Here is a 57076-nt window from a genome sequence, read left to right as displayed (position 1 = left end):
CCAGTCGAAGTCGGTCATCGTGCTCAAGCGCTCGATGAGCTCCGGTTACGCCGGTATCGACAACCCGCTGTTCACCGCCGACAACACGTCGATGCTGTTCGGTGACGCGAAGAAGATGGTCTCGGAGGTCACCGAGGAACTGAAGGCCCTGTAGGCCTTCCGGACCTGTCGCTGCTCCGTCACGGCGCCCACGCGGATCACCGCGTGGGCGCCGTCGGCGTCAGTACGGGAGCCAGCAGTGCGGCGAGGAGCACGCATGCGAGCGGTACGACCATCGCCGTCGTGAGGGAGGTCGCCTCGGCGATCCACCCGATGCACGCAGGGCCGGCCAGGAAACCCAGATAACCCAGACCGACGACGCGGGACATGTTCGCGCCGGGGGATCCCGAATCGAGATTGCCCGCGGCGCTGAACAGCTGCGGGAGGGCACCGGACAACCCCAGGCCGAACAATGCCCATCCGGCGAGTGTGAGGACCAGCCACGGCGACAGTGCCACGGCGCCGATCCCGACCGCGGCGACCAGCGTTCCGTACCGGATGACGGCGGCGCTGCCGAACCGGGCGGTGACCCGGTCGGCGACGAAGCGCCCGATCGTCATGGTCGCCGAGAACGCACCGAACGCGAGCGCGGCCACCGACTCCGGGCTGCCGAGCCGTTCCTGCACCTGCAGCGCGCTCCAGTCGTTCGCGACCCCCTCGCACAGCATCAGCGCGAACGCCACACCTCCGAGCAGCACCACGCGGCGCGAGTAACCGGCCCGGGGCCCCGGTGACGACGATCGGATCGGCGGCTCCGTCCGGACGAGGCGCGGCCCCGCCCGGCCCACCACCGCGGCCGCGACGACCCCGGCGACCGCGAGCGTGAGCGCGGGGCGAACCCCGGCGGCCAGGGCGGCCGCGCCCACCAGCGACCCGGCGATCCCGCCCGCGGAGAACAACCCGTGGAAGGCCGACATGATCGGTCGCCGGTACCGCTGTTCGACCACGACCGCCTGGGAGTTCATCGACACGTCCAGCGCGCCGTTCGCGAAACCGAACACTGCGAGAGCGAGTCCGAGCTGCCACGGCGCCGCGGCCAGGCCCGGCCCGACCACCGTCAGGGACAACATCAGAGCGAAGACGATCGTCGTGCGGTGGCTACCGATCAGGTCGGCGAGCCGACCCGTCACGTGCATCCCGCCGAGCGCCCCGAGGGCGAGCAGCAACAGCAACGATCCGAGTGCCGCGTGATCGATGCCCACCCGTTCCCGGATCGCCGGGATGTGGACGACCCACAGGGCGAGCAGGAAGCCGTTGAGCCCGAAGATCGCGAACACCGCCGCCCGGGCGTGCGTGAGCCGGTCCGTCGTCCGTTGCGAATCCACCACGTGGAGGCACGCTACCGAGCGTTCGCGGCCCCTACGTATCGGCGAGCAGCATGGGCACGGGATCGCCGAGGAACGCACCGATCGTCGCGAGTGCCCGTCCCGCCTGCTCCCCGTCGACGAGCCGATGGTCGAACGACAGCGACAACGTGACCACCTTCCGGATCGCGAGAGCACCGTCCACGACCCACGGGCGGTCGGAGATCGCTCCGACGGCGAGGATCGCCGACTCGCCGGGATTGAGGATCGGTGTTCCCCCGTCCACCCCGAACACCCCGACGTTCGTCACCGAGACCGTCGAACCCGTCAGCTCGGACGGCGTGGAGCGGCCCGTCCGCGCGCGGTCGGCGACCTCGGCGATCGACCGGGCCAGACGCGGCAACGACAGGCGCTGGGCCTCCCGGACCACGGGGACCTTCAGGCCGTCGGAGGTCGCAGTGGCGATCCCGAGATGCACGTCGTGGTGGAGCACGATCTCGCCCGTATCGTCGTCCCAGTGCGCATTGAGCGACGGCTCGTCGGCGATCGCGTGCAACAGTGCGTGGGTGACGATGCTCAGCGCCGTCGGACGGACGCCTTCGAAGGCCGGCGACGCGCGCAGGGTCGACACCAGGTCGACGGTGGCGGTCGCGTCGCACGTGAGGAAGACGCTCGCGTGCGGGGCGGTGAAGGCGCTGCGGGAGACTGCCTCGGCGGTCCGCTTGCGCACCCCTCCGACGGGTATCCGTGTGGTCCGTTCGGGGGACGCCTCAGGGGCAGGTGAGTGTGGTCGTTCGGCGGTGGGTTCTTCGTCGTGGCCTGCGGTAGGTTCGTCGCCGTGTCCGGCGGTGCGCCGCACGTCGTCGCGCGTGATCACACCGCCGCGGCCGGTGCCCGTCACCGTGTCCAGATCGACCTNCCGGCGTCCGCCGAGGCACGGCGGGTCGCGCGTCTGCTCTGCGGGGCGTCGCCGGGTCCGTATCCGACGAGCACCGACGGTCGGGACGGGCCGCTGCTGTCACCGGCCGGTTCGGCGGGCCCGTCCTCGGTGGCGATCCGCAGCAGGGGTGCCCCGACCGGCACCGTCTGTCCCGGCTCGACCAGCAGTTCCTCGACCGTGCCGCCATAGGGCGACGGCAGTTCCACCGTGGCCTTGGCGGTTTCGACCTCCCCGATGACCTGGTTGAGTTCGACACGATCGCCGACCGCGACGACCCAGTGCACCCAGTCCGCTTCGGTGAGTCCCTCACCGAGATCGGGAAGACGGAATTCCTCTACTGCGCGTGTGGGATTCGTCATCGGTGCGCCTCACGCTGCGAGTGCGCGGTCGACCGCGTCGAGGATGCGATCCGGGTCGGGACGGTGGTGGGATTCGAGTTTGGCCGGGGGATAGGGGATGTCGAATCCGCCGACCCGCAGGACCGGTGCCTCGAGCTGGTAGAAGCACCGCTCGGTCGTGCGGGCGGCGATCTCCGCGCCGATGCCGCAGAAGACCGGCGCCTCCTGCACGACGACGAGCCGGCCGGTTCGCCGCACCGACGCCTCGATCGTGTCGAAGTCGATGGGGGACAGCGACCTCAGATCGACGACCTCGAGCGAATGTCCTTCCGCTTCGGCGATGTCGGCTGCGCGTAGCGCGGTAGCGACCAGCGCACCGAAGGTCACGATCGTCGCGTCCGAACCGGACCGGACGACCCGCGCGGACGTGAGCGGCAGGTCGGGTGCGGTCTCCGTGTCGATCTCACCGCGTTCCCAGTAGCGGTGCTTCGGTTCGAGGAAGATCACCGGGTCGTCGAGCGCGACGGCCTGCTGGATCATCGAGTACGCATCGGACGGGGTACTCGGGCTCACGACCCGCAGACCCGCGGTGTGGGTGAAGTACACCTCCGGTGATTCCGAATGATGTTCGACCGCACCGATGCCGCCGCCGTAGGGGATTCGGACGGTCAGCGGGGCCACCACGGCACCGGCCGTGCGGTAGTGGATCTTCGCGACCTGCGAGACGATCTGGTCGAAGGCCGGATAGACGAAGCCGTCGAACTGGATCTCGCACACGGGTCGGTAGCCGCGCAGCGCCATCCCGAACGCCGTTCCCACGATCCCGGATTCGGCGAGGGGAGTGTCGATCACACGACCTTCACCGAAATCCTTCTGCAGGGTGTCGGTGATGCGGAAGACGCCGCCGAGGGTGCCGACGTCTTCACCCATGATGACGACCTTGGGGTCGCGTTCGAGTGCGCGGCGGAGTCCGGCGTTGAGGGCACCGCCGAGGGTCATCGTCGTGGTGGTCATCGTCGCGCCTCCTCCGTGGGGCCGAAACTCGCCAGATATTCGGCGTAGTCCGCGCGTTCCTGTTCGACGAGCGGATGCTCGGTGGCGTAGACGTGGTCGAACAGGGCGGCGGGTTCGGGGTCGGGCATCCCGAGCGTGCCGCGCCGGAGCCGCATCGCGGCATCGTCGGCAGTGGTCCGGACCTCGTCGAAGAAGTCGTCGTCGGCGTGCCCTTCGCGTTCGAGCAGTCGTCGCAACCGATCGATGGGGTCGCGTGCCTGCCACTCCTCGAGATCGGCGGGTGTGCGGTAGCGGGTGGGGTCGTCGGAGGTCGTGTGCGGGCCCATGCGGTAGGTGAGTGCCTCGATGAAGAACGGACCGGCACCCTCGCGGGCATGCCGGACGGCACGCCGGGTCACCGCCAGGACTGCGAGGACGTCGTTGCCGTCGACCTGCACGGCCGGCATCCCGAATCCGGCGGCGCGCCGGGCGAGGGGGACCGGACTCTGCACGTGGGTGGGCACGCTGATCGCCCAGTGGTTGTTCTGGCAGATGAACACCACGCCGACACCCCAGCTGACCGAGAAGACCATGGCCTCCGAGAGGTCGCCCTGGCTCGTGGCGCCGTCGCCGAAGTACACGACGGTGGCGATCTCGGCTCCGTCGAGCTTCGCGCCCATCGCGTAACCGGTGGCGTGCAGGCCCTGGGCTCCGACGACGATGGCCGGGTTGGTGGTGGCGACCGTCTGCGGATCCCATCCGGACAGGCCGCACCCACGCCACAGGCGGGTCATGTCGGCGGGGTCGACGCCGCGGCACAATGCGACGGCGTGCTCGCGGTAGCTGGTGAAGACGTAGTCGTCGGGCGCGAGTGCCCGGGCGGAGCCGACCTGCGCGGCCTCCTGGCCCTGGAGCGGCGCCCAGAGGCCGAGCTCACCCTGCCGTTGGAGAGCCGTCGCCTCAGCGTCGACGCGTCGCGCGACGACCATGTCGCGGTAGAGCCCGCGCAGTTCGTCGGGGCCGACGTCGGCGACGAGTGGGCCGTACTCGGTGTCGAGGACGCGTCGCCCGTCGGGTTGGATCAACTGGACCGGATAGGCGGTCGGTACAACCATCGGATCACCTCGTCGGTGCGGATCCGGCGTGCCCTCGTGAGGCCCGACCGGATGATGTGTGCCGTACATCACATCATCCGGGCAATTCGCGCGTGCGCAATCGATCAGCCTGCAACCGTGCAGAAAGCACGGTTTCGGGGTGCTCCGAGCTGGCAGACTGCGAAGAATGACCAGTCTGGATGCCACCGATGCGCGTCTGCTGCTCGAACTCACGCGCACACCGCGGGCCACGGGAGTCGAGCTGGCGCAGCGTCTCGGGTTGTCCCGCAACACCGTCCAGGCGCGCCTTGCCCGATGGGAGGCCGAGGGCGTGCTCGCCTCGTTCGACCGGCGGGTGGACCCCGTCAGCCTGGGTTATCCGCTCGCCGCCTACGTGGCCACCCGCGTCGATCAGCACCGTCTCGACGAGGTCGTCGACGAACTCGCACAGATCCCCGAGGTCACCGAGGTCTACGGGCTGACCGGGCAGATCGACCTGTCGGTGAAGGTGGTCGCCCGTGACGCCGACGACCTCTATCGGCTCGCGGGCCGGATCCTGAAGATCCGCGGCGTCGAACGCACGGACATGTCGCTGGTAATGCAGGACCTCGTCCCGCAGCGCACGGCGCCGCTGCTGGCCCGGGCCGCCGGGCGCAGCGGAGACGAGGCGACCTAGAGCACTAGCGGCCCGCGTTCGGGGTGGCCAGCTGGGCGGCGGCCTTGCGGATCTGATCGGGGATCGGGACGGGGCGGCGCGTCTGCGGATCGACGTAGACGTGGACGAACCGGCCGGTCGCCGCCGGGATCAGGGTGTCGTCGGCCTCCCGGAAGATTGCGAGCGAATAGGTGATCGACTGTGTGCCCAGACGTTCGACCGCCAGTCCGACCTGCAGGCGGTCGGGGAAGGACAGCTCGGCGAGATAGCGGCAGGAGGTCTCGGCCACGACCCCGATCGCGTCGAGTTCGCGGATGTCGACACCGGTGGTGGAGATGAGCCACCCGTTGACCGCCGAGTCGAAGTACGAGTAGTACGTGACGTTGTTGACGTGGCCGTAATGGTCGTTGTCGGCCCAACGCGTCTGCATGGGCCACAACACCGGGAACTGCTCCGGCTCAGGCGGGGCGGCTGGGCTCGTCGGTTGGCGGTTGCTCACGTCTCGACGATAGTGCTCTCCGCACGTCAAATCAGACCAACCCCCACGCCAATCCCGAACCGAGACGCAAAACCCCCGAATCGGACGTGCACAGGGCGTGTCCGCCCGCCGGGGTCGTCCCGGCACGCACGGCGTGTCGCCCCAAAGCCGGAACGGCGTGTGCCGTTCGTGTCAGGATCGGGTCATGTCCGATACCCCCGTTCTTCTCTCCACCGTCGAACTCGCCGAGATGATCGAGCAGGGCCGGTCGCCGGTGATACTCGACGTCCGCTGGGCACTCGGCGACAGACACGGACGGGACCGATTCCACGAGGGGCACATCAGCGGAGCGGTCTACGTCGACCTGGACGAGGATCTCGCCGATCCGCCCGCACCCGAGCTCGGTCGTCATCCGCTGCCCGACATCGACCGTTTCCAGGCCATCGCACGCCGGTGGGGGATCGACGACGGTGCTCTCGTCGTCGCATACGACGACAGCGGCGATCTCGCCGCGGCCCGCGCGTGGTGGCTGTTGCGCTGGGCGGGGCACTCCGAGGTGCGATTGCTCGACGGCGGACTGCAGGCGTGGATCGCCGGCGGGCACCCTCTCGCCGCAGGACCGGGCGGCGAGAAGAAGCCCGGCAACGTGACGTTGAGCCTCGGCCACATGCCCACCATCGGTCCTGATGAGGCCGCGACCTACGCGACCCACGGAGTTCTGCTCGATGCGCGCGCCCACGCACGGTACCGCGGCGACGAGGAGCCGGTGGATCGCCGGGCGGGCCACATCCCCGGCGCAGTCAGCGCGCCGACCACCGAGAACCTCCGTCAGGACGGGTCGTTCCTGCCCGCGGATCAGATCGCGCACCGCTTCTCGACGCTGGGCGTGAAGCGTACCGACGTCGCCGTGTACTGCGGATCGGGAATCAACGCCGCACACGAGATCGCCGCGCTCGAGATCGCGGGCATCGACGCCGCGCTGTATCCGGGTTCGTGGTCGCAGTGGTCGGCGGATCCGAAGCGGGAGGTCGCCACCGGCAGTTGAGCGGCGACCCGCCGGCCGATGGGCAGTTCTCGTCGACGATTCGCAACATCGCCGACGAGAACTGCACTCCGGAGGCGGGACTACCGGTCGTGAATGGGACAGCTGCCACGGTAGGTGCTGCAGTCCTGGCGACCCTGCTCGGAGCGATCGTCGCCCACCTCGTCGAGGCCGCACCGGTGATCGCCGGCGAGTGCGAGGCGACCTACGGCGTCGACCTCGGCCCGTTCTTCACCGGCTGGTTCGTCGGCGACCTGGGGGGCGACACCGTGACCACCACGTTCGTGTTCCAGTCGGCGCGAACGGCCGCGTGGGTCAACAACTTCGATCTGCAGAACCCCCGCCACGCACGACATCACCCGCGTCGAGATGACCGTCGCGGTCGATGCCGCCGCCGTGGTGCTCGACGGTCTCGAACAGGGCCATATCGTCTGACGGCCGAGTCCTCCTCCGTCCCGACCGTTCAGGAACGGGAGTACTCCGACGCGCGGCGCACCTGCTCGCGCGTCGGGGTCACTCCCGTGTAGAGCTCGAACTGCAGTGCCGCCTGCAGCGCGATGACCTCGTCGCCCGTGATCACCGGGATGTCGTGCTCGCGGGCGAATCGGACGAGCGGGGTGTCCGGCGGCACGGCCACGACATCGAAGACCGTCGACGCTGCGGCGACGAAGTCGTGGGGCAGCGGCAGGTCGCCCGATTCGGCACCGCCCGCCATCCCGATCGGAGTGGCGTTGACGATCAGCCCGGGTGCGACGTCGCTCGTGTCGGCGCGCCATTCGTAGCCGTACTTGCGCGCGAGCGGTCGTCCGGTGTCCCCGTTGCGCGCGACGATCGTTCCGTCGGTGAATCCGTTGTGGCGCAGCGCCGCTGTCACCGCCTTCGCCATGCCGCCGCTGCCCACCACCGTGACGGGCAGGGCGGAATCGACGCCGTGCTCGACGAGCAGATCGCTCACCGCCTGGTAGTCGGTGTTGTAAGCGTGCAGGACGCCGTCGTCGTTGACGATCGTGTTCACGGACTCGATGGCCCGCGCCGAATCGTGCAGCACGTCGACGAGGGGCAGCACGGCTTCCTTGAACGGCATCGACACCCCGGCGCCGCGGATGCCCAGGCCGCGTATCCCCGCCACGGCGTCCTCGATGTTCGCGGGCGCGAACGCCTTGTAGACGAAGTCGAGGCCGAGTTCCTCGTAGAGATGGTTGTGGAACCGGGTGCCGATGTTGCTGGGACGGCCGGACATCGAGATGCACAGCCGGGTGTCCTTGGAGATGCGCTCGAGCATTTGCTCACCGTAGACCCTACATGTTCGGAAACAGCGATTTTCTCAGGAGAGCACGTTGTTCTCACAACAAAGAACAAGATGCTGTCCGATGCAAGGGAGACGATCTGGGTGCAGGAGGACTGAGATTCGAACGGGAAGGCGCGATCGTCTGGTGCATCATCGACCGGCCCGCAGCGCGCAACGCGTTCACCCCGGCGATGTACTGCGGACCCGAACGTGCGGTGCGACTGGTCGATTCCGATCCCGACCTCGCCGCCCTCGTCATCTCCGCCGTCAACGGTATCTGCCAGGCGGGGAGACTGCTGGTCGCGATGATGTCACGGGCACGACTCCGCCGCGCCCACCAAGGCACGGTGGTCGTCGACCGTGATCGGCAACGCGTAGCGCACCGCCACGGTCAGGTACCGGCCGGCGAACCAGCAGCGGTAACCGGGAGCCGGTGGCAGCCACTGGGCCGGCGTGCCGTCGCGCTTGTCGAGGTTGGCCTGCCCGTCGACAGCGACGAGGTTGTAGGTGATGTCGTTCGCGAACCGGAGTCGACGTTCGGCGGGCCATGCGGCGGCACCGAGATCCCAGGCCGCGGCGAGCGGATAGATGTGATCGATGTGCACGGCGTTCGCCTCGGCACGCCGGAACTCCACGCGCGCACCGGTGTACGGATCGTTCAGGACCCCACTCGTCACGACACAGTCGTCGGTGCCGGCCCGGAAGGTGGGGGAGGTGAGGTCGCGCGCGAGGACGTTGTTGCGGGTGTCGCAACCGTCGTGCCCCCCGGCCCCGGGATGGTCGTCGGACCAGGCCGGACCGAACACGCATCGCTCGCCCGCGCCGCAGCCCCGCTGATAGCCGGGAACCTTCCGGCGCTGATCGACCACCGTCACCTGCTCGAGCAGGAGATGCACCTCGGCTCGGGTGGGGCTGCCCGGCACCGTCCCGGACCCCGGCGCGGTGCGGTCCCACAACCAGGACACCGCCACCGCGACCACCACTGCCGCCACCCACCACGTCGCGTTCCCCCCACGCACGCGGCGATCCTGACATGCCCTGCCGACAGGATCTTCAGGGCACGGTGACGACGATCTTCCCGCCGGCGTGCCCGGACTCGACGAGTTCCAGCGCAGCCCCGGCCTCGGTGAGCGGAAAGGTCCGCTCGACGCGCGGCGTCAGAACACCACGCTCGACGAGCGCCACGACCTGCTCGAACACCTCCCGGGTCCGTCGCCGCGTGATTCCCGAACCGCCCAGCTCCTCCGCGCGTGCCGGATCGGCGACACTCACGACCCGTTCCGGTGCCCGCGTCAGCGCGACCGCCCGCTCGAGCACGTCGCCACCGACGAGGTCGACGACCGCGGTCACCGCCCCGCACCGTTCCGCGGTGGCCGCGACCCGCGCGTCGAACCCGTCACCGGACTCGATCCACAGACCGCCGCACGATTCGACGAGATCCCGTTTCCCCGCACTCGCCACACCGAGGACGGCGGCCCCGGCGTTGTGCGCGAGCTGCGTCGTCGCCGACCCGACACCACCACCGGCACCCAGGACGAGGACGGTGTCCGCATCGACGATCTCGAGATACTCGACGATGTCGAAGGCCGTTCCGGCCGCGACCGGAAGGGTGGCCGCCACCTCGAACGGCACCGACTCGGGCACGAGCGCAGCAGCCCGCGCGTCGACGAGGGTGTACTCGGCGTAGCCGCCGTAGCCCTCCGCGGTGGCCCCGAAGACGGCGTCGCCCGGCCGGAAGCCGGTGTCCGGACCGGCGGCCTCCACCACACCGGCGACCTCCCGGCCGAGGACCGCCGGGAAGTGCACCGTGACGCTGCCTGTGCGCCGTCCGGACCGCACCTTCCAGTCGGCGGGGTTCACGCCCGCGGCCCGGACTGCCACGAGGAGCTGCCCCGGACCGGGCGGTGGGACGGGGGTGTCGAACAGCTGCTGTGTCTCCGGACCGCCGTACTCCACGAAGCCGTATGCGCGTGCCATGGGACCCAGCCTGCCATCGGGGTCGGGTGCGGCTGGCACGATAGTGGGCATGTTGCACGGGCTGTGGTCACCGGGATCCGGCCTGATGCTGTGGTGGGACCCCGCCGCAGAGCCCGATCCCGACGCGCTGCCGTCTGCGCTGCGCCGATGGATCGACCGCCCGTTCCGCCATCGCGTCACCCTCACCTTCCCTACGGAGACCGAGCCGAGCACGCTGCCCGCCGTCGCGGTCGCACCGGCGGACGCAGCCGAGCTTCTGCTGGACATGCCGCGGCGTCCCGGGGGTGTCGGCGGCGATCTGCGATATCTCGCGCACGTCGCCCGTGGCATCGAGAGGTGGGCGCAGGCCGGCCGCGTCGCACCGGAGCTCGTGCGTGTCGAGAAGCAGTGGTGGGCGCGGTGGCGCCTGCTCGGCGGCGAGAAGACGCGGGCCTGGTCCGCCGAACTCGCGGCCGCGATGTCTCCCGCGCAACGACAGCTCGGACGGCCCGTCGATCTCCTCGACGATCTGTGCCGCGAACTGACCGACCCCATCGTGCGCACCCTCCACGGCTCGTCGACCTCGCTGCACCCCCTCGTCGCTGCACTGGCCGAGGGCAGTCCCCATCCCCGTGGCACCCAGCGCATGGCCGATGCGCTCGAGGAATGGCGTGCCAGCCTCGCCGGATACGAACCCGACCTCGTGCTGCGCCTCGTCGAACCGGACGACGTCGACGACGGGGTCGGAGCCGACTCCATCTGGCGGCTCGAGGTGTGCCTGCGTCCGGAGGGACAGTCCCCGACGCCGCTGCCCGTCGAGGACACCGACCCGCACCTGCTCCAGATCGGCGTGCGCAAGCTCGGGAGCGCGCTCCAGGCCTATCCCCGCCTGCAGGACGTGCCCCGCGATCCCGACAGTCTCGACCTTCTGCTGCCCACCCCGGTCGTCGTCGATCTCGTCGAGCACGGCGCCCGGGAGCTCGACGCCGCAGGCATCGCGGTGCTGCTACCGCGCGCGTGGACCCGGGTCGATCCGTCCCTGCGTCTGCAGGTCGAGTCACCCGTCGCCCCCGTGAGCGCCGACGACAGCGTCGTCGGGATGAACGCGATCGTCTCGTACGAATGGCAGCTCGCCGTCGGCGACATGCTGCTCACCCCGTCGGAGATGGAAGAGCTCGTCGCGGCCAACAGCGACCTGGTCAAACTGCGCGGCAAATGGGTGCGGGCAGATGCCGAGGCGCTGGCCCGCGCGGCCCGGTACGTCACCGCGCATTCCGCCGAGGATGCGACCCTCGGGTCGTTGTTCGCCCAGTTCACCGGCGACGATGCTCCGCCCGCGGAGGTCACCGAGATCTCCGCCTCCGGCTGGGTCGAGATGCTGCTCGACGGGCAGGCGCACCCCGAGCCTGTCCCCGTGCCGGCGGGATTGAACGCCGAACTGCGTCCCTACCAGCAGCGCGGCCTCGACTGGCTCGCGTTCATGAGCCGGCTCGGTCTCGGCGCCGTGCTCGCCGACGACATGGGCCTGGGCAAGACCATCCAGGTGCTCGCGCTGCTCGCCCATGAACGAGAGTCGGGCCTGCGGAACGCCCCGACCCTGCTGGTCTGCCCGATGTCGGTGGTGGGCAACTGGCAGCGTGAGGCCGAACGGTTCGTGCCCGACCTGCGGGTGCACGTCCATCACGGCGCCCAGCGGCTGAGCGGACCGGCGCTCGCCGCCGCTGCCGCCGACCACGATCTCGTGGTGACGACGTACGCCATCGCCGCCCGCGACGTCGCGCAGCTCGCGACGCTGACCTGGCAACGCGTGGTCCTCGACGAGGCCCAGCACGTGAAGAACACCGCGACCGCGCAGTCCCGCGCCACGCGCGCCGTGCCCGCGGCGCACCGGATCGCGCTCACCGGCACACCGGTGGAGAACCGGCTCGAGGAACTGCGCGCGATCCTGGACTTCGCGAATCCGTCCCTGCTCGGCACCGCGGCGTCCTTCCGGGCCCGGTTCGCGGTGCCGATCGAGCGCGACCACGACGCCGTCGCCGCGGCACGGTTGCGGGCACTGTCCGCACCGTTCGTGATGCGCCGCGTCAAGACCGACCCCGACGTGATCTCCGATCTGCCCGAGAAGTTCGAGCAGACCGTGCGCGCCAACCTCACGGCCGAGCAGGCCGCCCTGTATCGGGCCGTCGTGGACGACATGATGCGCCGGATCCGGGACAAGGAGGGCATGGCCCGCAAGGGCGCGGTGCTCGCCGCGCTGACCCGGCTCAAGCAGGTGTGCAACCACCCCGCGCACTATCTGGGCGACGGCTCGCCCGTCCTGCGTCGCGGACGGCACCGCTCGGGCAAACTCGGCCTGGTCGAGGACATTGTCGAGTCGGTGCTGGCCGACGGCGAGAAGGTGTTGCTGTTCACGCAGTTCCGCGAGTTCGGTGAGCTCGTCGTGCCCTATCTCGAGGAGCGGTTCGCCACGACGGTGCCCTTCCTGCACGGGGGAGTGTCCAAGGGCCGGCGCGACGCGATGGTCGACGGCTTCCAGAACGAGGGCGGACCGCCGATCATGGTGCTCTCGCTCAAGGCGGGCGGCACCGGACTGAACCTCACCGCCGCCAACCACGTCGTGCATCTCGACCGGTGGTGGAATCCGGCGGTGGAGAACCAGGCCACCGACCGTGCGTTCCGGATCGGGCAGCGCCGCGACGTCCAGGTCCGCAAGCTCGTCTGTGTGGGAACGGTGGAGGAGCGTATCGACGAGATGCTCACCGGCAAGCAGGAACTGGCCGAGATTGTGGTCGGGGCAGGGGAGAACTGGATCACCGAGCTGTCCACCGATCAGCTGCACTCCCTGCTCACCCTCGGCGACGACGCGGTGGGGGACTAGATGGCACGGGGCAACGTACGCCGCTACGGCACGGCCCGCCGGATCGACGGCGGTATCGAGGCGCGCACCAAGCGGGGCTCGATCGGCCGCAGCTGGTGGTCGAAGGAACTGATCTCGGCGATGGAGGAGGTCGCCGAGAAGGGGCGACTGACGCGGGGCCGTGCGTATGCACGCGCCGGCCAGGTGATCTCCATGCGGCTCGAACCCGGAGCGGCCGTCGGCGACGTGCAGGGCAGTCAACTCACCCCTTTCACCTCGGCGGTGCGGGTGCGCACGCTCGACGAGGAGGCGGTGGGAGACCTCGTCTCGCTCGTCCGCTCGTCGCCGGGCATGCTGGCGCGACTTGCGGCGGGCATCCTTCCCGAGGAACTCGGATCGGCCCTCCTCCCGCGACGCGCGGGTGAACTCGACTTCGACTGCACCTGCCCCGACGACGGGTGGCCCTGCAAGCACGCCGCGGCCGTCGCCTACCTGCTCGCAGAACACGTCGACGACCAACCGTTCGCGGTCCTGACCCTGCGCGGGGTGGACCTCGCGACGCTGATCGGCGGCGTCGACGATGCGGGCGCCGACGAAGAGGTGGCCGCGGCGCGGGACTTCTACGGCGACGACACCGAGTTGTCCGAGCTGCCCACGGAACGGTTCCGTCCCGCGCTCGAGGACCTCGATCCGATGCTGCTGCGCCGCGCGTTGCGGGCCGGCGGAACCGACGAAGCCGTGGTGATCCGGGGGATCATCGACCTCGAGGATCTCTACCGCCGCATGCGTTGACCTCGATCGGTCGCCGGTGGTTGTGTCGTCCGTCCCCGGGGTATGCCGCCCGTGAAGGTGACGGCTCCGGTCGCGCCACCGACAGCACATGCCACGAGTGGAGGATTCATGCGGACTCCGGAAGTATCGTCGACAGCGCGGGAGAACGCCGAACGTGCGGTCGATGCGGTCCAGCAGGAGGCCGACACCTATCGGAACGGGGAGGATCGACCCCTCGGTGGATATGCGGTGCTCATGTCCGTGTACCTCACCACTGTCGGCACGCTCGGCGCCGTCGCGGCAAAGCGCGGGCGGCCGATGCCGAAGCCCGATGCCGGCGATCTCGTGGTGACCGCGCTCGCGAGCCACAAGGTCTCCCGGATCGTGAGCAAGGCGGCGGTGACCAGTCCCGTCCGCGCACCGTTCACGAAGTTCGACGGCCCCGGTGGTCCGGCCGAGGTGATGGAGCAGCCCCGCAAGTCGTCGCGGGTCCGTCACGCCGTCGGGGAACTGCTGGCCTGCCCCTTCTGCCTCGACCTGTGGACGGTGACGGCGATGGTCTTCGGCCGCGTCTACGCTCCGAATCTCACGCGTCTGGTGGCGGGTTCGTTCGCGGCGCTGACCGGAGCCGACTTCCTGCACCTGGCGTACGCGAAGGCGCAGCAGATCGCCGAGGGCTGATATCGGCCCCTCGAGCATCGGCCCCTCGCGCATCGACCGTGCGTGAGGGTGCCGGCCGATCCGGTCCGGTGTGACGGTAGACATACGTGGACTTCCAACTATAGGATGAGCGAAGACTTCGGGCCTGGGCCCGTTCGTGCCGAAATCGCACACCCCACGTCATCGCACACCAGTAAAGGACGGGATCGGACATGAGCGTTCGAGAATTGACCCACTTCGTCGGCGGGCAGCACGTCGCCGGCACCTCCGGCCGCTTCGCCGACGTCTTCGCCCCCAACACCGGAGAGGTCCAGGCCCGCGTGCCGCTCGCGGCCGATTCCGAGGTCGACGCCGTCATCGCCAACGCCGCCGAGGCGCAGAAGGTGTGGGCGTCCTGGAATCCGCAGAAGCGCGTGCGCGTCCTCATGAAGTTCGTGTACCTCGTGCAGGAGAACATGGACGAGCTCGCCCACCTGCTGTCGAGCGAGCACGGCAAGACCGTCCCCGACGCGAAGGGCGACATCCAGCGCGGCCTCGAGGTGATCGAGGTCGCGATCGGCGCCCCGCACCTCCTCAAGGGTGAGTACACCGAGTCCGCAGGCGGCGGAATCGACGTGTACTCGATGCGTCAGCCCCTCGGCGTCGTCGCCGGGATCACCCCGTTCAACTTCCCGGCCATGATCCCGCTGTGGAAGGCCGGCCCGGCGCTCGCCGCCGGAAACGCGTTCGTGCTCAAGCCTTCCGAGCGCGACCCCTCGGTGCCGCTCCGCCTGGCCGAGCTGTTCCTCGAGGCCGGCCTGCCCGCCGGTGTGTTCAACGTCGTCAACGGCGACAAGAGCGCCGTCGACTACCTGCTCGACGACCCGCGCATCAAGGCGATCGGCTTCGTCGGCTCGACTCCCATCGCGCAGTACATCTACGAGACGGCCGCGAAGAACGGCAAGCGCGCACAGTGCTTCGGTGGTGCGAAGAACCACGCGATCGTCATGCCCGACGCCGACCTCGACCAGGTCGCGGACGCACTCGTCGGCGCCGCCTACGGCTCGGCCGGTGAGCGCTGCATGGCGCTGTCCGTCGCCGTCCCCGTGGGCGAGGAGACCGCGGATCGTCTCGTCGCCAAGCTCACCGAGCGCATCGCCGAACTGCGTATCGGCACCAGCTTCGACGAGAAGGCCGACTTCGGTCCGCTCGTGACCGCCGCCGCCCGCGACCGCGTGCACGGCTACATCGCCCAGGGCGTCGAAGAAGGCGCCGAGCTGGTCGTCGACGGCCGCGACTTCGTCCTCGAGGGCCACGAGAACGGCTTCTTCTCGGGCGCCACCCTGTTCGACAAGGTCACCCCCGAGATGTCCATCTACAAGGAGGAGATCTTCGGCCCCGTGCTCACCGTGGTGCGTGCGCGCGACTACGAGGACGCCCTGCGCCTGCCCACCGAGCACGAGTACGGCAACGGCGTCGCGATCTTCACCCGCGACGGCGACACCGCCCGCGACTTCGCGGCCCGCGTCGAGGTCGGCATGGTCGGCATCAACGTCCCGATCCCCGTCCCGATCGCGTACTACACCTTCGGCGGCTGGAAGGCCTCCGGCTTCGGCGACCTCAACCAGCACGGCCCCGACGCCTTCCGCTTCTACACCAAGACCAAGACGGTCACGCAGCGCTGGCCGTCCGGTGTCAAGGAAGGCGACATCGAGGGTGCGCACGTGGCCGACACCGACCACTTCGTCATCCCGACGATGAACTAGGCGGTCCATCGATGTTCGTTCTCACCGACGACGACCGGGCGATCCGCGACACCGCCCGGGACTTCGCCACCGAATATCTGGCCCCGAACGCGGTCGAATGGGACCAGAGCAAGCACTTCCCCGTGGACGTGCTGCGCAAGGCCGCCGAACTGGGCATGGGCGGGATCTACGTCCGCGAGGACGTGGGCGGATCGGGGCTGCGACGCCTCGACTCCGTCCGCATCTTCGAGGAGCTCGCGAAGGGTTGCCCGTCCATCGCCGCCTACATCTCCATCCACAACATGGTCACGTGGATGATCGACAAGTTCGGCAACGACGACCAGCGCAAGCAGTGGATCCCGAAGCTCTGCACGATGGAGAACCTCGCGAGCTACTGCCTCACCGAGCCGGGCGCCGGATCCGATGCGGCGGCCCTGAGCACCAAGGCCGTTCGTGACGGCGACGAGTACGTGCTCACCGGAGTCAAGCAGTTCATCTCCGGGGCCGGCACGTCCGACGTCTACGTGGTCATGGCCCGCACCGGCGATACCGGCGCCCGCGGTATTTCGGCGTTCATCGTCCCGAAGGACACCACCGGGCTGTCCTTCGGCGCCAACGAGAAGAAGATGGGCTGGAACGCGCAGCCCACCCGCCAGGTCATCCTCGACGGCGCCCGCGTGCCCGCCGAGAACCTCCTCGGCACCGAGGGCGGCGGCTTCCGGATCGCCATGCACGGCCTCAACGGCGGCCGCATCAACATCGCCGCGTGCTCGGTGGGCGGCGGCCAGACCGCCCTCGACCGGGCGGTCGCCTACCTCGCCGAGCGCAAGGCATTCGGCGAGCGGCTGCTCGACTCGCAGGCGCTGCAGTTCCGCCTCGCCGACATGCGGATCGAACTCGAGGCCGCACGCACGATGCTGTGGCGTGCCGCCGACGCTCTCGACCGTGGCGCCGACGACGTCGTGGAGCTGTGCGCGATGGCCAAGCGCTTCGCCACCGACACCGGTTTCGAGGTCGCGAACGAGGCGCTGCAGTTGCACGGCGGATACGGTTACCTTGCCGAGTACGGGATCGAGAAGATCGTCCGCGACCTGCGCGTGCATCAGATCCTGGAAGGAACCAACGAGATCATGCGGGTGGTCGTCGCGCGGAGCGTGGTGGCCGCAGCGCAGAACGGAGTGGCATGACCGGGCAGGAACCCGAGATCCTCATCGACGTGAAGGACGGCATCGGCCGTATCACGCTCAACCGGCCCAAGGCCATCAACGCCCTCAACCACGCCATGGTCCTCGAGATGTCGAAGGCCCTGAGCGCGTGGGAGAACGACGATTCGGTGCGTGCTGTGCTGGTGCGCGGTGCCGGTGAGCGCGGCCTGTGCGCTGGCGGCGACATCGTCTCGATCTACCACGACGCCAAGGACGGCGGCACGGGATCGCAGGACTTCTGGCGCGACGAGTACATCCTCAACGCCGCCATCGGTCGTTACCCGAAGCCGTACATCGCGATCATGGACGGCATCGTCATGGGCGGCGGCGTCGGGATCTCGGCGCACGGCAACGTCCGGATCGTCACCGAACGCTCGAGCATCGCGATGCCCGAGACCGGAATCGGATTCGTTCCCGACGTCGGCGGCACCTACCTGCTCTCGCGCACCCCCGGCGAGATCGGCACGCACATCGCGCTGACCACCGGACGGATGAAGGCCGGCGACGCCGTCACCCTGGGCTTCGCCGACCACTACCTGCCGTCCGATTCGCTCGACAAGTTCGTCGCCGCACTCGAATCCGGCCCGCTCGAGGACGCGCTCGCCGAATACTCGCAGCCCGCACCGGAATCGGCGCTGCTCGGGCAGCGCGAATGGATCGACGCGGCGTACTCCGCCGACACCGTCGAGGAGATCGTCGAACGCCTTCGGGCTTCCGATGTTCCGGAGGCACGGGAGACCGCCGGCCAGGTGCTCGCGAAATCGCCTGTCGCGCTGAAGGTGACCCTCCGCTCGCTGCGTCACGCCCGGCAGCTCGGCAGCCTCGAAGAGGTGCTGAACGAGGAGTTCCGGGTCTCGACCGCCTCGCTGAAGTCGCACGACCTCGTCGAGGGCATCCGCGCACAGGTCGTCGACAAGGACCGCAACCCGCAGTGGTCGCCGGCGACCCTCGCCGATGTCACCGAGGCCGACGTCGACGCCTACTTCCAGCCGCTCGGCGATCTCGAACTCGGGCTCGCCGCTTCCAAGGAGAACGACCGATGAGTGAACTTCCCACCGTCGCCTTCCTCGGCCTCGGACACATGGGTGGGCCGATGGCCGCGAACCTCGTCCGCGCCGGGTACACAGTCAACGGTTACGACCCGGTTCCCGCTGCGCAGGAAGAGGCCACGAAGAACGGCATCACCGTCGCCGAGACCGCGACCGACGCGGTGCGCGGCGCCCAGGTCGTGATCACCATGCTGCCCAACGGCAAGCTCGTCCTCGACCTGTACGACGAGATCCTGCCTGCGGCCGAGGCGAACACGTTGTTCGTCGACAGCTCGACCATCGACGTCGCCGATGCCCGCGCGGCGGCGGAGAAGGCACGCAAGGCCGGTCACCGTGCCGTCGACGCCCCGGTCTCCGGCGGTGTCGCCGGTGCCGCCGCAGGCACCCTCGCGTTCATGGTCGGCGGCGGCGAGGACGACTTCGCCACCGCGAAGCCGCTGCTCGAGGCCATGGGACGTAAGATCGTCCACTGCGGCGGGTCGGGCAACGGCCAAGCCGCGAAGATCTGCAACAACATGATCCTGGGCATCTCGATGATCGCCATCAGCGAGGCGTTCGTCCTCGGTGAGAAGCTGGGCCTCGACAACCAGGCACTGTTCGACGTCGCGTCCAACGCGTCCGGTCAGTGCTGGGCGCTGACGAGCAACTGCCCGGTGCCGGGCCCCGTCCCGACCACCCCCGCGAACAACGACTACACGCCGGGCTTCGCGGCCGCGCTCATGGACAAGGATCTCGGACTGGCCGCGAACGCGGTGCGCGCCAACGGTGTCGAGGCCGAACTCGGACTGCGTGCAGCCGAGCTCTACCATCGTTTCAACACCGAGGGTGGTGGAGGACTCGACTTCTCCGCTATCATCGCCGACATCCGAGACCGCTCGACCGTGAAGGACAGCCAGTGACCGATTTCGAGACCATCCTGCTCGACCGCAAAGGCCGCGTCGGCATCGTCACCCTCAACCGGCCGAAGGCGCTCAACGCCCTCAACAGCCAGTTGATGCGTGAGGTCGTCGCCGCCGTCGAGGAACTCGACGCGGACGACGAGATCGGTGCGATCCTGCTCACCGGCTCGGAGAAGGCGTTCGCCGCCGGCGCCGACATCAAGGAGATGGCTCCGAAGACCTTCGCCGAGGTCTACGCGGAAGACCTGTTCTCGCAGTGGGATCGGCTCTCGTCCGTCCGCAAGCCGATCGTCGCTGCGGTGTCGGGCTACGCGCTCGGTGGCGGTTGCGAGCTGGCGATGCTGTGCGACTTCATCATCGCGTCCGACACCGCCAAGTTCGGTCAGCCCGAGATCAAGCTCGGCGTCATCCCGGGCATCGGCGGATCGCAGCGTCTCACCCGCGCCGTGGGCAAGGCCAAGGCCATGGACATGTGCCTGACCGGCCGCAACATGGACGCCGAGGAGGCCGAGCGCGCCGGACTCGTCTCGCGCATCGTTCCCGCCGCCGAACTGTTCGACGTGGCGCTCGAGACGGCGACGACCATCGCGTCGATGTCGCTGCCGGTTGCGATCATGGCGAAGGAGGCCGTCAACCGGTCCTTCGAGACGACGCTGGCCGAGGGCGTGAAGTTCGAGCGCCGCGTGTTCCATTCGACGTTCGCCACCGCCGACCAGAAGGAAGGCATGGCGGCCTTCGTCGAGAAGCGCGCGCCGGAGTTCAAGCACGCCTGATCCGCACCACCCGTACACGACGAAGGGCCGCCCCGAACGGGGCGGCCCTCCTCGTTTCTCGGCAATCTCTCGCGCCTCACCACTTGGAAGGCGCACCGCCGGTGTCGAAGTCGCCGGCGTCGTGCCGCATCGTCGCGATGATGCGCAGCAGTGTGTCGATGTGCTCCTCCGGAATGCCGGGCCGGGCGAAGACCTCCGTGTTGAGCTTCTCCGTCGCCTGGATCGCCAATGCCCGTCCCTCGTCGGTGAGTTCGATGAGTGTGGCCCGTCGATCGCTCGGATGCGGGGTACGCCGGACCAGTCCGGCCTTCTCGAGCCGGTCGACGGCATTGGTGACGCTGGTGGGGTGCACCTGCAGGCGCGCGCTGGCCTTCGCCATCGGCAATGCTCCCGACCTGGTGAAATGCAGCAGCGTGAGCAGTTCGTAGCGGGCGAAGGTCAGGCCGAAGGGCTTGAGCACCTCCTCGACCCGCGCCGTCATGATCTGCTGTGCCCGCATCACCGAGGTGACCGCGGCCATGCCGTCCGCGACTTCGCCCCAGCCGTGGGCGGTCCACTGGCGGTGGGCTTCGGCGATGGGGTCGAGGGGGAGTGGTGCGGGCATGCCTCCATCATCCCACGGACGAACGCGCAGGTAGCCAGGGCACACCGGTTTCCGGTGCCTTTCCTGCCGGGTTCAGCGGTACGCGTAGTCGCGGAAACGTTCGTCGACCTCGCCCACACTCAGCCCGAACTCCTCGAGCGTGTACCGGTGCGCGGGTTTCCTTGCCCCGCTGCGGCTTTCTTCGTGCAGGTCGGCCATCGCGCGTTCGGCCTCCGCGGTGAACGGCAGACCGAACCGGTCGTACAGGCCGCCGACGGTGCCGAGTGGATCGGCGACGAAATCCCGGTAGTCCACGTCGACGAAACGGGCGGGATCGTGCCGGCGGCGCACCTCGGTGAAATGATCGAAACCCCGTGCCCAGAGGTCGAGCTGGCTGCGCCCGATCGTCTCACCGACGAACGCGTCGGACCATCCCTCTGTGGCCTGCGCCGCGAGGCTGCACACCGACGGGATCACGGTGCGCGGATCTCGATGGGTGACGACGACGAGCGCGTCCGGATACACCGTGAGCAGTTCGTCCAGTGCGAACAGATGACTGGGATTCTTGAGCACCCAACGCTTGTCGGCGTCCGGCAGTCCGATGAGCTGCAGATTCCTCCGGTGCCGGGCATAGGCCGCGGTCCAGTCCTGCTCCGCGAGCCACTGCGAATAGGTGGGCAGGTGGGCCAGGCACTCGTAGGAGATCGAGCGGAACGACTGGCGCAGCAACTGCCAGCATTCCTCGACCTCGGCGGCCGACATGTAGTGCACACCCATGAATTCGGGATGCTCGACGTGGTGCTGTGCGAATCCGGCCTCGATCCCGGCGAAGACGGGATTCTCCGCCCAGGTCTCGCGAGGAGGTCGCGGTTGCGGCATCTCGGTCAGCCACATCTCGAGCCCCTGATGGGCGGGATCCGCGGCGAGTAGGCGGTGCAGTGCCGTCGTGCCGGTACGGGGCAGGCCGGTGACGAAGATCGGCCGGGTGACCGGGACGTCCGCGTGCTCGGGATGGGCAGACCAGGCAGATTCCGACAGCAACCGCGCCACGAGGGCGCCGCGCAGGAAGACCCGTGACATCTTGCTGCCGAGCGGGGTGAGCTTCTCGTCCCGCGCATACGACTCGAGCAGGACCTCGAGCCCGTCACGGTAGTCGTCGTCGCCGAGATCGGTCAGGCCCGTCAGGCGGGTCGCGGAAGCGTGCAGATCCTCGACGGTGCCGACGGTGGTGCGTTCGCTCATGTGCTTTCCCGTTCAGTGGTGGTATTCGCCGCAGTTGACGTCGAGGCACTGGCCGGTGATCGCCGACGCCATCGGCGAGGCCAGGAAGATCACCGCATCCGCGATTTCCTCGGTTGTCGGGAGACGCTTCAGATCGGAGGTGGCGGCGGTGTGCTCGTAGATCTGTTCGACGGTGGTGCCGTACTTTCCCGCCTGGTGTTCGAAGTACCCCTGCAGGATCGGCCCCCAGATGTACCCCGGTGCAACGGAGTTCACCCGGATTCCCTGCGGTCCGAGTTCCGTCGCCAGGGACTGCGACATCGCCAGCAACGCCGACTTCGCGAGTTTGTAACTGCCGTAACGTTCCTGGGAGTGCCGCAGCACCATCGAATTGATGTTGACCACCGCGCCGGCCGACTCGGCGAGGGCGGGGGTGAACAACTGCGTGAGCCGCAGCGCGCCGAGGACGGTGAGCTCCACGCTGTCCCGGATCTGCTGGAAGTCGGTGCGCGCCAACAGTTTCATCGACGGAACGGAGAACGCGTTGTTGACGAGCACGTCGACACCACCGAACTCCGAGACCGCAGACTCGACAAGGGCGGCGGCGGACTCGTCGTCGGTGATGTCGGTGGGCACGACCAGGGCCCGGCGGCCCGTGCTCTCGACTTCCGCTGCAACCTTCTCGAGCCGCTCCCGGGTCCGGGCGGCGAGCACCACGTCGGCGCCTTGTTCGGCGCACCGCAGCGCGAGGGTGCGCCCCAGTCCCGGGCCGACACCGGAGATCACGACGACGCGGTCGCGGAGCAGTCCCGCTGCCGCGCTCATGCGAGCATCCGATCGGCGACGCCCCGCTGACGGTCCGCGATGCGCTGCGCCCAGGCCTCGGGAGTGATGCGGTTCGAATCGTGGAAGGGCAGGACCTCGGAGAGCCGGTCGAACGGCACCACCTCGGCGGTCGGGCCGTCGGCTGCGGTGAGTTCGCGATCGAGGCGCTGCCAGCGGAACTGCAGGATCCCGCGGCTGCGGCCGAGGGTCTCGACCCAATTGGTCAGCCCCGGATCGCGGGCCGAGACCACGATCCGGACCATCCCGTCGGGATCGACCTGCGCCTGACTGTTGTTCAGGGAGGTCTGGTGGTGGATGTAGTCCAGGGAGATGTACCAGAGGCTGCCGATCTGGAAGCCCAGATAGGGCGCGTCGCTCGCCGGGAGGGTCAGGACCATCGCCTCGTCGTCGCCGAGTTCGTAGTGCCCGACGGATGAGTACTGCGTGTCGAGACCACCTGGGGTGCGGCGCGGCTCGGTGACCGTGTTCACCGGCAGCTTCAGGTAGAACCACTCGGGGAACTGCAGCCAGGTCTTCACCCGCGAGACCAGTGCGCGACCGGCGCGTTCGTAACGGGTGACCGCGTCCTGGTGGGTGGGTTCGGGTGCCGGGGTGCCGAGACTGTCGAGCCGGTGGATGCTCAGCATGCCGCGGCGCTGCGTCCAGTCGCTGTAGACCTCGCGGACCACGAGCTGCGACGAGCCGGGCGCGAGCGGGAAGTAGTTACGTTCCGGGTCTCGTGGGCCGGGTCCGAACCGCACCTGGAAGGTGCCGTCGTCGGCGATGGTCAACGCGCGGTCGTCGAAGGCCGTGACGTTGCCGGGCACCTCGGCGTCGGTGTAGTTGCCGGCCAGCACCTGGAAACTGAGATCGCAGGTCGTGCCGCGGCGCCCGGTGACGACGTACTCGGCGTCGTCGCGGATCGATGCGCCCCAGTACAGGGTGTCGGGATTGTCGAGGCCCATCTTCGCGTAGGGGCCGGTGCCGGTGACGAAGACCGGATGGGATCGGCTGTACGCGAAGGTGGCGTGGATGCACGCCGAGATCCCGCCCGCCAGATATCCGTATCCCTCGACGAGGTCCTGTTCGGTGCGGATGTGCGGGGCTGTGGCGACGAGCTTCTCGGCCTCGGCTATCGCCGCGGTGAGCGGATCGGTGAGCACTACGATCTCCTGTGGTCCAAATATGTACCGCTGCGGTAGTCTTCCGTTGCGCCGAGAGTAGAACGTGTTCCAGGGAGGGTCAATGGCTCGTCGCGAGACCGAGACACTCGGGAAGCCGCCCGCCGGGGCGGGAGCCGCCCGCCGGTCGCCGCCCACGGAACGCGTCGTGCAGGTCCTCGACCACCTCGTCGCGCGACCCGGCGTCCGGTTCGGACTGTCGGAACTGGCGCGCGAACTCGATCTGAGCAAGCCCACCTGCTTGGGCATCCTCACCGTGCTCGCCGACGCGGGTTATCTGATCCGCGACCCCGTCGACAAGACCTACGGTCTCGGGCCGGCACTGATCGTCGCGGGACGCGCAGCCCAGCGCGGCTTCGCGTCCGGGCCGGTCGCCCACCGGCATCTCGCCGCCCTCTCCGAGGAGTTCGCCGTGATGTGCTCTGCGTCGGCGGTCGTCGGCGACCGGATCGCGGTGCTCGACGTCATCGGTGGCCACGGCACGGCCGCGGCGGCACGCGTGGGGGAGGTGTACCCCTTCGCGCCCCCGGTGGGGCTGATGTACGTGCTGTGGGACACCGACGAGCGCATCGAACAGTGGCTGCGGCGAGAGCCGACCCTGCCCGTGACCGTCGACCGCGACGAGCTGTGGCGGATCGTCACCGAATGTCGCCGGACAGGTTATCTGGCCGAGTCCCTCACTCCCGGCGGCCGTCGCCTGTACGCGCTCATGGCGGGAGTGGTCTCGCACGACCTCGCGCCCGAGATGAGGGAGATGCTGGCGGAACTCGTGGCCAGCCCCGGCGAGCGCGTGCTGCTGCCCGACGCCTTCGCCGCGGGGGAGAAGCGGGCGGTCAACCTCGTGGCCGCCCCGGCCTACGATCCCGACGGCCACCAGTCGCTCGTGCTCACGCTGCACCTCGAGCGGGAGGTGGACGCCGCCGGGATCGAACGGTACGCCGCGGCGCTCGTGGCGGTCGCGGATGCGATCACCGCAGATCTAGGCGGACACCGGCCACCGCGCTGACGGAGGGCTGCGGAGACCACCCGTTGACCTGGAATTGAAACTCGTTCTACTGTTGCGGAGTAATCTTCGACCGCATCGGTACACATGTGTACCGAGCCGGGTGAGAGGGGCGCGAGTGACCACGGTGCCACCGCAACGACCACCGACCTACGAACTTTCGCTGCTCGGTGCGCTCGAAGCCGAGTCCGTGCACATCTTCCGCGAGGTCGCCGCGACCTTCTCCCGTCCCGTCCTGCTGTTCTCGGGTGGTAAGGACTCCGCGGTGATGCTCCACCTCGCGGCCAAGGCGTTCTGGCCGGCGCCGCTGCCGTTCCCCGTCCTGCACATCGACACCGGGCACAACTTCGACGAGGTGATCGACTTCCGCGACCGCACCGTCGAGCGCCTGGGGATCCGGTCGATCGTCGCCTCGGTGCAGGACGACATCGATGCCGGGCGTGCCGTCGAGGACGACGGACCGCACGCGACCCGCAACCGGCTGCAGACCGGAACCCTCCTGCGCGCGTTGCGGGAAGGGGGATTCGACGCCGTCTTCGGGGGTGCTCGTCGCGACGAGGAGAAGGCCCGCGCGAAGGAACGCGTCTTCAGCCTGCGCGACGAGTTCGGGCAGTGGGACCCGAAGGCGCAGCGACCCGAACTGTGGCAGCTGTACAACGGCCGGCACCGCCGCGGCGAACACATGCGGGTCTTCCCGCTGTCCAACTGGACCGAACTCGACATCTGGCGCTACATCCGCGACGAGGGCGTCGACCTGCCGTCCCTGTACTACGCCCACCGGCGACCGGTGATCGAGCGCGACGGAATGCTGCTCGCGCACAACCGTTTTCTTACCCTCCTCCCCGGGGAGACTCCGCGCGAGAGCCTCGTCCGGTTCCGCACCGTCGGTGACGCGACGTGCACCGGCTGCGTCGAATCCGCCGCCACCACCGCGGACGAGGTGGTCACCGAGGTCTCCGCCAGCAGGGTCACCGAACGCGGCGCCACGCGGGCGGACGACCGGATCTCCGACGCCGGAATGGAAGACCGCAAGAGGGAAGGCTATTTCTGATGTCCCCCCTGCTGCGCATCGCCACCGCCGGCAGCGTCGACGACGGCAAGTCCACGCTCATCGGCCGATTGCTGTTCGACTCGAAGGCCGTCTTCGAGGACCAACTCGAGGCGGTGACCCGCACGAGCCTCGACCGCGGCGCCGACCGCGCCGATCTCGCGCTGCTCACCGACGGCCTGCGCGCCGAACGCGAACAGGGCATCACGATCGACGTCGCCTATCGCTATTTCGCCACGGCGCACAGAACATTCGTCATCGCCGACACTCCCGGTCACGAGCAGTACACGCGCAACATGGTCACCGGGGCGTCCACCGCAGACCTGGCACTCGTCCTCGTCGACGCCCGCAACGGCATCGTCGAGCAGACCCGCCGGCACGCCTTTCTCGCGTCGCTGCTCGGGGTGCGGCACGTGGTGCTGTGCATCAACAAGATGGACCTGGTGGACTGGTCGCAGAGCCGGTTCGACGAGATCTGCGACGAGTTCCGGAATCTCGCGGCGAAGCTCGACATGCCCGACCTCGCCTTCGTTCCCGTCTCCGCCCTGCACGGCGACAACGTCGTCTCCCGCACCGCGAACATGCCGTGGTACGAGGGGACTTCGCTGCTGCACCATCTCGAACAGGTCCACATCGCGTCGGACACCAACCTCATCGATGCCCGACTGCCCGTGCAGTACGTCATCCGGCCGGGCGAGGGTGAGCACCGCGACTTCCGCGGCTACGCCGGGACGGTCGCCGCCGGCGGATTCGCGCCCGGCGATGAGGTGGTCGTTCTCCCTTCCGGTTTCGGAACGCGGGTGCGAACGTTGTGGGGGCCGGGCGGGACGGAACTCGAGCACGCCTTCGCCGGTGCGGCGGTGTGCGTCGAACTCGAGGACGACCTCGACGTCGGACGCGGCGACATGCTGTGCCGCCCCAACAATCGTCCGCTCGTCGGCCACGAGATCGACGCCATGGTGTGCTGGTTCGACGAACGCTCCGCCCTCGATCCGGACGCCCGCTACGCCCTGCTGCACACCACGCGCTCGACCACCGCGCGGGTCGCGCGGCTGGACTACCGCCTCGACGTCAACAGCCTGCACCGCGACGAGGCCGCGACGACGCTCGGTCTCAACGAGATCGGCCGCGTGCAATTGTGGACGCAACAGCCGCTGCTGTTCGACCCCTACCGGCGCAACCGCACCACCGGAAGCTTCGTGCTCGTCGACGAACGCACCGGCAACACCGTCGCGGCCGGAACGATCACCGGCCCGACACTCGCCGACACGGCGGTGGTCTGGCACTCGGCGGCGGTCTCACGGCCCGAACGGGGGACGGCCGGGGCGACGGTATGGCTCACCGGGCTGTCCGCCTCCGGCAAGTCCACCCTCGCCGTCGAACTCGAACGACGACTGCTCGCCGAGGGCATCCCCGCCTACCGCCTCGACGGCGACAACCTCCGGCACGGCCTCAACGCCGACCTCGGCTTCGGTCCGGAGGACCGCGCGGAGAACGTCCGCCGCGTCGGTGCGGTCGCACAGCTGATGGCCGACGCCGGACTCGTCGCGATCTGCGCGCTCATCAGTCCCTACCGTCAGGACCGCGACCGCATCCGCCGGCAGCACGAGGAGTCCGGGATCCGGTTCGTCGAGGTCTTCGTCGATACGCCGCTCGCCGACTGCGAGGCCCGCGACCCGAAGGGCATGTACGCGCGGGCACGTGCCGGTGAGATCACCGGTTTCACCGGCGTCGATGATCCCTACGAACCACCGTCCGATCCCGAGCTGGTCGTGCGCCCCCACGACGGCACGCCTGCCGTGCAGGCGGGCCTCGTCGTGGAATTGTTGAGGCCATGACGCACGACAACAGCGACGACGCTCGGCTCGCGGCCGAGACGGCTTCCGGCGCAGGTGAACTGCTGCTCACGGTCCGCGCCATCGAATCGGATGCCCTTACCGGCCGCGAGCTGGGCCGGCGCGGCGACCACGCCGCCAACACCTACATCCTCGAACGGCTGGCGACCGCGCGGCCCGGCGACGCGGTGCTCTCGGAGGAATCCGCGGACGATCCGGCCCGGGTCGGCGCCGACCGCGTCTGGATCATCGACCCGCTCGACGGGTCGAAGGAGTACGGGATGCCCGACCATGTCGACTGGGCGGTCCACATCGCGCTCTGGGAGGCAGGACGAGGGCTCACCGCCGCCGCGGTCGCGCAACCGGCGATCGGCGTCGTCCACAGCACCGCAGATCCGGTCCCGGCGCCGCGGCCGGCCCGCCGTCGCCCCCGCATCGTCATCAGCGGGAGCAGGCCGCCCGCCTTCGTCTTCGATCTGGCCCGCGATCTCGGTGCCGATCTGATCCGGATGGGGTCGGCCGGTGCCAAGGCCATGGCGGTGGTCCGCGGGGAGGCCGACGCCTACATCCACGCCGGAGGTCAGTGGGAGTGGGATTCGGCGGCGCCGGTCGCGGTCGCGCGCGCTGCGGGTCTGCACTGCGCGCGGATCGACGGCAGCGAACTCGAATACAACCGGCCGCACCCGTATCTGCCCGACCTCGTGATCTGCCGCGCAGACTGGGCACCGGAGGTGATGTCCGCGCTGGCCGCGCACGCCACCGGGCCGACCGACAGCCCCCGCGCCGCGATGGCACGCGCATACATCCGATCCCTGGTCAGCCACGACGCGTCCCACGTCCGGCTCGCCGAGGACGCCTGGCGGGTCGAGAACGGGGAACGCACCGGCGACAGCGGCATCGAGATCCGCGACCGCCTCGAGAACGGCCCGGAATACCGGCACATCCGCCGCGTCCGCGACCTGCAGTTCCGCGAATGGCACCACAGTGTCGTCGCGCGGTTCGTCCTGGACATCGCAGCAGGTCCGGGCGCCGAGACGTCGGTCGCGGTGACCGAGCACTTCGACATCCCGGCGGGGGAGATCCGATCGATCGTGGCGATCATCGAGCCCGCGCAGGGTAATAGTTGAATTCATTGTTGTAGCTTTCGAACGAAAGTCATCATGATCGAGAGGCATCACCATGGCCGAAGCGCGTGATATCGGGGACGGCATCCACGTCGTTCCCGTCCCGGTGGCGGACCTGCCGGTCGGCGACACCCAGGTCTACGTGATGGAATCCCCGCGTGGCGTCGTCCTCGTCGACGTCGGCTGGAACGACGACCGGTCGTGGGCGGCGCTGCAGGACGGCCTGGCCACGGCGGGCCTGTCGGTCACCGACGTCGAGGGCGTGGTGGTCACCCACTTCCATCCCGACCACGTCGGGCTCACCGGACGCATCCGGGAGGCCTCCGGGTGCTGGGTCGCGATGAACGAGGCCGACTTCGCCCACCTCGAGGTCATGCTCTCCGACGACGATCGCCGTCCCCAGGAAGCCGAACTGCTGCGCCGCGCAGGGGCACCCGAGGACGCGATCGAGGAGTCGCTGGCCACCCTCGTACCGGCGGTCGGCCGTCCCGACGCGCTGCCCGACCGCAAACTCGGTGCCGACGAGACGATCCCGCTGACGGGACGATCCCTGCGCACCGTGCTGACCCCCGGCCACACCGCTGGCCACGCGTGTTTCCTGCTCGAGAAACACGGCGTGCTGTTCAGCGGCGACCACGTCCTCGCGACCACGACCCCGCACGTCGGCGAGTTCGATTTCCCTCTGCCGCAACGCGACGCGCTGGGGGAGTACCTCGACTCGCTGCGCGCGGTCGCCGGCCTGCCCGTGCGACGCGCACTGCCCGCGCACCGGCGGCAGATCGACGACCTGCCGAACCGCGTCGGCGAATTGATCGCCCACCACGACCAGCGCCTCGACGATCTCTACGACGCGTTCGGCGACGAGGAACTCACGCTGTGGGAGGCCACCGCCCGCATGCGCTGGTACCGGCGGTGGGACGAGACCCCCTTGCACGGCAAGAGGATGGCGCTCGCAGAGGGCTCGGCGCACGTCCGGCAGCTCATCGAGCGGGGACGGGTCCGTCGCGTGCCCGGTGCGGAACCCGCCCGCTTCGCGCGCGTGCAGACCCGATGAGTCCCGACGAGCTGGTCACCGAGTTCTGCCGTCGCTGGGCCGATCCCGATCCTGCCGAGCTCGCGGCCTTCTTCGCCGAGGATGCGGTCTTCCACAACATCCCGATGGAACCGATCCGCGGCCGCGCGGCGATCGAGGAGTACATCGCGGGCTTCGTGACGTCCTTCGGGGCCATCGACTACCGCATCCACCACCAGGCGGTCTCCGGCAACGTCGTGCTCAACGAACGCACCGATGTGTTCACGATGAACGGCCGGACGATCGAGCTGCCCGTCACGGGCGTCTTCGAGATCGTCGACGGGAAGATCGCGGCCTGCCGCGACTACTTCGATCCCACACCCTTCACCACCGGAAACTGACCGGCTCTGGGACACCGAAGGCCCCTGGAACACCGAAGGCCCCGCTTCGTGAGAAGCGGGGCCTTCGTGGTGCCCTCGGCAGGATTCGAACCTGCGACTTCTTGCTCCGGAGGCAAGCGCTCTATCCCCTGAGCTACGAGGGCATCCGGACCACCGGATGACCGGAGGTGCGGGAGTTAGCCTAGCGCATCGAGCGCTCAACTCCACATCGCCAGGTCAGGGCCGGTTTTCGGCCCGAAGTTGCGGTTCGCCCGCGCGAAGACTCAGTTGAGGGGCAGCGGTTCGGCGCCGCGCTCGGCGAGCAGCGACCTCATCAGATCCGATTCGCCCTGCTGCGTCGCGACCATCGTGCCCGCCAGATTGCGCACCGCCGAGGTGCTCGCGTACTGCTCGCCGTACTCCATCATCGGCAGACCACCCTCGTGGTGGCGCAGCATCAGCTGGAGGAAGAGCACGTCCAGTTCGGGACCGCGCGCGGCCCGGAGATTCGCGAGATCCTCGGAGGTCGCCATACCCGGCATCAGGTGCGAGCCGTCCGAATCCTCGGACTCGGCGGTCGTGCCGTGATCACCGTGCCCGTGACCCGTCTCCGTCATCCACTCCATGTACTCGCCCGTCGGCAGCGCCGGCTGTCCCCACAGCGACAACCAGCCCTGCATCTGACCGATCTGGTTCTGCTGGGTGGTGAGGATGTCGTACGCGATGTTGCGGATCCGATCGTCCTCCGAATTGGAGACCACCACGGCGGCCATCTCGACGCCCTGGTCGTGGTGCACGATCATGTCCTGCGCGAATCCGACGTCCACCGAGCCGGCCTCCGGCGCCGCCTGCGCGGAGTCCTCGAAGGGGATCCGGGACAGGAACCCCGCGAGGAAACCGACGGCGACCGCGGCGACGGTGAGCAGCACCAGCAGCAGCCGGTTGTGCCCACCGCGCTCTGGGGTGGAGATGTCCGAGGAGGTCTCGCTCATCGTCAGCTCCCGGCCGGTGCTTGCTGCATGTCGCCGGCGGTCTCCGCGTTCATAGGCACCGCGTCGGGGCCGGGCTCGGAGGCGTCGAAGGCCGGCGGGTTCGCCGGATCGAACGAACCGGGGATCGTCGAGCAGCTCGCACCCACCTCGGGGTAGGTGTACTGGTTCAGGCGCAGCGCGCTGATGAACTGGTCGATGCGCTCGTCGTCGACGCTGTCGACCTCGAGCTGGTGACCCCACGACTGGAGCGCGATCGGGGCGTCGAGTCCCGGATACGGCGACATCATCATGTAGGTGCGGCCGTCGACCTTCGCGCGGAGCGTGTCGACCGCGGCGTCGTCGAGCAGATCGGGGTTGTAGGCCACCCACACGGCGCCGTGCTCGAGGGAGTGGACCATGTTCTCGGTCCGGACCGGCTGCTCGTAGACCGTGCCGGTGCAGGTCGCCCAGACGGAGTCGTGGGGGCCACCGAAGGGCGGCGACTGGTCGTACGCGACGCGCTGGCCCGGCGCGACGTGCACACCGGCCGGGTACTCGATCTTCAGCACGCCCTCGATGTCGTCCGACGGGTCCTGGTTGGACTCCGACGGCGTCCATGCCGACATCTCCTGCTGGTTCTGGTACTTCGGGATGAGGCTCACAGCGATCACGGCGACCAGCACGACGACCAGGGCCACGCCGCCGATCGTCAACCACGGGATCTGACGCTGCGCGGGGACCCCGCGAGCGCCGCCGCTCTTCTTCTTGGCGGCCTGAATGGCCTTCGACGACTTGGCTCCGGTCTTCTTGTTACCGGAGCCGCCACTAACCGAACCGCTGGGCATCGCTGTGTGCTCTTTCGACGGGTGGACAGGCGGACGCGCGCCCATCGGGCGCACAAACACCCACAACTCTACGGGCGTGCTCTCGCGCGGTGCCCGGAGCTGCCGGTAGGGGGAGCGTCGGCGCCGCGATCGACCAGCCAATAGGATGGACACCTGTGACTCCCTCCGACCTTGCTCAGCTGCTCCGCGGAACCGCCGCCGGTGTCCTCACCGACCGTGGTCTCGACGCGTCCGTTCTTCCCGAGACCCTCACCGTCGAGCGCCCGCGCAATCCGGAGCACGGCGACTACGCGACCAACGTCGCGATGCAGGTTGCGAAGAAGGTCGGCGTCAATCCCCGCGAACTCGCCACCTGGCTCGCCGAAGCCTTGACCGCCGCCGACGGCATCGACTCCGCCGAGGTCGCGGGCCCCGGCTTCCTCAACATCCGGCTCGCCGCCGACGCCCAGGGAGCGATCGTGGCGAAGGTGCTCGCCGAGGGCGCCGCCTACGGCACCGGCAGCGACCTCGCGAACACGAGGATCAACCTCGAGTTCGTCTCCGCCAACCCCACCGGCCCGATCCACCTCGGTGGCACCCGCTGGGCCGCGGTCGGCGACGCGCTCGGACGCATCCTCACCGCCCAGGGTGGCGAGGTCACCCGCGAGTACTACTTCAACGACCACGGCGCGCAGATCGACCGCTTCACCCGGTCGCTCATCGCCTCCGCACTCGGACAGCCCGCCCCCGAGGACGGCTACGCCGGCGCGTACATCGTCGACATCGCCTCCTCCGTGCTCGAGCAGCGCCCCGACGCCCTCGAGCTCCCCGAGGACGAGCGGCACGAGACGTTCCGCTCGATCGGCGTGGACCTGATGTTCGCGCACATCAAGCGCACCCTCCACGAGTTCGGCGTCGACTTCGACGTGTACTTCCACGAGAACTCCCTCTTCGAGAGCGGAGCCGTCGAGAAGGCCGTCGAGACCCTGAAGGCGTCGGGCAATCTGTACTTCGACGACGGCGCGTGGTGGCTCAAGAGCACCGATTACGGCGACGACAAGGACCGTGTCGTCATCAAGTCCGACGGCAACGCCGCCTACATCGCCGGCGACATCGCCTACTTCCAGGACAAGCGCTCGCGCGGCTTCGACCTGTGCATCTACATGCTCGGTGCCGACCACCACGGCTACATCGCGCGTCTGAAGGCCGCCGCGGCGGCGTTCGGCGACGACCCCGACACCGTCGAGGTGATGATCGGCCAGATGGTCAACCTCGTCCGTGGCGGCGAGGCCGTGAGGATGAGCAAGCGGGCCGGCACCGTGATCACCCTCGACGACCTCGTCGAGGCGATCGGCGTCGACGCCGCCCGCTACTCGCTCGTGCGTTCCTCGGTGGACCAGAGCATCGACATCGACCTCGAGCTGTGGGCGAGCACCACGAACGAGAACCCGGTCTACTACGTCCAGTACGCCCACGCACGACTGTCGTCGATCGCGCGCAACGCCGCCGATCTCGGCCTGACCGCCGAGGGCGCCGACTTCTCGCTACTCACCCACGAGCGCGAGGGCGACCTCATCCGCACCCTCGGCGAGTACCCCCGGGTGCTGGCAAAGGCGGCCGAACTGCGCGAACCGCACCGCGTCGCCCGCTATCTCGAGGAACTCGCGGGCACCTACCACCGCTTCTACGACGCCTGCCGGATCCTGCCGCAGGGCGACGAGGAGGCCGGACCGCTGCACACCGCGCGACTCGCGTTGTGCGCGGCCGCACGCCAGGTCCTCGCCAACGGCCTCGGCCTGCTCGGCGTCACCGCCCCGGAGCGGATGTGAACGCGCACCCCGCGGGACCGCGTCACGCCCAGATCCCGCACGCCCCCAACCTGCCCGAGCGCCCGGCCGACACCGCGGCGCTCAACGCGCTGGCCCCGCACGTGTGGCCCCGCAATGCCGCGCGCGGCGAGGACGGCGTCATGCGCATCGCCGGTATCCCGGTGACCGAGCTCGCCGAGAAGTACGGCACCCCGCTGTTCGTCGTCGACGAAGACGACTTCCGCTCCCGCTGCCGGGAGATCGCCGAGGCCTTCGGCCCGTCGGCGAAGGTGCACTACGCGTCGAAGGCGTTCCTGTGCAGCGAGATCGCACGGTGGGTTCATCAGGAAGGGCTCTCGCTCGACGTCGCGTCCGGCGGTGAGCTCGCCGTGGCCCTGCACGCCGGATTCCCTGCCGGGAAGATCGCGATGCACGGCAACAACAAGTCCGTCCGCGAACTGCAGGCCGCCGTGACCGCCGGGGTCGGGCACATCGTGCTCGACTCGCTCACCGAAATCGACCGGCTCGACGCGGTCGCCGGTGAGGCCGGTGTCGTCCAGGACGTGCTCATCCGCGTGACCGTGGGCGTCGAGGCCCACACCCACGAGTTCATCTCCACCGCGCACGAGGACCAGAAGTTCGGGCTCTCGCTCGCCGGTGGCAACGCCATGCAGGCCGTGCGCCGCGTCTTCGCGGCCGACAATCTCCGCCTCGTCGGCCTGCACAGCCACATCGGCTCGCAGATCTTCGATGTCGACGGCTTCGAACTGGCCGCCCACCGCGTCATCGGCCTGCTGCGCGACATCGTCGCCGAGTTCGGTGTCGACAAGACCTCGCAGATGAACATCGTCGATCTCGGCGGTGGTCTGGGCATCTCGTACGTGCCGAGCGACGACCCGCCGCCGGTCGCCGACCTCGCGGCGAAGCTGGGCGACATCGTCCGCACCGAGTCCGCGCTCGCCGGGCTGCCGGCCCCGACCCTCGCGGTCGAACCGGGCCGCGCCATCGCCGGACCGGGCACAGTGACGCTCTACGAGGTGGGAACCCTCAAGGACGTCGAGGTCGGTTCCGGGCACGTCCGCCGCTACATCAGCGTCGACGGCGGCATGAGCGACAACATCCGCACATCGCTGTACCAGGCGGAGTACGAGTCGCGCCTCGTCTCCCGCGTGAGCGACGCCGAGCCGGTGGTCTCGCGCGTCGTCGGCAAGCACTGCGAGAGCGGCGACATCGTCATCCGCGACGCTTGGATGCCCGCAGACGTCGCAGCCGGTGATTTACTGGCGGTCGCGGCGACGGGTGCATACTGCTACTCGATGTCGAGCAGGTACAACCTGCTTCCTCGCCCCGCCGTCGTGGCGGTCAAGGACGGCGTCTCGCGCGTTCTGCTGCGCCGCGAGACCCTCGAAGATCTGCTCAACTTGGAGGTTTCGGAGTGACCAGTGTAACGGCGACCGATGCTTCGGGCCGGCGTCCGGTGGGTGTGGCGGTTCTCGGACATGGCACGGTCGGTGCCGAGGTCGCGCGGATCATCCGCGAGGACGCCGCGGATCTCGAGGCGCGCATCGGTGCCCCCCTCGAGCTGAGGGGCGTCGCCGTGCGCGACGCCGCCCGCGACCGGGGTCTTCCCGCGGAACTGGTCACGACGAACGCCGAGGCGCTGATCCGCCGCGACGACGTCGACATCGTCGTCGAGCTCATCGGTGGCATCGAACTGCCCCGCAAGCTCGTGCGCACGGCGCTCGACGCCGGCAAGTCCGTCGTCACCGCCAACAAGGCACTGCTCGCCGCCTACACCGGCGAACTGGCCGAGGTGGCCGAGGCCCGCAACGTCGACCTGTACTTCGAGGCGTCCGTGGCCGGCGCGATCCCGGTGATCCGCCCGCTTACCCAGTCGCTCGCGGGCGACAAGGTCAACCGGGTCGTCGGCATCGTCAACGGCACCACGAACTACATCCTCTCGGCCATGGNGGGCCGCCTCGGATACGCCGAGGCCGATCCCACCGCCGACGTCGAAGGCTTCGACGCCGCCTCGAAGGCGGCGATCCTCGCGTCGATCGCCTTCCACACCCGCGTGACGGCCGCCGACGTCTACCGCGAGGGCATCTCCTCGATCACCGCCGCCGACCTCACCTCGGCGCGCGCGCTCAACTGCACGATCAAGCTGCTCGCGCTGTGCGAGCGCGTCCCGTCCGTCGACGGCAAGGACCGCGTGTCCGCCCGGGTCTACCCGGCCCTCGTGCCCCGCGAGCACCCGCTGGCCTCGGTCAACGGTGCGTTCAACGCCGTCGTCGTCGAAGCGGAGTCCTCGGGTCGGCTCATGTTCTACGGCCAGGGTGCCGGTGGCGCCCCCACCGCCTCCGCCGTGATGGGCGATCTCGTGATGGCCGCCCGCAATCGGGTGCAGGGCGGTCGTGGTCCGCGTGAATCGAAGTACGCGCAGCTGGAAATCGCGCCCATGAGTGACATCCTCACCCGCTACTACGTCAATCTGAAGGTCGCCGACCGCGCCGGCGTGCTCTCCGCGGTTGCCGCCGAGTTCGCCACGCGGGGCGTGAGCATCGCAGCGGTCCGCCAGGAAGGCGCGGGCGACGCTGCCCGTCTGGTGGTACTCACCCATCAAGCCACCGACCGTGCGCTGGCGGATACCGTCGCAGCGCTCGACAAACTCGAATCCGTGATCGCTGTGACCAGCGTCCTGAGACTGGAGGGATCCGCCGAATGAGCGCGGCCGAGAAGAACACCACCCCCGTACACACGCCGTGGCCGGGCCTGATCGAGGCGTACCGTTCGCGCCTGCCGATCGGTGACGACTGGAAGACGGTCACGCTGCGCGAGGGTGGCACGCCGCTGCTCCCGGCTCCGCGCCTGTCGGAGATCACCGGCTGCGAGGTGCATGTCAAGGTCGAGGGTCTCAACCCCACCGGCTCGTTCAAGGACCGCGGTATGACCATGGCGGTCACCGAGGCCCTCGCGACCGGCAAGCAGGCGGTGCTGTGCGCGTCCACCGGCAACACCTCGGCCTCGGCCGCCGCCTACGCCGCGCGCGCCGGCATCGGCTGCGCGGTTCTCGTCCCGCAGGGCAAGATCGCGATGGGCAAGCTCGCCCAGGCCGTCATGCACGGCGCGAAGATCGTGCAGGTCGAGGGTAACTTCGACGACTGTCTGGAACTGGCACGCAAGACCACCGCGGAGTTCTCCACCATCGGTCTGGTCAACTCCGTGAACCCGGTGCGTATCGAGGGCCAGAAGACTGCCGCCTTCGAGATCGTCGACGCGCTCGGCGACGCCCCCGACGTGCATGTGCTGCCCGTCGGCAATGCCGGCAACATCACCGCCTACTGGAAGGGCTACAGCGAGTACGCCGCCGACGGCCTCAGCACGCGCCGCCCGCGCATGCTCGGCGTCCAGGCCGCTGGTGCCGCGCCGCTCGTCCTCGGCCATCCGGTGAAGGATCCCGAGACCATCGCGACCGCCATCCGCATCGGCGCTCCCGCATCGTGGAACGGCGCGGTGGCCGCCAAGGAGGAGTCGAACGGCGCATTCCGTGCGGCGACCGACGAGGAGATCCTCGAGGCGTACCGGCTGCTCGCGAAGTCCGAGTCGATCTTCGTCGAGCCGGCCTCGGCCGCCTCCATCGCAGGTCTGCTCGCCGCGAGCAAGGAAGGCTGGCTCGAGCGGGGCCTGAAGGTCGTGTGCACCGTGACCGGCAACGGTCTCAAGGACCCCGATACGGCCCTGCGCGACGTGCCCGTGGTCGAGCCCATCCCGGTCGACCCGGTCGCGGTCGCCTCCGCGCTCGAGTTGGCCTGAGTTGACCGCCACGCCTTCCTCCGTTGGGAATCAGGACATGACGCAGACGTTGCCCGTGGGGCTTTCGGTGACGGCACGGGTTCCCGCTTCGAGCGCGAATCTCGGTCCCGGCTTCGATTGTCTGGGTCTCGCCCTCGGTCTGTACGACGAGATCACCGTCACGACAACGGCTTCCGGGCTCGACGTGAAGGTGGAGGGGGAAGGCGCCCAGGAGGTTCCGTGGGGACCCTCCCATCTCGTGGTCCGTGCCGTCGAGCGGGGACTCGAGGCCGCCGGTGTGTGGGCGGACGGACTGGACGTCGTGTGCCACAACGTCATCCCGCACTCGCGTGGCCTGGGATCCTCCGCCTCGGCGGCGGTGGGAGGGCTGGCAGCGGCCAACGGGCTCGTCCGCAAGATCGCTCCCGAGCGCGTCCTCGACGACGAGCAGCTCGTGCAGCTCGCCTCCGAGTTCGAGGGCCATCCCGATAACGCCTCCGCGAGCGTCCTCGGTGGGGCAGTGGTGTCGTGGACCGAGGTCGAAGTCGACTCCGAACAGCGGACCTACCGCGCGGTGAGCCTGCGTGTGCACCCGGACATCAAGGCGTACGCCTTCGTCCCGTCGGTCCGTTCGTCGACGGCCCACACCCGGGGCCTGCTGCCCGAACTCGTCCCACATCGGGACGCGGCGTTCAACGTCAGCCGAGCGGCTCTCGCGGTCGTCGCGCTCACCGAGCGGCCCGAGCTGCTGATGCCGGCAACGCAGGATCTGCTCCACCAGGCTCAGCGGGCACCCGCACTCCCGCTCACCACCAAATGGGTGGCCGCACTGCGCGAGGCGGGCATCCCCGCCGTCGTCTCGGGTGCCGGGCCGACCGTGCTCGCGCTCACGACCTCCGCGCTGCCCGACGAACTGCGGGCCGCCGCCGAGGCCGACGAACTGACGGTGCTCGAACTCGAGATCGCCGAGGGCGTCCAGGTCGACTGAGTAGACGCGCAGTGCTGGGGGACCGACGGATGGTGCCGGATGGAGGTCGACGGGTGGTGCAACACACACGTCCCATCCGGCACGGCGATTCTTGCTCTACGTACAGATCGTCGCTATTCTGCGGGGTGTCCGCACGTCGTGCGTATCAGTCGCCGGATTCTCCAGGGTAATCACTCCAGCTCCATCGGGGCGTCGAGCCTGGATCGATCCTCACCTGCTCCCGGATCCGGGAGGGGGACAGACCGCACCTACCGGATTTCGGTGTGGTGGCGGACGTGCCGACCGTTCGTTTTCCCTGAACTCGTACGGCAAATCCCAGCTCAGTGGACGAACTGATCTGCGGGACGAACCCTCTGCTGCGCATGAGCGAGCGAGGGAAGGAAGGATCTCCGTGACAGATACGGACCTGATCACTACACCTGCTCTCGACATTCCCGAGGCCGGTAGCCGGACGACCACGCGCGGTCGCCGCGGAGCAGGCCTTTCGGGCATGGTGCTTGCCGAGTTGCGGACTCTTGCCGCCGAGCTCGGAATCAAGGGCACCTCCGGGATGCGCAAGGGTGATCTCATCGCTGCGATCAAGGAGAAGCAGGGAGGCGGCGCCGCCGCACCTGCTGAGCAGCCTGCAGCCGAGAAGACCGCTGCCCCCGAGAAGACCGACGCGGCAGCGAAGACCGAGACGGCGGGGAAGCCCGAGACTGCCGGCAAGCCCGAGGGAGCACCCTCGCGTGGCACCCGCGGTCGCCGTGGCCGTGCCGCCACCGACGAGACCGCCGCGCCCGAGCAGAAGGCCGACGCCGCACCGGCCGAGCAGAAGGCCGACGTGAAGCACGGTGAAGAAAGCTCGCAGGAGAAGCTGCAGGGCGGCCAGACCCCCAGTGGCGACAACGAATCCGACGGTAACCGCCGCGGCCGTGGCCGTCGCGGACGCCGCGGTGGCGACAACGCCGACCAGAACCAGCAGACCGAGGGTGCCGACGCGTCCGAGGACGGTCGCCAGGATCGCGACTCGCAGCGCGACAAGGTCCAGGATCGCGACTCGCACCGCGAGCGTGGCCAGGACCGTAACTCCGGCGACGGCTCCTCGCGCCGCGACCGTAACCAGGGCGACCGTAACCAGGGCGACCGCAACCAGGACGCCGGCGATCGCGACGGCGGTAACCAGGGTCCGCGCCAGGGCCAGGACAACCGTGGGGGAGACGACGAGGAAGGTGGCCGCGGTCGCCGGGGTCGTCGCTTCCGTGAGCGTCGTCGTGGACGCGACCGCGGCGAGAGCGGTTCGGACTCGCGCGAGCCCGAGATCCGCGAGGACGACGTCCTGCAGCCGGTCGCCGGCATCCTCGACGTCCTCGACAACTACGCGTTCGTCCGCACCTCCGGCTACCTCGCCGGCCCGAACGACGTGTACGTGTCGATGAACATGGTGCGCAAGAACGGCCTGCGCCGCGGCGACGCCATCACCGGCGCCGTGCGGGTCCCCCGTGAGGGCGAGCAAGGCAACCAGCGTCAGAAGTTCAACCCGCTGGTTCGTCTCGACACCGTCAACGGCCGCGAGGTCGACTCGGCCAAGCGCCGCCCCGAGTTCAACAAGCTCACGCCGCTGTACCCCAACCAGCGACTGCGCCTCGAGACCCAGCCGAACATCCTCACCACGCGCGTGATCGACCTGGTCATGCCGATCGGTAAGGGTCAACGTGCACTCATCGTGTCGCCGCCGAAGGCCGGTAAGACCACCGTCCTCCAGGACATCGCGAACGCGATCGCCGTCAACAACCCCGAGTGCTACCTGATGGTCGTGCTCGTCGACGAGCGTCCCGAAGAGGTCACCGACATGCAGCGTTCGGTGAAGGGTGAGGTCATCGCCTCGACCTTCGACCGGCCGCCGTCGGATCACACCTCGGTCGCCGAGCTCGCCATCGAGCGTGCGAAACGTCTCGTGGAGATGGGCCAGGACGTCGTGGTGCTCCTCGACTCCATCACCCGTCTCGGCCGCGCGTACAACAACTCGTCGCCGGCATCCGGACGCATCCTCTCCGGTGGTGTCGACTCGACCGCGCTGTACCCGCCGAAGCGTTTCCTCGGTGCCGCCCGCAACATCGAGAACGGCGGATCGCTCACGATCATCGCCACCGCGATGGTCGAGACCGGTTCCACCGGCGACACAGTGATCTTCGAGGAGTTCAAAGGCACGGGTAACGCCGAGCTCAAGCTCGACCGGAAGATCGCCGAGCGGCGCGTGTTCCCGGCGGTCGACGTCAACCCGTCCGGTACCCGCAAGGACGAGCTGCTCATGAGCCCCGACGAGTTCGCCGTGGTGCACAAGCTCCGCCGCGTGCTTTCGGGCCTCGATTCGCACCAGGCGATCGATCTGCTCATCGACCGGCTCAAGAAGTCCAAGACGAACATCGAGTTCCTCATGAATGTGGCGAAGACCGCACCGGGGGCACTCGACGACTGACGTCGGCGCCCCGGGGAATTTCCTCCCGGGGCCCTACGTTTGGCATAATCGGCAGGCTCAGTCCGGCTCCGGTTCACGTCTTCGACCCGCGAAGGCGACCCGGCGGCCATGAAAGGGACACCATGAAGGCAGGAATCCACCCCAACTACGTGACGACGACCGTCGTCTGCGGTTGCGGTAACACGTTCGAGACGCGCAGCACCAAGGAGTCGGGACGTATCAACGTCGAAGTCTGCTCCAACTGCCACCCGTTCTACACCGGCAAGCAGAAGATCCTCGATACCGGTGGACGCGTCGCGCGTTTCGAGGCTCGCTACGGCAAGCGTGCGCCGAAGAAGGCCGCTTCCGACAGCTAGCTGTCACGCCGACGCCCGGTACTGCCCTCGTGCAGGCCGGGCGTCGGCTTTTTCATTGCAAGACCGAAATCAGAGCGGAGCACACTCATGGCGGGGCAGACCAAGCCGTCGGCCATCGACGACATCCTGGCCGAACACGCGGGTCTGGAGCAGCAGCTGTCCGACCCGTCGCTGCACGACGATCCTGCGGCAGCGCGTCGGGTGGGCAAGCGGTTCGCCGAACTCGCCCCCGTGATGTCGACCTACAACGCTCTGAAGCAGGCCCGCGAGGACCTCGAGGCGGCGCGCGAACTCGCCGCCGACGACGCGACTTTCGCATCCGAGGTCGACGACCTCGAGGCGCAGGTCGCCGAGCTCGACCGCTCGCTCACCGACCTGCTCGCCCCGCGCGACCCGCACGACAGCGACGACGTGGTCCTCGAGGTCAAGTCCGGTGAGGGCGGCGAGGAATCCGCCCTGTTCGCCGGCGATCTCACCCGGATGTACACGCGCTACGCCGAACGTGCCGGTTGGCGCGTCGAGGTCCTCGGTGCCACCTACTCCGATCTCGGCGGCTACAAGGACGTCACGCTGTCGATCAAGTCGCGGACCGACGTGCGCGACGGCGTGTGGTCCCGCCTGAAGTTCGAGGGCGGCGTGCACCGCGTCCAGCGTGTGCCCGTCACCGAGTCGCAGGGACGCGTGCACACCTCCGCGGCCGGCGTCTTCGTCTACCCCGAGCCCGACGAGGTCGAGCAGGTGCAGATCGACGAGAGCGACCTGCGCATCGACGTCTACCGGTCGTCCGGCAAGGGTGGTCAGGGTGTCAACACCACCGACTCTGCCGTGCGCATCACGCACCTTCCCACCGGCATCGTGGTGACCTGCCAGAACGAACGCTCGCAGCTGCAGAACAAGGCCCGCGCGATGCAGGTCCTCGCGGCGCGCCTGCAGGCAGCGGCCGAAGAAGCTGCCGAGGCCGAGGCGTCAGCGGGTCGCGCCAGCCAGGTCCGGACCGTCGACCGGTCGGAGCGCATCCGCACCTACAACTTCCCGGAGAACCGGATCACCGATCACCGCATCGGCTTCAAGTCCCACAACCTCGACGCGGTGCTCGACGGCGAACTCGACGCACTGCTCGACGCCCTGGGCGCCGCAGACAGAGAGGCCCGGCTCGCGGCGGAGTAACCGCGAACCGGGCTCGTCGCCAGGGGGTCAGGCAGGAGTGTCGTCGTCCTGACCGGCCTCGCCGTCCTCGACCGCCGCCGGTGGAACGTTCGTGAGATCGACGCCCGGCAGCAGGAAGCAGCCCTCGCCGCCGGCGTTCTGATGGGCACCCCAGACTGCGCTGACGACGAGTCCGTCACCGGTCTGGAGAGCGACGGCAGGTTCCTCCTCGTCGATTGCGTCCGGAAGGACACCACCGCCCAGCTGCAGCGTCCTCAGGTTCACCCAGCTGATCTGGCCTCCTCCGCTGCCCTCCTGCTCGATCTCGTACTCGATCTGGCCGGGCTCCGCGTCCTCCTCGGCGAGAGCGGTCTCCGTGTCGACCACGCCGATACCCGCCGGGCATCCGATGGGGATCGGCTGGAAGTCGATGGGCTCGGCACTCGCGAGAGCAGGGGCCGCGAAGGCGGTCGCACCCGCAGCGGCAAGGACGGTGATTCCACGCACAGTCCGCGTCTTCATGGAGCAATCCCTTTCTGTCGATGAAACCGACCGGAAGGTATCGGTCCTCGTTCGGGTGCCCATCCCGCCGTGCCGTCAATCACGTTGTCGGAAACACCCTCGATGTCCGGTCCGGGTGTTCTGCGTGCAATGCGAGGGCTACCTCGGCGTAGTGCAGGTACGAGGTCGTGGCACGCTGTAAGGCGTGAGCCGTCAACCTCTGCGCCTGGCCATCATCGAAGCGGCATCGGTCCTCGAGGAAGCCGGAGTCCCGAGTCCCCGGGTCGACGCCGAACTTCTCGCAGCGCACCTGCTCGGCATCGAGCGCGGGCGACTCGGTCTGGTCCCGCTCGTCGAGGCGACGACCATCGACGCCTACCGCTCGATGGTCGAACAACGGGCGAAGCGGATTCCTCTGCAGTACATCACCGGCACCTCGCCGATGGGGGAGATCGACCTGGCAGTGGGGCCGGGGGTGTTCGTCCCGCGACCCGAGACGGAACTGCTGCTCGGGTGGGCGCTGGCCTTCCTCGAACGCCACGGCAGCCGCAACCCGGTCGTCCTCGACCTGTGCACCGGATCCGGCGCGCTGGCGCTGGCGATCGCGCATGCGCGTCCCGACGCCGAGGTCCACGCCGTCGAACTCGAAGCGAAGGCCCTCGCCTGGGCGCGTCGGAACGCCGAGACCCGCGCGGAGGAAGGGGACACCCCGATCCGGCTGTACCAGGGCGATGTCACCGACCGCATGCTGCTCACCAACCTCGAAGGCAGTGTCGACCTGGTGGTCGCCAACCCGCCCTACATCCCGGAAGGAGCCGACCTCGAACCCGAGGTGGTCGAACACGATCCGCACTCGGCGCTCTTCGGGGGAGCGGACGGACTGTCCGTCATCCGGCCCATGGTTTCCAACATTGCGCGGTGGCTGCGGATCGGGGGAGCGGCAGCGGTCGAGCACGACGACACGCACAGCCTGCTGGTCGCCGAACTGTTCGAGCAGCGTCGGGTGTTCGGCGACGTCGTGCGGCACCCCGACCTCGCCGGGAAGGCCCGCTTCGTGACCGCGCACCGTGTTCCTACGGCGGTGGAGGCCGACCGCATGAAGTCGGTACGGTCTGCGGCGGACGGCTGACGGGCAGGACCCGTCCGGTGCCGATTGCGGCCGAAGTGGAAGGATGAGCGCGTGAGCACCGTGTACGACTGCAACAACGAAGCTTCGCGCGCCGCCGGACTCAACGCGGCGCGCGGCGCACTCAAGGCCGGACGACTCGTCGTCGTACCCACCGACACGGTGTACGGCATCGCTGCCGACGCCTTCGACTCCGACGCCGTAACGGCGCTCCTGCGCGCGAAGGGGCGCGGCCGCGACATGCCGGTGCCGGTCCTCGTCGGCTCCTGGACGACCATCGACGGTCTCGTCGCCTCGGTGCGTCCCGAGGCGCGGGAGTTGATCCGCGCGTTCTGGCCGGGCGGACTCAGCCTCGTGGTGCACCAGGCACCGTCCCTGGCCTGGGATCTCGGCGACACCCGCGGCACCGTCATGCTCCGCATGCCGCTGCACCCCGTCATCCTGGAACTGCTGCGCGAGGTCGGTCCGCTCGCGGTCTCCAGCGCCAACGTCTCCGGTCGGCCCCCCGCCACGAACGTCACCGAGGCGCGCGAGCAACTCGGAGCATCGGCGAGTGTCTATCTCGACGGTGGCCCGGCAGAGCACGGGGTCGCATCGACGATCGTCGACCTCACGGGCGACCGCCCGCGCATCCTGCGCGAAGGTGCGGTGACGGCCGAAGCACTCGCGGAGGTGCTCGGTGACGATCCCGAGCGCCTTCGGTCCGGCGGGGAGTAGCGGCGGAGGAACGGAGCACGTGACTGCAGCCGACACCACCGCCGTACTGCTCGCCCAGGCCGGGCGCGGCGCCGGCGTTCCCATCCGGGAGCTTCTCCTCGTCCTGCTCACCGCCGCGGTGGTGACCTTCCTCGCGACCGGTGTGGTGCGGATCCTCGCGCTGAAGTTCGGAGCGGTCGCCGTTCCCCGCGACCGCGACGTGCACGTGACCCCGACCCCGCGGATGGGTGGGGTCGGCATGTACATCGGCCTCGTCGCGGGAATCGTCTTCGCTCAGCAATTACCTGCTCTGACAAGGGGTTTCGAATTCACCCCGGATATGGGGGCGGCGCTCGCTGCGGCCTCGATCATCGTCGTCGTCGGCATCGTCGACGACCGGTGGGGACTCGACGCGCTCACCAAGTTCGTCGGCCAGGTCACCGCGGCCGGCGTGCTCGTGATCATGGGCGTGAGCTGGATCGTCATCTACGACCCGTTCAGTGCCTCGACACTCGTACTCGACCAGCTCCAGGGCGGTCTCATCACCGTCGCCGTCGCCGCGGTGACGATCAACGCGATGAACTTCGTCGACGGGCTCGACGGACTCGCGGCCGGACTGGGTCTCATCGCCGCACTCGCGATCTGCGCGTTCTCCGTGGGTCTGCTGCTCGATCAGGGCGGCGACGTCTCCGCCTACCCGCCGGCCCTCATGGCCGCGGCCCTCGCCGGCGCCTGCCTCGGCTTCCTGCCGCACAACTTCCAGCCCGCCAAGATCTTCATGGGCGACTCCGGGTCCATGCTCATCGGTCTCATGCTCGCCGCAATCTCCACAAGCGCCTCGGGCCTCATCCCGCTCAGCGCCTACGGTTCGCGCGACCTGCTCGGTCTGCTCTCGCCGCTGATCCTGGTCGGTGCCGTGATGTTCATCCCGATCCTCGACCTGCTCCTCGCGATCGTGCGGCGCACCCGGGCCGGCGTCAGCCCCTTCAGCCCCGACAAGATGCACCTCCACCACCGCCTGCTGCAGATCGGGCACTCGCACCGTCGCGTGGTGCTGCTGCTCTACCTGTGGGTCGGAATCCTGGCCTTCGGGGCTGTCGGTTCCTCGCTGCTCGACCGGCGGGCCGTGGTGTTGATCCTCGCGGGCGGTCTCGTGTTCGCCCTCGTCGTGACCGCTGTGCCGTCGCTGCGGCGGCACGACGAGTCGGGGGAGACGCCGCCGGAGCACTCCCGAGAGGTCGGTTAGGCTCGGATATCGTGACGAACCCGGATCATCCCGAACCCGACCACGGCCTGCCCTCGCTGCCCGACCCGATCGCGCCGATGCGCGCGGCCGTGCGGTACGGCGCCCTCGGTCTTCTCGCGCTCGCCGTCGTGGCGTCGGTGATCTCGGTGCTCGTCGCCGGGATGCCCGGTCTGTGGGGTGCACTCATCGGAGCGGCCGTCGGCGGAGGGTTCATCCTCTTCACCGCACTCGGCGTTCTCCTGACGTCGAAGATGCCGGCGATGACCGCCGGAGCCGTACTTCTCGGCACCTGGCTGCTGAAGCTGATCCTCGCCATCGTCGTGATGGGCTCGCTCGACTCGCTCGACTTCTACAACCGCAACGCGCTCGTCCTCACCATCGTGTTCGCCCTGGTCATCGTTCTGGGAGCCGAGACCTACGGGGTGCTCTCGCAACGTGCCCTGTACGTCGATCCCCAGGCGTCGTCCGGATCCGACAACGACGATCGGTAGTAGCACCGCTTGTCCATAACCCCCCACGTAGGAACCCACCTACGCACTGTCGTAGAGCAGTTGGTAGGGTGAGTTCTACGAGAGTGACGCTGCCCGCATCGGGTTCGAAGAGGGTGCGCAGTTGTGACTTCGTAGGCGGTCGTGTTCAAATGGCCGCCGAGTCGACGAGAGTCGCCGACACCGGCAGGAAGCGGGACCGTTCACGCGGTTCGGACCACTGGCGAATACGCGAGCCGACCTGGTCGACTTCTGGATCGTCAATGTCCGATCGAACCGCAGACGGCATGCCTGCGGCCGACTACGGGAGAGAGCGCTGAGCGTCACCACCTTGGCAGCCGGAGAATTCCACGCGCCGTCACTAGCTGATTTTTTCCCACCGGCAGTCCTGTTCGAAGGAACCCCCTTCGAGATGGACCGGTTGATGCTCATCCGCGTCGCCGTCGCCCTGATCGTCGCGCTGTTCTTCTTCTTCGCGTTGCGGAGTCCGAAGATCGTGCCGCGGGGCGTGCAGAACGTCGCCGAGATCATGCTCGACTTCGTCCGGATCCACATCGCCGAGGACATCCTCGGTAAGGAACAGGGACGCCGGTTCCTCCCGGTGATCGTCACCATCTTCTTCCTGGTGGTCGGTCTGAACCTGACATCGGTCATCCCGTTCCTCAACATCTCGTCCAACGCACGAATCGGTATGCCGATCGTGCTCGCGGCACTCGCCTACATCGTCTTCAACTATGTGGGCATCAAGAAGTACGGATTCTTCCGCTACGTCAAGAGCAGCATCGTCATCCCGAACCTGCCGCCCGCTCTCCACGTGCTGGTGATCCCGATCGAGTTCGTCTCGACGTTCATTCTGCGGCCGTTCACGCTGACCATTCGTCTCATGGCCAACATGCTGGCCGGTCACATCATGCTCGTGCTGTTCTTCAGTGCCACGCAGTTCTTCTTCTTCGATTCCGACGGCTTCATGAAGGTGTTCGGCATCGGTTCTCTCATCGGCGGAATCGCGTTCACCTTCTTCGAGCTCCTGGTGATCGTCCTGCAGGCCTACATCTTCGCGCTGCTCACCGCGGTGTACATCGACCTGGCCCTGCACGCCGAAGAGCACTAGCTCGACGAACGGCACGACCCACATCTACACAAAGACTGACTCGGTTGCCGACTCCCGGGGCCGAGCCACAAGAAAGGGAATGGAACACCAATGAGCGTTGCGCTTCAGGCAGCAGACGTCCTCGCCCAGGAGACCACGATCTCGGGTGCAGGCGCCATCGGCTACGGCCTCGCCGCCATCGGCCCCGGCATCGGCATCGGCATCGTCGTCGGCAAGGCGATCGAGGGCATGGCTCGTCAGCCCGAGATGGCCGGCCAGCTGCGCACCACGATGTTCCTCGGTATCGCCTTCACCGAGGCCCTCGCGCTGATCGGCATCGTCGCCGGCTTCATCTTCTGATCCGACGATCACAATGGCTGACAGCATCCTGATCCTCGCGGCAGAGGAAGGGGAGACTCCCAATCCCCTTCTCCCCGCGACATACGACATCGTCTGGTCGCTGGTCGCCCTGATCCTCGTCGGATTCGTCTTCTGGAAGTTCGTGCTTCCGATGTTCCAGAAGGTGCTCGACGAGCGTTCGGAGCTGATCGAAGGCGGCATCAAGAAGGCAGAGGAAGCTCAGGCGGAGGCTGCGGCCGCGCTCGAGCAGTACCGTAGCCAGCTCGCCGAGGCTCGCACCGAGGCGGCGCAGATCCGTGAAGAGGCCCGTGCACAGGGCCAGCAGATCATCGCCGACATGAAGGCGCAGGCCCAAGAGGAGAGCGACCGTATCGTCGCCGCCGGTCACAACCAGCTGCAGGCCCAGCGCCAGCAGATCGTGGCCGAGCTGCGTAGCGATCTCGGACGCAGCTCCGTGGATCTCGCCGAGAAGATCCTCGGCGAAGCGCTCGCGGACGACGTGAAGCGTGCCGGCTCGATCGATCGGTTCCTCGACGAACTCGACTCCCTCAGCGCTGACTCTGCATCCGGAAAGTGAGCACCATGTACGCAGCAAGCCGTGAGGCACTCGCTCATACGCGTTCCGCGTTGCAGTCCGCCCTGGGCTCGGGTGCCGCGACTGCCGCTGCGGCTCAGGCCGGTTCCGAACTCTTCTCGGTGGTCGAGGCGCTCGACAGCCAGCGCGCCCTCCGGACCGCGCTGGCCGACGCCTCGGCCCCGGCTGCCGTTCGCGAGCGGCTGGCCGAGCAGGTCTTCGGCGGCAAGGTTTCGGCCCAGACCCTCGCGACCGTCAAGGCCGCAGCGGGGCAGGACTGGTCGGCACAGTCCGACCTGACCGACTCGCTCGTCCAGCTCGGCCGTGAGGCACTGCTGAAGGCCGCAGCGGACCAGGACCAGCTCGACACCGTCGAGGACGAACTGTTCCGCCTCGGTCGCATCGTGGCAGGCGACCCGGAGCTCGAGCAGACGCTCTCGGATCGCAGCACCCCGGCTTCGGCCAAGCGTGATCTGCTGACGCGCCTGCTGTACGGCAAGGTCACCGCAGTCACCGAGGCGCTGGCGGTCCACGCGGTCGGTCGGCTGAGCAAGTCGCCGGCCGGGACGTTCGACGAGTTGTCGGCGCTCGCCGCGGCCCAGCGGGACCGTGCCGTCGCGCACGTCCGCAGCGCGGCACCGCTCGATGCGAAGCAGGAGGAGCGGCTCACCGCGACCCTGACCCGCATCTACGGGAAGCCTGTGACGGTTCACGTCGAGGTCGATCCCGAGCTTCTCAGTGGATTGGTCGTCCGGGTGGGCGACGAGGTCATCGACGGTAGTGCCGCGGGTCGACTCGCTGCAGTGCGCAAGAGCCTCACGTAGTCCACTACCGAACACACACATAGATCTTTTCGAAGACCAGATACCGAGAGCAGGAAGAACATGGCGGAGCTGACGATCTCCTCCGACGAGATCCGTAGCGCGATTGACAATTACACCGCGAGCTACTCCCCGGAGGCCTCCCGCGAGGAGGTCGGCGTGGTCGTCGACACCAGTGACGGCATCGCGCACATCAGCGGTCTGCCGTCGGCGATGGCCAACGAGCTGCTGGAGTTCCCCGGTGGCGTCCTCGGCGTGGCCCTCAACCTCGAGGCCACCGAGATCGGTGCCGTTATCCTGGGCGACTTCCAGACCATCGAGGAAGGCCAGGAAGTCAAGCGGACCGGCGACGTTCTGTCGGTGCCGGTGAGCGACAACTTCCTCGGTCGCGTCGTGAACCCGCTCGGTCAGCCGATCGACGGCCTCGGCGACATCGAAGCCGATGAGACCCGCGCCCTCGAGCTGCAGGCCGCGACCGTGCTGGAGCGCCAGCCGGTCGAGGAGCCGCTGCAGACCGGCATCAAGGCCATCGACGCGATGACCCCGATCGGCCGTGGCCAGCGTCAGCTCGTGATCGGCGACCGCAAGACGGGCAAGACCGCCGTCTGCATCGACGCGATCCTGAATCAGAAGGCGAACTGGGAGACCGGCGACCCGAAACAGCAGGTCCGCTGCATCTACGTCGCGATCGGCCAGAAGGGCTCGACCATCGCGGGTGTCAAGCAGGCACTCGAGGAGAACGGCGCGATGGAGTACACCACCATCGTCGCGGCTCCGGCCTCCGACTCCGCCGGCTTCAAGTGGCTCGCCCCCTACACCGGTTCGGCCCTCGGCCAGCACTGGATGTACCAGGGCAAGCACGTCCTCATCGTGTTCGACGACCTGACCAAGCAGGCCGAGGCCTACCGCGCCATCTCGCTGCTGCTGCGTCGTCCGCCGGGCCGCGAGGCATACCCCGGCGACGTCTTCTACCTGCACTCGCGTCTGCTGGAGCGCTCCGCCAAGCTCTCCGACGAGCTCGGTGGCGGCTCGCTGACGGCCCTGCCGATCATCGAGACCAAGGCGAACGACGTGTCGGCCTACATCCCGACCAACGTCATCTCCATCACCGACGGCCAGGTCTTCCTCGAGTCCGACCTGTTCAACAAGGGTGTCCGCCCCGCCATCAACGTCGGTATCTCGGTTTCCCGAGTCGGTGGCGCCGCCCAGACCAAGGGCATGAAGAAGGTCTCCGGTTCGCTGCGTCTCGAGCTCGCGCAGTTCCGTGAGCTCGAAGGCTTCGCCGCCTTCGCCTCCGACCTCGACGCCGCGTCGAAGGCTCAGCTCGAGCGCGGTCAGCGTCTCGTCGAGCTCCTCAAGCAGGACCAGTACGCGCCCATCGCAGTCGAGGACCAGATCGTGTCGATCTACCTCGCCGGCGAAGGTGTCTTCGACTCGGTTCCGGTCGAGGACGTGCGTCGCTTCGAGACCGAGCTGCTCGAGGATCTGCACCGCAACGCCGCAGGCGTCTACGAGCAGATCGCCGGTGGCAAGGCCCTGTCCGACGAGTCGATCGAGGACCTCCGCGCCGCGACCGCCAAGTTCAAGGAGGGCTTCATCGCCTCCGACGGCAGCCGTGTCGTGAACGAGGCAGAGGCCGAGGCCCTCGGTGCCGACGAGATCCAGCAGGAGCAGGTCTCCGTCAAGCGCACCACCGTTCGCAAGTGAGCGGGGAGTCCATGACCCAGCGTCCAGTGAAGGGAGTGTGATCGACGAATGGCGAACTTGCGCGAACTGCGCTCGCGGATCAAGTCGGTCAACTCGACCAAGAAGATCACCAAGGCGCAGGAACTGATCGCGACGTCGCGTATCACGAAGGCCCAGGCCCGAGTGGCAGCGTCCAAGCCGTACGCCGAGGAGATCACCAAGGTGCTCTCCGAGCTGGCGAGTGCGTCGGCCTCGTTGGATCACCCCCTGCTCAACGAGCGCGAGAACCCCAAGCGTGCCGCAGTGCTGGTCGTGACCAGCGACCGCGGTATGGCCGGCGGTTACAACTCCAACGTCCTCAAGGAAGCCGAGGAGCTGCGTCAGCTGCTCCTCAGCGAGGGCAAGGAGCCTGTGCTGTACGTGATGGGCGGTAAGGGCCTCGGCTACTACACGTTCCGTGAGCGTGAAGTGGCCGCTGCCTGGACGGGCTTCTCGCAGGACCCCCGTTACACGGACGCCGCGAAGGCGAGCCGTCACCTGGTCGAGCTGTTCATGGCGGGTTCGGGCACCGAGGTGCCCGCACCGAACGGCGAGGGCACCATCGAGGGCGTCGACGAACTGCACATCGTCTACACCCGCTTCGTGTCGATGCTGACCCAGACCCCCCAGGTTCGCAGAATGGCTCCGCTCGAAGTGAGCATCACCGAGGACGAGATCGACCTCGGCGAGGACATGCTCACCGACGGACGCCGCGCCACGGACAACGAGGGACCGCAGGCCGTGTACAACTTCGAGCCGGAGGCCGGAGTTCTGCTCGAGGCTCTCCTGCCGAAGTACATCAGCACGCGCATCTACGCGTCGCTGCTGGACGCGGCGGCCTCCGAGTCGGCAGCCCGTCGTACCGCCATGAAGGCCGCGACGGACAATGCCACGGAATTGGTGAACACCCTCAGCCGTCAGGCGAACCAGGCCCGGCAGGCCCAGATCACCCAGGAAATCAGCGAGATCGTCGGCGGTGCCGGTGCGCTCGCCTCGAGTGCAGGAAGTGACTGAACCACAATGACCGCAGCAGTAACCGACAACAACGCCGGTGCGGCGTCGGCCCTTGCCGGGCGCGTCGTCCGCGTCATCGGCGCCGTCGTCGACGTGGAATTCCCGCGTGGCGCCGTGCCCGAGCTGTTCAACGCCCTGCACGCAGAGGTCACTCTGCCGTCCGTGGCGAAGACCCTGACCCTCGAAGTCGCGCAGCACCTGGGTGACAACCTGGTCCGCACGATCTCGATGCAGCCCACCGACGGCCTGGTGCGTGGCGCCCCCGTCAGCGACACCGGCAAGCCGATCTCGGTTCCCGTCGGCGACGTCGTCAAGGGCCACGTGTTCAACGCGCTGGGCGACTGCCTCGACGCGCCGGGCACCGGACGCGACGGCGAGCAGTGGGGCATCCACCGCAAGCCCCCGGCCTTCGACCAGCTCGAGGGCAAGACCGAGATCCTCGAGACCGGCATCAAGGTCATCGACCTGCTGACCCCGTACGTGAAGGGCGGCAAGATCGGTCTGTTCGGTGGTGCCGGTGTCGGCAAGACCGTTCTGATCCAGGAGATGATCACCCGTATCGCGCGTGAGTTCTCCGGTACGTCGGTGTTCGCCGGCGTCGGTGAGCGCACCCGTGAGGGCACCGACCTCCACCTCGAGATGGAAGAGATGGGCGTCCTCCAGGACACCGCCCTCGTCTTCGGCCAGATGGACGAGCCGCCGGGCACGCGTATGCGCGTCGCCCTGTCGGCCCTGACGATGGCGGAGTACTTCCGCGACGTCCAGGGACAGGACGTGCTCCTGTTCATCGACAACATCTTCCGCTTCACGCAGGCCGGCTCGGAGGTTTCGACCCTCCTCGGCCGTATGCCGTCGGCCGTGGGTTACCAGCCCACGCTCGCGGACGAGATGGGTGAGCTCCAGGAGCGCATCACCTCGACGCGTGGCCGCTCGATCACCTCGCTGCAGGCGATCTACGTGCCCGCCGACGACTACACCGACCCCGCGCCGGCCACGACGTTCGCTCACCTCGATGCGACCACCGAGCTCTCGCGTCCGATCTCGCAGATGGGTATCTACCCCGCTGTGGACCCGCTGACGTCGACCTCGCGAATCCTCGAGCCGGGCATCGTCGGTGCCGACCACTTCCGGGTGGCCAACGAGGTCAAGCGCATCCTGCAGAAGTACAAGGAACTGCAGGACATCATCGCCATCCTCGGTATGGACGAGCTCTCCGAAGAAGACAAGGTCACGGTCGCCCGTGCCCGTCGTCTCCAGAAGTTCCTCGGCCAGAACTTCATCGTCGCCGAGAAGTTCACGGGTCAGCCGGGTTCGGTCGTGCCGCTCGCCGACACCATCGAGGCCTTCGACCGCGTGTGCAAGGGCGAGTTCGACCACCTGCCCGAGCAGGCGTTCAACAGCTGCGGTGGACTCGACGACGTCGAGGCTGCAGCCAAGAAGATCGCCGGAAAGTAGGCCACCGTGGCTGAGATGAGCGTGGACATCGTTGCCGTCGAGGAGCGTGTGTGGTCCGGATCGGCGACTCTCGTCACCGCCCAGACCACCGAGGGCGAGATCGGCATCATGCCCGGTCACGAGCCCGTGCTCGGCCAGCTCGTCGAGGGTGGCGTCGTGTCCGTCAGGACCGCGGACGGTGAGCGGATCGTCATGGCCGTCCATGGCGGATTCCTCTCGGTGACCGCGACGACGGTGACGGTGCTCGCCGAAGCCGCCGACCGCGTGGAGGACATCGACGTCGAGGCAGCCAAGTCGACTCTGAACGATGCAGATCGTGACGAGTCGGAGATCGCAGCGGCCCGCGGCCGCCTGCGGGCTGTCGAACGAGCCTGATCGTCGAACAACGAGAAGCCGCGACGGAGCCGACGAGCAGTGTCACCTGGATTTCTGATTCTCAGTATCCTTGTGGTGCTGCTCGCGGTCTCCGTCGCGGCTTTGTTGTACCGCCTCTTTGCCCTGCGCGGCGGGGGTACCGCCGCCATTCTGCGAGTGATGCCTCAGAACGAGGGTTCCGGCTGGAGGCACGGAATCGTTCGGTACGGCGACGAGACACTCGCGTTCTACAAGCTTTCGAGCCTTCGGCCCGGACCCGACGTACGACTGACCCGTCAGGGCATCGATGTGCGTTCGCGACGGAAGCCGGAAGGCAGTGAATTCGACATCATGACCGAGGACATCGTGATCCTCGATGTGATCGACCGCGACGACTCGTACGAGATCGCGCTCGACAGCGGCGCTTTGATGGCCTTCATGTCCTGGGTCGAATCCAGGCCCGACGGCCGGTCGCAGCGCCGCCGCCCCCTCTAGAGGGACTTCCTCACGCGCCCGCTCCCGGCTTCCACAGCACGTCGCCGTCCGGGTTCGCGATCCGGCCCAGGATGAACAGCAGATCCGAGAGCCGGTTCAGGTACTTCGCGGGCAGGACGTTCGTGTCGTCCGGAGCCGCGTCCACCGCCGCCCACGCCGACCGTTCCGCACGTCGTGCCACCGTCCTGGCGGTGTGCAACAGAGCCGCCCCCGGCGTGCCGCCGGGAAGAATGAACGAGTTGAGCGGTTCCAGCTCCTCGTTGAATTCGTCGCACCAGCCCTCGAGCCGGTCGATGTACTGCTGGGTGATCCGCAGCGGCGGGTACTTCGGGTTCTCGACCACGGGCGTCGACAGATCCGCGCCGGCATCGAAGAGATCGTTCTGAATCTGTCGGAGTACCGGGACGAGCCGTTCCGGGAGCGCTCCCAGTGCGAGGGCCACACCGATCGCCGCGTTGGTCTCGTCGCAATCGGCGTAGGCGACCAGACGAGGATCGTTCTTCGAGACGCGCGAGAAGTCGCTGAGCCCCGTTGTTCCGTCGTCTCCGGTGCGCGTATAGATCCGTGTCAGGTGGACTGCCATGCGCGTCACGGTACCGGCTCTGCTCTTCCCGCGGACACGCCCGTTACGCTGTGTCGTTGTGAGTGAACGCTTTCTTGTCACAGGTGGGAACCGCCTTTCCGGCGACGTCGTCGTCGGGGGTGCCAAGAACAGCGTCCTCAAGTTGATGGCTGCGGCGCTGCTCGCCGAGGGCACCACCACGATCACCAACTGCCCCGACATCCTCGACGTGCCCCTGATGGCCGACGTCCTGCGTGGACTCGGCTGCGAGGTCGAACTCGAAGGCGACGCCGTACGCATCACGACGCCTGCCGAACCCGAGTACCGCGCCGACTTCGCGGCAGTGCGGCAGTTCCGGGCGTCGGTCTGCGTACTCGGCCCGCTGGTTGCACGCTGCCGCAAGGCGATCGTGGCGCTGCCCGGCGGCGACGCCATCGGCTCCCGTCCGCTCGACATGCACCAGGCGGGTCTGCGACTGCTCGGCGCCCATTCGTCGATCGAGCACGGATGCGTCGTCGCGGAAGCGGACGATCTGCACGGTGCCACCATCCGTCTGGCGTTCCCTTCGGTGGGAGCGACAGAGAACATCCTCATGGCCGCGGTCCTCGCCAAGGGGGACACGACCATCGACAACGCGGCCCGCGAACCCGAGATCGTCGACCTGTGCAACATGCTCGTCCGCATGGGGGCACGGATCACCGGTGCGGGCAGTACGACGCTGCGGGTCTCGGGAGTCTCGTCCCTCCGTCCCACCGAGCACCGGTGCATCGGCGACCGGATCGTTGCGGCGACGTGGGGGATCGCAGCTGTGATGACGCGGGGCGATATCGCCGTCCGTGGCGTCAATCCGAAGCATCTCGCGTTGGTGCTGGACAAGTTGCGCAGTGCCGGCGCCGAAGTCATGCCGTTGGCAGACGGATTCCACGTCGTGCAGAAGGAGCGGCCCCGTGCCGTCAACTTCGCGACGCTGCCGTATCCGGGATTCCCCACCGACCTGCAGCCCATGGCCATCGGTCTCGCGGCCATCGCCGACGGGACGTCGATGATCACCGAGAACGTCTTCGAAGCACGGTTCCGGTTCGTCGAGGAGATGGTGCGTCTCGGAGCGGACGCCCGCACCGACGGCCACCACGCGGTCGTGCGGGGAGTGGAGCAGTTGTCGAGTGCTCCCGTGTGGGCATCGGACATTCGTGCGGGCGCAGGTCTGGTGCTCGCCGGCCTGTGTGCGGACGGGGTCACGGAAGTGCACGACGTCTACCACATCGATCGTGGTTATCCGCGGTTCGTCGAGATCCTCCAGGAGCTCGGCGGAACCATCGAGCGGGTGGGTGTCGAAGAAGGCCGGCTCCTGTCGCACTAGGGAGAAACCCTTGATCGTGGCCTGTGTCCGGCGTCACCGGAAGCGATTTCGGTGCGGTCGGCGCCTTTCACGGACATCCACCTGGGCTTTCCTCGAGGCTTACCCCCTCTGACCAGGCGATTTGGCAGGCAGTTGATCCTCGCGTAACTTATTCCAGGTCAGAGCGACACGGACACCGACCCGGGCCGAGAGGAACGGGACAACGAGGTTGGACGAAGGCGCCTGAACTTGGTTACGAGCCCCCGATTCTTCTGGTAAGGTCGGTGGCCCCGGAGGTCGAAGAGACCTCCTGATGAACAGTCACCCCGGAGTGAACGAACCGGAAGGTTCGGGATCCATGGTGTGTGCGTGTTCTTTGAGAACTCAACAGTGTGCCGATGAATGTCAGTGCCAAATAATATTTGGTGCGACCACTTCACTTTTTGTGGGTGGTTGTTGCTGATCGTCTCATTCTTCCGTCTGGGATGATCAGTGTTTGAGCTAGTTTGAGTTTTTTTGCTAGTGATTTGACTCTTTTGTCTTTGACTGATTACCCCTTTTTTGGGGGTGATTGTGAGTCTTCAACGGAGAGTTTGATCCTGGCTCAGGA

56 protein-coding genes, 1 tRNA gene and 2 pseudogenes (1 of these 59 cut by a window edge) are annotated in these 57076 nt (G+C 68.3%); 41 read left to right on the top strand and 18 right to left on the bottom strand.

The annotated features are described in order from the left end of the window. Positions 1 to 154, top strand: partial view of an NAD(P)(+) transhydrogenase (Re/Si-specific) subunit beta gene (locus QR64_RS24775; RefSeq protein ID WP_033097995.1) — the final stretch only. It extends 1271 nt beyond the left edge of the window; only the last 154 of its 1425 coding nucleotides appear in the window; its start codon lies beyond the left edge, outside the window; it ends in the stop codon at positions 152 to 154. A 43-nt stretch (positions 155 to 197) separates the two neighbouring features. Here the strand turns inward: QR64_RS24775 and QR64_RS24770 are convergent, their stop codons facing one another. The 5 genes and pseudogenes from QR64_RS24770 to pdhA form a co-directional block, all read right to left on the bottom strand. Beyond that, complete coding sequence (locus QR64_RS24770) at positions 198 to 1367, bottom strand: MFS transporter (protein WP_081263462.1); 1170 nt, start codon at positions 1365 to 1367, stop codon at positions 198 to 200. Positions 1368 to 1398: 31 nt separating this feature from the next. Further along, a pseudogene (locus QR64_RS24765) lies at positions 1399 to 2261 on the bottom strand (dihydrolipoamide acetyltransferase family protein); the annotation flags it as partial. A 1-nt stretch (position 2262) separates the two neighbouring features. Continuing rightward, a partial coding sequence (locus QR64_RS28525; RefSeq protein ID WP_318025587.1) for a biotin/lipoyl-containing protein occupies positions 2263 to 2642 on the bottom strand: 380 nt, incomplete at its 3' end. A 9-nt stretch (positions 2643 to 2651) separates the two neighbouring features. Further along, complete coding sequence (locus QR64_RS24760) at positions 2652 to 3635, bottom strand: alpha-ketoacid dehydrogenase subunit beta (protein ID WP_006552547.1); 984 nt, start codon at positions 3633 to 3635, stop codon at positions 2652 to 2654. Beyond that, positions 3632 to 4729 carry a pyruvate dehydrogenase (acetyl-transferring) E1 component subunit alpha gene (pdhA, locus tag QR64_RS24755; protein ID WP_006552548.1) on the bottom strand — a complete coding sequence of 366 codons (1098 nt, stop codon included), beginning with the start codon at positions 4727 to 4729 and terminating at the stop codon, positions 3632 to 3634. The genes QR64_RS24760 and pdhA overlap by 4 nt, the downstream gene beginning before the upstream one ends. 166 nt (positions 4730 to 4895) lie before the next feature. On the opposite strand from pdhA, the gene QR64_RS24750 reads away from it, so the two are divergent. Then, entirely contained in the window at positions 4896 to 5384 is a 489-nt protein-coding gene (locus tag QR64_RS24750) for an Lrp/AsnC family transcriptional regulator (protein WP_006552549.1), read from the top strand. A 4-nt stretch (positions 5385 to 5388) separates the two neighbouring features. Here QR64_RS24750 and QR64_RS24745 read toward each other — a convergent pair whose 3' ends face one another. Then, positions 5389 to 5862, bottom strand: a complete 474-nt coding sequence (locus QR64_RS24745; RefSeq protein ID WP_024103679.1) for an acyl-CoA thioesterase — start codon at positions 5860 to 5862, stop codon at positions 5389 to 5391. Between the two features lie 184 nt (positions 5863 to 6046). Here QR64_RS24745 and QR64_RS24740 point away from each other — a divergent pair, with 184 nt between their 5' ends. Both QR64_RS24740 and QR64_RS24735 read left to right on the top strand, forming a co-directional pair. Continuing rightward, on the top strand, positions 6047 to 6886 hold the full coding sequence (locus QR64_RS24740) for a sulfurtransferase (protein ID WP_039587754.1): 840 nt from the start codon (positions 6047 to 6049) through the stop codon (positions 6884 to 6886). Next, positions 6883 to 7410 carry a hypothetical protein gene (locus tag QR64_RS24735; RefSeq protein ID WP_152641014.1) on the top strand — a complete coding sequence of 176 codons (528 nt, stop codon included), beginning with the start codon at positions 6883 to 6885 and terminating at the stop codon, positions 7408 to 7410. The genes QR64_RS24740 and QR64_RS24735 overlap by 4 nt, the downstream gene beginning before the upstream one ends. Here QR64_RS24735 and QR64_RS24730 read toward each other — a convergent pair. From QR64_RS24730 to QR64_RS24720, 3 genes are all read right to left on the bottom strand, one after another. Beyond that, the gene (locus QR64_RS24730) at positions 7347 to 8165 is read right to left on the bottom strand and encodes a shikimate 5-dehydrogenase (RefSeq protein WP_006552553.1); all 819 of its coding nucleotides are present in this window, start codon (positions 8163 to 8165) and stop codon (positions 7347 to 7349) included. The two genes, QR64_RS24735 and QR64_RS24730, sit on opposite strands and share 64 nt — an antisense overlap. A gap of 317 nt (positions 8166 to 8482) precedes the next feature. Then, entirely contained in the window at positions 8483 to 9154 is a 672-nt protein-coding gene (locus tag QR64_RS24725; RefSeq protein WP_006552554.1) for an HNH endonuclease family protein, read from the bottom strand. Between the two features lie 70 nt (positions 9155 to 9224). After that, a complete protein-coding gene (locus tag QR64_RS24720; RefSeq protein WP_039587752.1) occupies positions 9225 to 10148 on the bottom strand; it encodes an NADP-dependent oxidoreductase in 924 nt (307 codons plus the stop codon). Between the two features lie 49 nt (positions 10149 to 10197). On the opposite strand from QR64_RS24720, the gene QR64_RS24715 reads away from it, so the two are divergent. From QR64_RS24715 to QR64_RS24680, 8 genes are all read left to right on the top strand, one after another. Continuing rightward, a complete protein-coding gene (locus QR64_RS24715) occupies positions 10198 to 13005 on the top strand; it encodes a DEAD/DEAH box helicase (RefSeq protein ID WP_039587790.1) in 2808 nt (935 codons plus the stop codon). Beyond that, positions 13006 to 13776 (top strand): SWIM zinc finger family protein, encoded by a 771-nt coding sequence (locus QR64_RS24710; protein ID WP_006552557.1) that lies wholly within the window; start codon positions 13006 to 13008, stop codon positions 13774 to 13776. Between the two features lie 108 nt (positions 13777 to 13884). Next, positions 13885 to 14436, top strand: coding sequence for a DUF1360 domain-containing protein (locus QR64_RS24705; protein WP_039587751.1), 552 nt, complete (start codon positions 13885 to 13887; stop codon positions 14434 to 14436). Positions 14437 to 14627: 191 nt separating this feature from the next. Further along, positions 14628 to 16160 carry a CoA-acylating methylmalonate-semialdehyde dehydrogenase gene (locus tag QR64_RS24700; protein ID WP_006552559.1) on the top strand — a complete coding sequence of 511 codons (1533 nt, stop codon included), beginning with the start codon at positions 14628 to 14630 and terminating at the stop codon, positions 16158 to 16160. A gap of 11 nt (positions 16161 to 16171) precedes the next feature. Beyond that, complete coding sequence (locus QR64_RS24695) at positions 16172 to 17326, top strand: acyl-CoA dehydrogenase family protein (RefSeq protein ID WP_033097990.1); 1155 nt, start codon at positions 16172 to 16174, stop codon at positions 17324 to 17326. After that, complete coding sequence (locus QR64_RS24690; RefSeq protein ID WP_019288955.1) at positions 17323 to 18387, top strand: enoyl-CoA hydratase/isomerase family protein; 1065 nt, start codon at positions 17323 to 17325, stop codon at positions 18385 to 18387. Before QR64_RS24695 ends, QR64_RS24690 begins: the two co-directional genes overlap by 4 nt. Beyond that, positions 18384 to 19292 (top strand): 3-hydroxyisobutyrate dehydrogenase, encoded by a 909-nt coding sequence (gene mmsB / locus QR64_RS24685; protein WP_039587750.1) that lies wholly within the window; start codon positions 18384 to 18386, stop codon positions 19290 to 19292. The genes QR64_RS24690 and mmsB overlap by 4 nt, the downstream gene beginning before the upstream one ends. Further along, positions 19289 to 20065 carry an enoyl-CoA hydratase gene (locus tag QR64_RS24680; protein ID WP_006552563.1) on the top strand — a complete coding sequence of 259 codons (777 nt, stop codon included), beginning with the start codon at positions 19289 to 19291 and terminating at the stop codon, positions 20063 to 20065. Before mmsB ends, QR64_RS24680 begins: the two co-directional genes overlap by 4 nt. A gap of 76 nt (positions 20066 to 20141) precedes the next feature. Here QR64_RS24680 and QR64_RS24675 read toward each other — a convergent pair whose 3' ends face one another. From QR64_RS24675 to QR64_RS24660, 4 genes are all read right to left on the bottom strand, one after another. After that, the gene (locus tag QR64_RS24675; protein WP_039587748.1) at positions 20142 to 20669 is read right to left on the bottom strand and encodes a MarR family winged helix-turn-helix transcriptional regulator; all 528 of its coding nucleotides are present in this window, start codon (positions 20667 to 20669) and stop codon (positions 20142 to 20144) included. Between the two features lie 72 nt (positions 20670 to 20741). Next, the gene (locus QR64_RS24670; protein WP_039587747.1) at positions 20742 to 21890 is read right to left on the bottom strand and encodes a sulfotransferase family protein; all 1149 of its coding nucleotides are present in this window, start codon (positions 21888 to 21890) and stop codon (positions 20742 to 20744) included. 12 nt (positions 21891 to 21902) lie between these two features. Continuing rightward, complete coding sequence (locus tag QR64_RS24665) at positions 21903 to 22694, bottom strand: SDR family oxidoreductase (protein WP_024103690.1); 792 nt, start codon at positions 22692 to 22694, stop codon at positions 21903 to 21905. Next, a complete protein-coding gene (locus QR64_RS24660) occupies positions 22691 to 23857 on the bottom strand; it encodes a DUF1214 domain-containing protein (protein ID WP_039587746.1) in 1167 nt (388 codons plus the stop codon). The genes QR64_RS24665 and QR64_RS24660 overlap by 4 nt, the downstream gene beginning before the upstream one ends. A gap of 82 nt (positions 23858 to 23939) precedes the next feature. Between QR64_RS24660 and QR64_RS24655 the strand changes: the two genes are divergently transcribed. The 6 genes from QR64_RS24655 (at position 23940) to QR64_RS24630 (ending at position 30298) form a co-directional block, all read left to right on the top strand. Further along, a complete protein-coding gene (locus QR64_RS24655; protein ID WP_039587745.1) occupies positions 23940 to 24881 on the top strand; it encodes an IclR family transcriptional regulator in 942 nt (313 codons plus the stop codon). A 115-nt stretch (positions 24882 to 24996) separates the two neighbouring features. Next, positions 24997 to 25929: a sulfate adenylyltransferase subunit CysD gene (gene cysD / locus QR64_RS24650; RefSeq protein ID WP_039587744.1), complete on the top strand. Its 933-nt coding sequence runs from the start codon at positions 24997 to 24999 to the stop codon at positions 25927 to 25929. Continuing rightward, positions 25929 to 27764 (top strand): adenylyl-sulfate kinase, encoded by a 1836-nt coding sequence (cysC, locus tag QR64_RS24645; RefSeq protein WP_039587743.1) that lies wholly within the window; start codon positions 25929 to 25931, stop codon positions 27762 to 27764. The genes cysD and cysC overlap by 1 nt, the downstream gene beginning before the upstream one ends. Further along, positions 27761 to 28888, top strand: a complete 1128-nt coding sequence (locus QR64_RS24640; RefSeq protein ID WP_039587741.1) for a 3'(2'),5'-bisphosphate nucleotidase CysQ — start codon at positions 27761 to 27763, stop codon at positions 28886 to 28888. The genes cysC and QR64_RS24640 overlap by 4 nt, the downstream gene beginning before the upstream one ends. Before the next feature lie 52 nt (positions 28889 to 28940). After that, positions 28941 to 29939, top strand: coding sequence for an MBL fold metallo-hydrolase (locus tag QR64_RS24635; protein WP_039587739.1), 999 nt, complete (start codon positions 28941 to 28943; stop codon positions 29937 to 29939). Then, positions 29936 to 30298: a nuclear transport factor 2 family protein gene (locus QR64_RS24630; protein ID WP_039587738.1), complete on the top strand. Its 363-nt coding sequence runs from the start codon at positions 29936 to 29938 to the stop codon at positions 30296 to 30298. Before QR64_RS24635 ends, QR64_RS24630 begins: the two co-directional genes overlap by 4 nt. Before the next feature lie 67 nt (positions 30299 to 30365). On the opposite strand, the gene QR64_RS24625 is transcribed toward QR64_RS24630, so the two are convergent. The 3 genes from QR64_RS24625 to QR64_RS24615 all read right to left on the bottom strand — a co-directional run bounded on the left by QR64_RS24625 (position 30366) and on the right by QR64_RS24615 (position 32093). Then, a tRNA-Arg gene (locus QR64_RS24625) sits at positions 30366 to 30441 on the bottom strand. A 120-nt stretch (positions 30442 to 30561) separates the two neighbouring features. Continuing rightward, the gene (locus QR64_RS24620; protein ID WP_033097983.1) at positions 30562 to 31269 is read right to left on the bottom strand and encodes a DUF305 domain-containing protein; all 708 of its coding nucleotides are present in this window, start codon (positions 31267 to 31269) and stop codon (positions 30562 to 30564) included. 2 nt (positions 31270 to 31271) lie between these two features. Continuing rightward, positions 31272 to 32093 carry a DUF3105 domain-containing protein gene (locus QR64_RS24615; protein WP_039587737.1) on the bottom strand — a complete coding sequence of 274 codons (822 nt, stop codon included), beginning with the start codon at positions 32091 to 32093 and terminating at the stop codon, positions 31272 to 31274. Between the two features lie 155 nt (positions 32094 to 32248). Between QR64_RS24615 and argS the strand changes: the two genes are divergently transcribed. The 9 genes and pseudogenes from argS to prfA all read left to right on the top strand — a co-directional run bounded on the left by argS (position 32249) and on the right by prfA (position 42641). Further along, positions 32249 to 33901, top strand: a complete 1653-nt coding sequence (gene argS, locus QR64_RS24610) for an arginine--tRNA ligase (RefSeq protein WP_006552577.1) — start codon at positions 32249 to 32251, stop codon at positions 33899 to 33901. Beyond that, the gene (gene lysA, locus QR64_RS24605) at positions 33898 to 35319 is read left to right on the top strand and encodes a diaminopimelate decarboxylase (RefSeq protein WP_039587736.1); all 1422 of its coding nucleotides are present in this window, start codon (positions 33898 to 33900) and stop codon (positions 35317 to 35319) included. Before argS ends, lysA begins: the two co-directional genes overlap by 4 nt. A 38-nt stretch (positions 35320 to 35357) precedes the next feature. Beyond that, a pseudogene (locus QR64_RS28515) lies at positions 35358 to 35850 on the top strand (homoserine dehydrogenase); the annotation flags it as partial. A 1-nt stretch (position 35851) separates the two neighbouring features. Continuing rightward, positions 35852 to 36605, top strand: a 754-nt coding sequence (locus QR64_RS28510) for a homoserine dehydrogenase (protein WP_235367327.1), incomplete at its 5' end; no start/stop codon positions are given. Then, a complete protein-coding gene (thrC, locus tag QR64_RS24595) occupies positions 36602 to 37693 on the top strand; it encodes a threonine synthase (protein ID WP_006552580.1) in 1092 nt (363 codons plus the stop codon). The genes QR64_RS28510 and thrC, both read left to right, overlap by 4 nt. A gap of 37 nt (positions 37694 to 37730) precedes the next feature. Continuing rightward, entirely contained in the window at positions 37731 to 38660 is a 930-nt protein-coding gene (gene thrB / locus QR64_RS24590; RefSeq protein WP_033097981.1) for a homoserine kinase, read from the top strand. 391 nt (positions 38661 to 39051) lie between these two features. Further along, positions 39052 to 41118, top strand: a complete 2067-nt coding sequence (gene rho, locus QR64_RS24585; protein ID WP_084222405.1) for a transcription termination factor Rho — start codon at positions 39052 to 39054, stop codon at positions 41116 to 41118. A gap of 122 nt (positions 41119 to 41240) precedes the next feature. Then, on the top strand, positions 41241 to 41474 hold the full coding sequence (gene rpmE / locus QR64_RS24580; protein ID WP_006552583.1) for a 50S ribosomal protein L31: 234 nt from the start codon (positions 41241 to 41243) through the stop codon (positions 41472 to 41474). 87 nt (positions 41475 to 41561) lie between these two features. Continuing rightward, positions 41562 to 42641, top strand: a complete 1080-nt coding sequence (gene prfA, locus QR64_RS24575; RefSeq protein WP_006552584.1) for a peptide chain release factor 1 — start codon at positions 41562 to 41564, stop codon at positions 42639 to 42641. A 27-nt stretch (positions 42642 to 42668) separates the two neighbouring features. On the opposite strand, the gene QR64_RS24570 is transcribed toward prfA, so the two are convergent. Then, the gene (locus QR64_RS24570) at positions 42669 to 43142 is read right to left on the bottom strand and encodes a hypothetical protein (RefSeq protein WP_019288967.1); all 474 of its coding nucleotides are present in this window, start codon (positions 43140 to 43142) and stop codon (positions 42669 to 42671) included. A 184-nt stretch (positions 43143 to 43326) separates the two neighbouring features. Between QR64_RS24570 and prmC the strand changes: the two genes are divergently transcribed. The 13 genes from prmC to QR64_RS24505 all read left to right on the top strand — a co-directional run bounded on the left by prmC (position 43327) and on the right by QR64_RS24505 (position 54565). Then, on the top strand, positions 43327 to 44250 hold the full coding sequence (prmC, locus tag QR64_RS24565; RefSeq protein WP_006552586.1) for a peptide chain release factor N(5)-glutamine methyltransferase: 924 nt from the start codon (positions 43327 to 43329) through the stop codon (positions 44248 to 44250). A 51-nt stretch (positions 44251 to 44301) separates the two neighbouring features. Beyond that, positions 44302 to 44964, top strand: a complete 663-nt coding sequence (locus QR64_RS24560; protein ID WP_024103704.1) for an L-threonylcarbamoyladenylate synthase — start codon at positions 44302 to 44304, stop codon at positions 44962 to 44964. 19 nt (positions 44965 to 44983) lie between these two features. After that, positions 44984 to 46189: an MraY family glycosyltransferase gene (locus tag QR64_RS24555; protein WP_006552588.1), complete on the top strand. Its 1206-nt coding sequence runs from the start codon at positions 44984 to 44986 to the stop codon at positions 46187 to 46189. Between the two features lie 11 nt (positions 46190 to 46200). Next, positions 46201 to 46680, top strand: a complete 480-nt coding sequence (locus QR64_RS24550; protein ID WP_006552589.1) for a hypothetical protein — start codon at positions 46201 to 46203, stop codon at positions 46678 to 46680. Between the two features lie 409 nt (positions 46681 to 47089). After that, complete coding sequence (gene atpB, locus QR64_RS24545) at positions 47090 to 47788, top strand: F0F1 ATP synthase subunit A (RefSeq protein WP_006552590.1); 699 nt, start codon at positions 47090 to 47092, stop codon at positions 47786 to 47788. Between the two features lie 90 nt (positions 47789 to 47878). Then, positions 47879 to 48127, top strand: coding sequence for an ATP synthase F0 subunit C (locus tag QR64_RS24540; RefSeq protein WP_006552591.1), 249 nt, complete (start codon positions 47879 to 47881; stop codon positions 48125 to 48127). 13 nt (positions 48128 to 48140) lie between these two features. After that, a complete protein-coding gene (locus QR64_RS24535; RefSeq protein ID WP_006552592.1) occupies positions 48141 to 48704 on the top strand; it encodes a F0F1 ATP synthase subunit B in 564 nt (187 codons plus the stop codon). 5 nt (positions 48705 to 48709) lie between these two features. Next, a complete protein-coding gene (locus QR64_RS24530; protein ID WP_039587789.1) occupies positions 48710 to 49525 on the top strand; it encodes a F0F1 ATP synthase subunit delta in 816 nt (271 codons plus the stop codon). Between the two features lie 60 nt (positions 49526 to 49585). Beyond that, a complete protein-coding gene (atpA, locus tag QR64_RS24525) occupies positions 49586 to 51229 on the top strand; it encodes a F0F1 ATP synthase subunit alpha (RefSeq protein WP_039587731.1) in 1644 nt (547 codons plus the stop codon). A gap of 48 nt (positions 51230 to 51277) precedes the next feature. Next, positions 51278 to 52261: a F0F1 ATP synthase subunit gamma gene (locus QR64_RS24520; protein WP_006552595.1), complete on the top strand. Its 984-nt coding sequence runs from the start codon at positions 51278 to 51280 to the stop codon at positions 52259 to 52261. A gap of 6 nt (positions 52262 to 52267) precedes the next feature. Then, positions 52268 to 53716 carry a F0F1 ATP synthase subunit beta gene (atpD, locus tag QR64_RS24515; RefSeq protein WP_016692470.1) on the top strand — a complete coding sequence of 483 codons (1449 nt, stop codon included), beginning with the start codon at positions 52268 to 52270 and terminating at the stop codon, positions 53714 to 53716. 6 nt (positions 53717 to 53722) lie between these two features. Continuing rightward, positions 53723 to 54091: a F0F1 ATP synthase subunit epsilon gene (locus QR64_RS24510; RefSeq protein ID WP_006552597.1), complete on the top strand. Its 369-nt coding sequence runs from the start codon at positions 53723 to 53725 to the stop codon at positions 54089 to 54091. Between the two features lie 75 nt (positions 54092 to 54166). Beyond that, positions 54167 to 54565, top strand: a complete 399-nt coding sequence (locus QR64_RS24505; RefSeq protein ID WP_371683106.1) for a DUF2550 domain-containing protein — start codon at positions 54167 to 54169, stop codon at positions 54563 to 54565. A 10-nt stretch (positions 54566 to 54575) separates the two neighbouring features. Here the strand turns inward: QR64_RS24505 and QR64_RS24500 are convergent, their stop codons facing one another. After that, positions 54576 to 55148 (bottom strand): cob(I)yrinic acid a,c-diamide adenosyltransferase, encoded by a 573-nt coding sequence (locus QR64_RS24500; RefSeq protein WP_019288973.1) that lies wholly within the window; start codon positions 55146 to 55148, stop codon positions 54576 to 54578. A gap of 58 nt (positions 55149 to 55206) precedes the next feature. Here QR64_RS24500 and murA point away from each other — a divergent pair, with 58 nt between their 5' ends. Next, on the top strand, positions 55207 to 56487 hold the full coding sequence (murA, locus tag QR64_RS24495; RefSeq protein WP_019288974.1) for a UDP-N-acetylglucosamine 1-carboxyvinyltransferase: 1281 nt from the start codon (positions 55207 to 55209) through the stop codon (positions 56485 to 56487). Positions 56488 to 57076: the final 589 nt, after the last annotated feature.

Source organism: Rhodococcus sp. Chr-9, assembly GCF_000801125.1.
GTDB classification, from domain to species: Bacteria; Actinomycetota; Actinomycetes; order Mycobacteriales; family Mycobacteriaceae; genus Rhodococcus; species Rhodococcus pyridinivorans.
This window is presented reverse-complemented; position numbering and strand designations above follow the sequence as displayed.

Bases quoted from the DNA above. Each gene is read 5' to 3' on its own strand.
- QR64_RS24760 (WP_006552547.1), bottom strand. From the start codon at position 3,635: ATGACCACCACGACGATGACCCTCGGCGGTGCCCTCAACGCCGGACTC.
- pdhA (WP_006552548.1), bottom strand. From the start codon at position 4,729: ATGGTTGTACCGACCGCCTATCCGGTCCAGTTGATCCAACCCGACGGG.
- QR64_RS24750 (WP_006552549.1), top strand. From the start codon at position 4,896: ATGACCAGTCTGGATGCCACCGATGCGCGTCTGCTGCTCGAACTCACG.
- QR64_RS24740 (WP_039587754.1), top strand. From the start codon at position 6,047: ATGTCCGATACCCCCGTTCTTCTCTCCACCGTCGAACTCGCCGAGATG.
- QR64_RS24730 (WP_006552553.1), bottom strand. From the start codon at position 8,165: ATGCTCGAGCGCATCTCCAAGGACACCCGGCTGTGCATCTCGATGTCC.
- QR64_RS24720 (WP_039587752.1), bottom strand. From the start codon at position 10,148: ATGGCACGCGCATACGGCTTCGTGGAGTACGGCGGTCCGGAGACACAG.
- QR64_RS24715 (WP_039587790.1), top strand. From the start codon at position 10,198: ATGTTGCACGGGCTGTGGTCACCGGGATCCGGCCTGATGCTGTGGTGG.
- QR64_RS24710 (WP_006552557.1), top strand. From the start codon at position 13,006: ATGGCACGGGGCAACGTACGCCGCTACGGCACGGCCCGCCGGATCGAC.
- QR64_RS24705 (WP_039587751.1), top strand. From the start codon at position 13,885: ATGCGGACTCCGGAAGTATCGTCGACAGCGCGGGAGAACGCCGAACGT.
- QR64_RS24700 (WP_006552559.1), top strand. From the start codon at position 14,628: ATGAGCGTTCGAGAATTGACCCACTTCGTCGGCGGGCAGCACGTCGCC.
- QR64_RS24695 (WP_033097990.1), top strand. From the start codon at position 16,172: ATGTTCGTTCTCACCGACGACGACCGGGCGATCCGCGACACCGCCCGG.
- QR64_RS24690 (WP_019288955.1), top strand. From the start codon at position 17,323: ATGACCGGGCAGGAACCCGAGATCCTCATCGACGTGAAGGACGGCATC.
- mmsB (WP_039587750.1), top strand. From the start codon at position 18,384: ATGAGTGAACTTCCCACCGTCGCCTTCCTCGGCCTCGGACACATGGGT.
- QR64_RS24675 (WP_039587748.1), bottom strand. From the start codon at position 20,669: ATGCCCGCACCACTCCCCCTCGACCCCATCGCCGAAGCCCACCGCCAG.
- QR64_RS24670 (WP_039587747.1), bottom strand. From the start codon at position 21,890: ATGAGCGAACGCACCACCGTCGGCACCGTCGAGGATCTGCACGCTTCC.
- QR64_RS24665 (WP_024103690.1), bottom strand. From the start codon at position 22,694: ATGAGCGCGGCAGCGGGACTGCTCCGCGACCGCGTCGTCGTGATCTCC.
- QR64_RS24655 (WP_039587745.1), top strand. From the start codon at position 23,940: ATGGCTCGTCGCGAGACCGAGACACTCGGGAAGCCGCCCGCCGGGGCG.
- cysC (WP_039587743.1), top strand. From the start codon at position 25,929: ATGTCCCCCCTGCTGCGCATCGCCACCGCCGGCAGCGTCGACGACGGC.
- QR64_RS24640 (WP_039587741.1), top strand. From the start codon at position 27,761: ATGACGCACGACAACAGCGACGACGCTCGGCTCGCGGCCGAGACGGCT.
- QR64_RS24635 (WP_039587739.1), top strand. From the start codon at position 28,941: ATGGCCGAAGCGCGTGATATCGGGGACGGCATCCACGTCGTTCCCGTC.
- QR64_RS24630 (WP_039587738.1), top strand. From the start codon at position 29,936: ATGAGTCCCGACGAGCTGGTCACCGAGTTCTGCCGTCGCTGGGCCGAT.
- QR64_RS24620 (WP_033097983.1), bottom strand. From the start codon at position 31,269: ATGAGCGAGACCTCCTCGGACATCTCCACCCCAGAGCGCGGTGGGCAC.
- QR64_RS24615 (WP_039587737.1), bottom strand. From the start codon at position 32,093: ATGCCCAGCGGTTCGGTTAGTGGCGGCTCCGGTAACAAGAAGACCGGA.
- thrC (WP_006552580.1), top strand. From the start codon at position 36,602: ATGAGCGCGGCCGAGAAGAACACCACCCCCGTACACACGCCGTGGCCG.
- thrB (WP_033097981.1), top strand. From the start codon at position 37,731: ATGACGCAGACGTTGCCCGTGGGGCTTTCGGTGACGGCACGGGTTCCC.
- rpmE (WP_006552583.1), top strand. From the start codon at position 41,241: ATGAAGGCAGGAATCCACCCCAACTACGTGACGACGACCGTCGTCTGC.
- prfA (WP_006552584.1), top strand. From the start codon at position 41,562: ATGGCGGGGCAGACCAAGCCGTCGGCCATCGACGACATCCTGGCCGAA.
- QR64_RS24570 (WP_019288967.1), bottom strand. From the start codon at position 43,142: ATGAAGACGCGGACTGTGCGTGGAATCACCGTCCTTGCCGCTGCGGGT.
- atpB (WP_006552590.1), top strand. From the start codon at position 47,090: ATGGACCGGTTGATGCTCATCCGCGTCGCCGTCGCCCTGATCGTCGCG.
- QR64_RS24540 (WP_006552591.1), top strand. From the start codon at position 47,879: ATGAGCGTTGCGCTTCAGGCAGCAGACGTCCTCGCCCAGGAGACCACG.
- QR64_RS24535 (WP_006552592.1), top strand. From the start codon at position 48,141: ATGGCTGACAGCATCCTGATCCTCGCGGCAGAGGAAGGGGAGACTCCC.
- QR64_RS24530 (WP_039587789.1), top strand. From the start codon at position 48,710: ATGTACGCAGCAAGCCGTGAGGCACTCGCTCATACGCGTTCCGCGTTG.
- atpA (WP_039587731.1), top strand. From the start codon at position 49,586: ATGGCGGAGCTGACGATCTCCTCCGACGAGATCCGTAGCGCGATTGAC.
- QR64_RS24520 (WP_006552595.1), top strand. From the start codon at position 51,278: ATGGCGAACTTGCGCGAACTGCGCTCGCGGATCAAGTCGGTCAACTCG.
- atpD (WP_016692470.1), top strand. From the start codon at position 52,268: ATGACCGCAGCAGTAACCGACAACAACGCCGGTGCGGCGTCGGCCCTT.
- QR64_RS24500 (WP_019288973.1), bottom strand. From the start codon at position 55,148: ATGGCAGTCCACCTGACACGGATCTATACGCGCACCGGAGACGACGGA.